This window comes from Corallococcus sp. AB018 (genome assembly GCF_003986945.1).
GTDB classification, from domain to species: Bacteria; Myxococcota; Myxococcia; order Myxococcales; family Myxococcaceae; genus Corallococcus; species Corallococcus exiguus.
Map to the genome: position 1 here is coordinate 1 of NZ_RAWR01000044.1, position 49,541 is coordinate 49,541.

General features: G+C 69.6%; 40 protein-coding genes. 15 read left to right on the forward strand and 25 right to left on the reverse strand.

Translation table 11 applies throughout. The annotated features are described in order from the left end of the window. The coding region (locus tag D7Y11_RS44245; protein WP_233607264.1) for a hypothetical protein at positions 1–350 on the forward strand (350 nt) is incomplete at its 5' end. A 565-nt stretch (positions 351–915) separates the two neighbouring features. Here D7Y11_RS44245 and D7Y11_RS11870 read toward each other — a convergent pair. Then, positions 916–2,001: an SGNH/GDSL hydrolase family protein gene (locus D7Y11_RS11870; RefSeq protein ID WP_120575795.1), complete on the reverse strand. Its 1,086-nt coding sequence runs from the start codon at positions 1,999–2,001 to the stop codon at positions 916–918. A 227-nt stretch (positions 2,002–2,228) separates the two neighbouring features. Here D7Y11_RS11870 and D7Y11_RS11875 point away from each other — a divergent pair, with 227 nt between their 5' ends. Next, positions 2,229–3,515 carry a chloride channel protein gene (locus D7Y11_RS11875; protein WP_121752974.1) on the forward strand — a complete coding sequence of 429 codons (1,287 nt, stop codon included), beginning with the start codon at positions 2,229–2,231 and terminating at the stop codon, positions 3,513–3,515. Between the two features lie 6 nt (positions 3,516–3,521). Here D7Y11_RS11875 and D7Y11_RS11880 read toward each other — a convergent pair whose 3' ends face one another. From D7Y11_RS11880 to D7Y11_RS11930, 11 genes are all read right to left on the reverse strand, one after another. Continuing rightward, positions 3,522–4,247 (reverse strand): carbonic anhydrase, encoded by a 726-nt coding sequence (locus D7Y11_RS11880; RefSeq protein WP_121752975.1) that lies wholly within the window; start codon positions 4,245–4,247, stop codon positions 3,522–3,524. Positions 4,248–4,375: 128 nt separating this feature from the next. Beyond that, positions 4,376–5,665, reverse strand: a complete 1,290-nt coding sequence (locus D7Y11_RS11885; protein ID WP_121752976.1) for a CapA family protein — start codon at positions 5,663–5,665, stop codon at positions 4,376–4,378. Then, positions 5,665–6,423 (reverse strand): trans-aconitate 2-methyltransferase, encoded by a 759-nt coding sequence (locus D7Y11_RS11890; RefSeq protein WP_121752977.1) that lies wholly within the window; start codon positions 6,421–6,423, stop codon positions 5,665–5,667. Before D7Y11_RS11890 ends, D7Y11_RS11885 begins: the two co-directional genes overlap by 1 nt. A 63-nt stretch (positions 6,424–6,486) precedes the next feature. Next, complete coding sequence (locus D7Y11_RS11895; protein ID WP_126933746.1) at positions 6,487–7,890, reverse strand: hypothetical protein; 1,404 nt, start codon at positions 7,888–7,890, stop codon at positions 6,487–6,489. Between the two features lie 107 nt (positions 7,891–7,997). Next, a complete protein-coding gene (locus tag D7Y11_RS11900; RefSeq protein WP_158624362.1) occupies positions 7,998–8,771 on the reverse strand; it encodes a serine protease in 774 nt (257 codons plus the stop codon). Between the two features lie 55 nt (positions 8,772–8,826). Further along, positions 8,827–9,471, reverse strand: a complete 645-nt coding sequence (upp, locus tag D7Y11_RS11905; protein WP_120575802.1) for a uracil phosphoribosyltransferase — start codon at positions 9,469–9,471, stop codon at positions 8,827–8,829. Positions 9,472–9,494: 23 nt separating this feature from the next. Beyond that, positions 9,495–10,703: a URC4/urg3 family protein gene (locus D7Y11_RS11910; protein WP_120575803.1), complete on the reverse strand. Its 1,209-nt coding sequence runs from the start codon at positions 10,701–10,703 to the stop codon at positions 9,495–9,497. Next, complete coding sequence (locus D7Y11_RS11915) at positions 10,696–11,949, reverse strand: GTP cyclohydrolase II (RefSeq protein ID WP_120575804.1); 1,254 nt, start codon at positions 11,947–11,949, stop codon at positions 10,696–10,698. The genes D7Y11_RS11910 and D7Y11_RS11915 overlap by 8 nt, the downstream gene beginning before the upstream one ends. A gap of 70 nt (positions 11,950–12,019) precedes the next feature. Further along, entirely contained in the window at positions 12,020–13,504 is a 1,485-nt protein-coding gene (gene mmsA, locus D7Y11_RS11920; protein ID WP_126933747.1) for a CoA-acylating methylmalonate-semialdehyde dehydrogenase, read from the reverse strand. A gap of 180 nt (positions 13,505–13,684) precedes the next feature. After that, positions 13,685–14,125 (reverse strand): hypothetical protein, encoded by a 441-nt coding sequence (locus D7Y11_RS11925; protein WP_120575805.1) that lies wholly within the window; start codon positions 14,123–14,125, stop codon positions 13,685–13,687. A 211-nt stretch (positions 14,126–14,336) separates the two neighbouring features. Then, entirely contained in the window at positions 14,337–14,990 is a 654-nt protein-coding gene (locus D7Y11_RS11930; protein WP_120575806.1) for a hypothetical protein, read from the reverse strand. A 285-nt stretch (positions 14,991–15,275) separates the two neighbouring features. Between D7Y11_RS11930 and D7Y11_RS11935 the strand changes: the two genes are divergently transcribed. The 4 genes from D7Y11_RS11935 (at position 15,276) to D7Y11_RS11950 (ending at position 18,623) form a co-directional block, all read left to right on the forward strand. Then, positions 15,276–15,992: a hypothetical protein gene (locus D7Y11_RS11935; protein WP_120575807.1), complete on the forward strand. Its 717-nt coding sequence runs from the start codon at positions 15,276–15,278 to the stop codon at positions 15,990–15,992. 149 nt (positions 15,993–16,141) lie between these two features. Continuing rightward, positions 16,142–17,470, forward strand: a complete 1,329-nt coding sequence (locus D7Y11_RS11940) for a PilZ domain-containing protein (protein ID WP_126933748.1) — start codon at positions 16,142–16,144, stop codon at positions 17,468–17,470. Continuing rightward, complete coding sequence (locus D7Y11_RS11945) at positions 17,386–17,880, forward strand: hypothetical protein (RefSeq protein ID WP_126933749.1); 495 nt, start codon at positions 17,386–17,388, stop codon at positions 17,878–17,880. Before D7Y11_RS11940 ends, D7Y11_RS11945 begins: the two co-directional genes overlap by 85 nt. Continuing rightward, positions 17,877–18,623 (forward strand): hypothetical protein, encoded by a 747-nt coding sequence (locus D7Y11_RS11950; RefSeq protein WP_126933750.1) that lies wholly within the window; start codon positions 17,877–17,879, stop codon positions 18,621–18,623. Before D7Y11_RS11945 ends, D7Y11_RS11950 begins: the two co-directional genes overlap by 4 nt. Before the next feature lie 15 nt (positions 18,624–18,638). Here the strand turns inward: D7Y11_RS11950 and D7Y11_RS11955 are convergent, their stop codons facing one another. The 4 genes from D7Y11_RS11955 to D7Y11_RS11970 form a co-directional block, all read right to left on the reverse strand. Further along, complete coding sequence (locus tag D7Y11_RS11955; protein WP_126933751.1) at positions 18,639–19,868, reverse strand: AAA family ATPase; 1,230 nt, start codon at positions 19,866–19,868, stop codon at positions 18,639–18,641. 179 nt (positions 19,869–20,047) lie between these two features. Beyond that, positions 20,048–20,572: a GNAT family N-acetyltransferase gene (locus D7Y11_RS11960; protein ID WP_121752984.1), complete on the reverse strand. Its 525-nt coding sequence runs from the start codon at positions 20,570–20,572 to the stop codon at positions 20,048–20,050. Between the two features lie 238 nt (positions 20,573–20,810). Then, entirely contained in the window at positions 20,811–22,796 is a 1,986-nt protein-coding gene (locus tag D7Y11_RS11965) for a DUF4091 domain-containing protein (protein ID WP_121752985.1), read from the reverse strand. A 103-nt stretch (positions 22,797–22,899) separates the two neighbouring features. Next, entirely contained in the window at positions 22,900–24,144 is a 1,245-nt protein-coding gene (locus D7Y11_RS11970; protein ID WP_121752986.1) for a phosphatidylserine/phosphatidylglycerophosphate/cardiolipin synthase family protein, read from the reverse strand. 196 nt (positions 24,145–24,340) lie between these two features. On the opposite strand from D7Y11_RS11970, the gene D7Y11_RS11975 reads away from it, so the two are divergent. Continuing rightward, complete coding sequence (locus tag D7Y11_RS11975) at positions 24,341–25,243, forward strand: hypothetical protein (RefSeq protein WP_126933752.1); 903 nt, start codon at positions 24,341–24,343, stop codon at positions 25,241–25,243. A 166-nt stretch (positions 25,244–25,409) separates the two neighbouring features. Further along, positions 25,410–25,583, forward strand: a complete 174-nt coding sequence (locus D7Y11_RS43800; protein ID WP_167548584.1) for a hypothetical protein — start codon at positions 25,410–25,412, stop codon at positions 25,581–25,583. Positions 25,584–25,669: 86 nt separating this feature from the next. Here the strand turns inward: D7Y11_RS43800 and D7Y11_RS11980 are convergent, their stop codons facing one another. The 4 genes from D7Y11_RS11980 to D7Y11_RS11995 form a co-directional block, all read right to left on the reverse strand. Further along, positions 25,670–26,896 (reverse strand): ABC transporter permease, encoded by a 1,227-nt coding sequence (locus D7Y11_RS11980; RefSeq protein ID WP_120596320.1) that lies wholly within the window; start codon positions 26,894–26,896, stop codon positions 25,670–25,672. Positions 26,897–26,917: 21 nt separating this feature from the next. Further along, a complete protein-coding gene (locus tag D7Y11_RS11985; RefSeq protein ID WP_120575816.1) occupies positions 26,918–28,144 on the reverse strand; it encodes an ABC transporter permease in 1,227 nt (408 codons plus the stop codon). 151 nt (positions 28,145–28,295) lie between these two features. Further along, positions 28,296–30,305 (reverse strand): lysyl oxidase family protein, encoded by a 2,010-nt coding sequence (locus D7Y11_RS11990; RefSeq protein ID WP_126933753.1) that lies wholly within the window; start codon positions 30,303–30,305, stop codon positions 28,296–28,298. Positions 30,306–30,404: 99 nt separating this feature from the next. Further along, positions 30,405–32,390, reverse strand: a complete 1,986-nt coding sequence (locus D7Y11_RS11995; protein WP_126933754.1) for a lysyl oxidase family protein — start codon at positions 32,388–32,390, stop codon at positions 30,405–30,407. A 247-nt stretch (positions 32,391–32,637) separates the two neighbouring features. On the opposite strand from D7Y11_RS11995, the gene D7Y11_RS12000 reads away from it, so the two are divergent. After that, complete coding sequence (locus D7Y11_RS12000) at positions 32,638–34,398, forward strand: MDR family MFS transporter (RefSeq protein WP_126933755.1); 1,761 nt, start codon at positions 32,638–32,640, stop codon at positions 34,396–34,398. Positions 34,399–34,405: 7 nt separating this feature from the next. Here the strand turns inward: D7Y11_RS12000 and D7Y11_RS12005 are convergent, their stop codons facing one another. Then, the gene (locus D7Y11_RS12005) at positions 34,406–35,917 is read right to left on the reverse strand and encodes a M20/M25/M40 family metallo-hydrolase (RefSeq protein WP_126933756.1); all 1,512 of its coding nucleotides are present in this window, start codon (positions 35,915–35,917) and stop codon (positions 34,406–34,408) included. A gap of 623 nt (positions 35,918–36,540) precedes the next feature. Here D7Y11_RS12005 and D7Y11_RS12010 point away from each other — a divergent pair. After that, entirely contained in the window at positions 36,541–39,933 is a 3,393-nt protein-coding gene (locus D7Y11_RS12010) for a PAS domain-containing protein (protein WP_126933757.1), read from the forward strand. 4 nt (positions 39,934–39,937) lie between these two features. Here D7Y11_RS12010 and D7Y11_RS12015 read toward each other — a convergent pair whose 3' ends face one another. Both D7Y11_RS12015 and D7Y11_RS12020 read right to left on the reverse strand, forming a co-directional pair. Continuing rightward, positions 39,938–40,162 carry a hypothetical protein gene (locus tag D7Y11_RS12015; RefSeq protein WP_126933758.1) on the reverse strand — a complete coding sequence of 75 codons (225 nt, stop codon included), beginning with the start codon at positions 40,160–40,162 and terminating at the stop codon, positions 39,938–39,940. Positions 40,163–40,814: 652 nt separating this feature from the next. After that, on the reverse strand, positions 40,815–44,258 hold the full coding sequence (locus D7Y11_RS12020; protein WP_126933759.1) for an amidohydrolase family protein: 3,444 nt from the start codon (positions 44,256–44,258) through the stop codon (positions 40,815–40,817). A 115-nt stretch (positions 44,259–44,373) separates the two neighbouring features. Between D7Y11_RS12020 and D7Y11_RS12025 the strand changes: the two genes are divergently transcribed. Together D7Y11_RS12025 and D7Y11_RS12030 are read left to right on the forward strand one after the other, a co-directional pair. Beyond that, a complete protein-coding gene (locus D7Y11_RS12025; RefSeq protein ID WP_233596765.1) occupies positions 44,374–44,868 on the forward strand; it encodes a PaaI family thioesterase in 495 nt (164 codons plus the stop codon). Next, positions 44,868–45,320, forward strand: coding sequence for a PaaI family thioesterase (locus tag D7Y11_RS12030; protein ID WP_120575824.1), 453 nt, complete (start codon positions 44,868–44,870; stop codon positions 45,318–45,320). The genes D7Y11_RS12025 and D7Y11_RS12030 overlap by 1 nt, the downstream gene beginning before the upstream one ends. 22 nt (positions 45,321–45,342) lie before the next feature. Here D7Y11_RS12030 and D7Y11_RS12035 read toward each other — a convergent pair whose 3' ends face one another. Next, positions 45,343–45,669 (reverse strand): pilus assembly protein N-terminal domain-containing protein, encoded by a 327-nt coding sequence (locus tag D7Y11_RS12035; protein WP_158620770.1) that lies wholly within the window; start codon positions 45,667–45,669, stop codon positions 45,343–45,345. Positions 45,670–45,671: 2 nt separating this feature from the next. Here D7Y11_RS12035 and D7Y11_RS12040 point away from each other — a divergent pair, with 2 nt between their 5' ends. Next, on the forward strand, positions 45,672–47,063 hold the full coding sequence (locus D7Y11_RS12040; protein ID WP_126933760.1) for a BTAD domain-containing putative transcriptional regulator: 1,392 nt from the start codon (positions 45,672–45,674) through the stop codon (positions 47,061–47,063). Between the two features lie 90 nt (positions 47,064–47,153). Next, positions 47,154–47,504, forward strand: coding sequence for a DUF2019 domain-containing protein (locus D7Y11_RS12045; protein ID WP_120575827.1), 351 nt, complete (start codon positions 47,154–47,156; stop codon positions 47,502–47,504). Positions 47,505–47,583: 79 nt separating this feature from the next. On the opposite strand, the gene D7Y11_RS12050 is transcribed toward D7Y11_RS12045, so the two are convergent. Then, the gene (locus tag D7Y11_RS12050) at positions 47,584–47,865 is read right to left on the reverse strand and encodes a hypothetical protein (protein WP_120575828.1); all 282 of its coding nucleotides are present in this window, start codon (positions 47,863–47,865) and stop codon (positions 47,584–47,586) included. Positions 47,866–48,100: 235 nt separating this feature from the next. On the opposite strand from D7Y11_RS12050, the gene D7Y11_RS12055 reads away from it, so the two are divergent. Then, positions 48,101–49,459 (forward strand): RtcB family protein, encoded by a 1,359-nt coding sequence (locus tag D7Y11_RS12055; RefSeq protein ID WP_126933761.1) that lies wholly within the window; start codon positions 48,101–48,103, stop codon positions 49,457–49,459. The last annotated feature ends 82 nt before the right edge of the window (positions 49,460–49,541 follow it).

Sequence of the window (49,541 nt, forward strand, 5' to 3'; positions counted from 1 at the left end):
CCAGGATCAAACTCTCCAATTGTATTCTTGGTTTGCTTGAACCGGCGTTCCCCGAGACCCGGCTAAGGAGTCTCGGCTCGCTGATTCGTCGGCACCTCCCTCTCGCTGCGCTTTTCAGCGCTGCTCTTGAGGTGAAGCGCCCTCAAAAAATTGACTGCGGGTTTCCGCAATCCATTACTGCTTGGGCTTGCTATTTGGTTTTCAAAGACCGAGCCGCTTGTTGCGACTTTGTTGCTTGCCGGCTTGTTTCGTCCGGCGGGGTTGCAGCTTCTATTTCAGTTCGCAGTCAGCGTCAACTTCGCTTTTGCGTCCTGCAGGCTTCTTCGAAGTTCGTCGGCGCCGTCCAGTGACTTCCGCCGCTTCTTTTCGAAGGGGAGCGGCTTCTACTTCAGCGCCGCGTTCCCTGTCAACCGCTTGCTGTCAGCTTTCCTCACCGCTTTGCGTCCGTCGTGTTGCTTTCCGGACTGCTGCTTCTTCGGTGGGGCGCGGCTTCTATCTCTTCGCCGCGTTCGCTGTCAACTCGCTTGGTTGACTGCCCTATTTTCTTTTCGGTGCTGCTCTCTCCCCGAAGTGCCTTCCGCGCCAGTGCGCGGGCTTCGAGGTGAGGGGCGCGGCTTCTACCTCTTTGCCGCGTTCGGGATCAACAACCTTCGTCGATCCTTTTCTTCCCCCGCGCTGACCTTCCGAGGCCCAGGGGCCCGCCGGTCGTCGCGGAGGGGGCACTCTCTAACGCTTCAGGCCGAAGACGTCAAACCTTCGTTTGAGCCGAACCTGATCATTGGCGCTCCGACGAATAGAGGCATGAACGCCTGGCCGCTGACAGGGCTGCTGGCCGCTCCGTCGGTACGGACACGACAAGGCCCCCGACCCGGTGACAGGTCGGAGGCCCTTTCTCCCTACGGATGCCGCTTCAGCTCACGGCGTCGCGGGGTCGAACGTGGAGATGCTCCAGCCCATGCGCTCGTGGCCGAACTTGTTCCAGTCCGGGTTCTTGCCGTTGACGACCTGGGCGTCCGTGTAGGACGGCGCTCCGGAGCCGGAACCGGAGCCGGAGAAGATGTTCACGCTGATGGTGGAGCCCGTGTACGTGGGGTGCGTGTTGTCCGACTGGATGTAGTCGTAGCTGGTGCTGCTGTTCGCCAGGTGGCCGTTCGCGTCGCGCAGCGTGCTGCGCAGGGTGACGCTGATGCGCTGCACGTAGGCGTCCTCGGTCTCGCCGGCGCGGTACGCAATGGCCTCGGAGTCAATCTGGCCGTCGCCGTTGCGGTCGTAGTCGGAGGCCATCATCTCCGCGAAGGCGTCCGAGCACTTGAAGCCGTACTTCGCCGCCAGGTTGCAGGCACGCCAGTTGCTGCGCGCCAGCAGCGGCAGGAAGTACTGCTGCTTGTTCACCTTCTGGCCCGTCGTCGCGTCCGTGCAGGCCGTCAGCACGTTGTCCGCGTCATAGCCGGGGTAATAGATGTTGGAGATGACCTTCACCTTGGCGGTGGTCGCGTACTGGTTGATGGTCTGCATGCCACGTTCCATGTACGTGGTGCAGGTCGCCAGCGCGTTCTGCAGGCCGCTGTAGTTACAGGTGCCGGTCTGGTCGGTGAACGCGCTGCGGGCCTGCAGGTAGTCGTTGCCGCACATCTCGAACATCACGACGCGCGTCTTGGCGTCCTGCATGTAGGAGCGCTCGGAGACGATCTTGTTGTTGTAGATGTCGTCCGCCTTCGCGCCGGACTTCGTGCGGCGGATGACCTCCACGTTGGCGCCCCACTTCTTCGCCGCGTACTCACCCTCCACCACCGGGGCCGCACGACGCCCCACGCTGGAGATTCCGCCGTTGTAGCCGGCGAAGATGGAGTCGCCGTAGGCCACCACCCGGTACGTCTGCGACGCCGAGCGGTTGATGGTCCACGACGTGTTCTGGTTGATGGTGCTGGCCAGCGCGGTGCCACTGAGGGTGGTGGCGGCGAGGACGGCGGCGAGGGACAGCCCGCTGCGACGAACGGACATACCGGCTCCTGAAGAGGTAGGGGGTTCCCGCCCCGGCAATGGGGAGAGGCCGCGCACGGTACACGGCTTTGATTCAGGAATCACTCCGCAGACCGGAATTAACTCCGCACTATGTATTCCATGTTGAACACGAATTCCGCCATGGTGCGTCAGAGGGGTGTTTTCGCGCGCCCTTCTCTGACGCGGCGCTTCCGGTTGACGCGTTGTTTCACGACTGGAGTGCGCCCATGAACATCTCCGGGAGCGCCCGAGCACTGGGCCAGTGGCTGCTGTTGGGCGCCATCGTGGGGGGCGTGTGCGGCGTGGCGTCCGCGGTGTTCCTGGCGCTGCTGGAGGAGGCCACGGAGTTCCGGCTGGCGCATGAGTCGCTGGTGTACGCACTGCCCGTGGCGGGACTCGTCCTGGGCGCGGTGTACGGCCGGTGGGGCGCGTCCATCCGGGGCGGCAACAACCTGGTCCTGGACACGGTGCATGAGGGCGACGCGGTGATTCCCCTTCGCATGGCGCCCATGGTGCTGCTGGGCACGGTGCTCACGCACCTGTTCGGAGGGAGCGCGGGACGCGAGGGCACCGCGGTGCAGATGGGCGCGAGCCTGGCGGACCAGATTGCCTGGCGCTTCCGCGTGGCTCCGGAGATCCGGCGCGAGCTGCTGGCGGCGGGCATCGCGGGCGGCTTCGGTTCGGTGTTCGGCACTCCGCTGGCGGGCACGGTATTCGGGCTGGAGGTCGTGTGCGTGGGTCGACTGGGCTACGAGGCGCTCCTGCCCGCGCTCACGGCCGCCGTCGTGGGCGACCTGGTGACTCAGGGGCTGGGCATCCATCACACCGCGTACCCGGTGCCTCAGGCGCTGGCGCTGACGTTGCCCGTGCTGGGCAAGTGGCTGGTGTTCGCGGTGGGCATCGCGGGCGTGGCGGTGGCCTTCATCGAGGGCACGCATGGACTGAAGCGGGTCCTGGAGCGCCGTGTGCCGTGGCTTCCCGTGCGCATGGCCCTGGGCGGCCTGGGGGTGGTGGGGCTCTGGAAGCTCGCGGGCACCAGCGACTACCTGGGCCTGGGCGTGCCCGGCATCCTTCGCGCGTTCGAGGATGTGTCGCTGCCTTGGGGGACGTTCGCCTGGAAGCTCGTGTTCACGGTGGTGACGCTGGGCGCGGGTTTCCTGGGCGGGGAGGTGACTCCGCTGTTCTTCATTGGCGCGGCGCTGGGCAATGTCCTCGCTCGGCTGTTGGGACTTCCCGTGGACCTGGGCGCGGCGGTGGGCATGGCGGCGCTGTTCGCGGCGGCCGCCAATACGCCGCTTGCGCTGTCGCTGATGGCGGTGGAGCTGGTGGGCGCCTCCGTGCTGCCTCACGTGGCCATCGTCGCCACGGTGGCGTACCTGCTCACGGGCCACCGGGGCATCTATCCGTCGCAGCGCATCGCCCGGAAGAAGCTGGGCGGGCCTCTGCTGGACCGTATCGTCACGTTGCGCGACCTGCACGCGGCGCCCCGGGAGGAATCCGAGGCGCCTCGCTGACGGTCGCTACTTGGAGGGGACGAGCCCCTCCGTGTGCCAGAACTCCACGTGCCCGGTGTCCAGCGAGTAGATGGCGGAGACGACCGCGAGTTCGCCCGCGTCGACCTTGGCCTTGAGGAGCTGGGAGCGCTCGGTGAGCTGGCGGGTGACGGCGTCCACGTTCGCGTGCGAGGCCTTCACCACCTTGGGGTCGTGCTTGTCCGCGTCCGTGAGGTGGGCGTCGATGAGGTTGCTCTTCACGGCGGAGACGAGCGCGTCGAGGTTGGGCGAGCCGGTGCTCTGGCCGTCCGGAATGGTGAGACCCGCCTTCACGGCGCCGCAGGACTCGTGGCCCATGATGACAATGAGGCGCACGCCCAGGTTGGCGACGCCGTACTCGATGCTGGCGACGACGAGGGGCTCCAGCTCGTTGCCGGCCTCGCGCACGACGAAGAGCTCACCCAGGCCCTGGTCGAAGACGAGCTCCGGGGGCACTCGCGAGTCGCTGCAGGTGACGACGATGGCGTGCGGGTGCTGCTCGTTGGCCAGCGCGTGGCGCACCGCGAGGGTCTGCGCGGGGTGGCGTGCCACGCCCTTGGTGAAGCGCAGGTTGCCCTGCTCCAGCCGGTGGAAGGTGACCGGCGGCGCTTCGGGCTTCACGGCGGGGTGGGCTGGATGCGGGTCCTCGGCGAGCGCGGGCATGGCGAGGCCCAGCAGCGCGATGGCCGCAGCGGTGCGAAGAAGAGGAATCATGGGGTGTGACCTGGGGTGGGGTGTACGCCAGGACGCGAGTCCAAGCGCCCCTCAGGGGTAACAGGGCGGCGGACCGGAAACCATGGACTCCACGACACTCCGCCGTCGCACGTCCTCCTACCTGAGGTTCAGGGCACGGTCTGAGCCGCCAGCCCCACGGCTCTGTCGTCCCTCCGCCTCAGCTCCGGGGTGGCTACCCGGAACTCCGCGGGCAGCATCCTCAGGATGCGTTCGCGGCGGTATCGGGCGCTTGCCAGGCGCTGCTCCAGGGCGGCCTTCTCGGCTCGGGTCGCCTTGTCGGGCGTCTCGGTGCGCTGGGTCAGTGCGGCCAACCTTCGTGATACCTCTTCAATCTCGCGGTCGATGAGTACCGGTTGGATGTTCCGCTTCGCTTTCGCCTTGCGGCCCTGGGCGTTGTTTTCAATCCAGACCGGCAACACTGAAACATCCGCCAGGGACACCGGGGCTCCGGGCTCCGCCCTGGTCACTCCGACTCGCAGGAGCAGTGTGTCTCTCTTGTCTCCGTCCTTGCCCAGCTGCCCCTTCACGTGACGGTAGAAGCGCGCCTGGTTCGCCACCAGGTTGCCCAATGAGTAGGCGATGAAACCCCGGCGCCCGGACTTCGTCGTGTACGCCTCCAATGGCTGCAACACGTGCGGATGGTGGCCGATGACCGCGAAGGCTCCTGCTTCCAGGAAGGACTGCCCCAGGGCCCTGTCCAACGGGTGCGGCGTGTCCGTGTACTCGCGCCCCCAGTGCCCCATCACGAAGAGCGCGTCACACTTCGCTGCCGCTGCTCGCACCCGCTCCAGTGCTTCCTCCGGTTTCAGCCCCCTTCTCGAGGCGTGCTCCGGGTAGGGCAACAGCGCCACGTGCGGCGCGTCCGATTCCTTCGGGTTGCTGAAGCCGTTCAGGCTCCTCGTGAAGGAGAGGAAGCCCAGCTTGAGGCCTCGCACCTCCATGAACACCGGCTCCCAGGCCGCGTCTCTTGTCGTCCCCGTTCCCGTGTGGCGCAGTCCCGCTGCGTCCAGGTGTCGCAGCGTCTCCACCAGGCCTTCCACGTGCTGATCCCTTGCGTGGTTGTTGCCCGTGGACACCACCTTCACTCCGGCGTTCACCAGGGCCTGCACCATGGATGGGGGCGCGTTGAAGACCAGCTCCTTCGTGAAGGCCTTGGTGTTGGCCGTGACCGGCGTCTCCAGGTTCACCACGCCCACGTCCGCTGTTCGCAGCACGTCCGACAGTGGGCCGAAGACGTGGTCCCAACCTTCGTGGTTTCCACTGCCCGCGTGGGCCTTCGCCACCGACTTCACCTCGCCGTGCGGAATCACGTCTCCGCCAAAGACGAGCTCCACTCGCGCGGGCGCGGCCATCCCCCACAGCGGGATGAACACCAGCAAGGCCCCCCACCCTCGCATCAGTCCTGCTCCCGCACCCCGATGAAGACTTCCCGGTTCCAGGGGTCCCTGCGTGTCGTCGCGGGACAGCCGGCCTCTCGCATCCATTCGAGCCAGTCTTCACGCCGGAACAGACCGAAGCGGTGGCGCTCCTGCGACATGCTCACCGTTCCGTCCGCTTCGCGCAGCAGATAGGCGAACGCGGTCTCGAAGGTCTCGTCGTCCGGATCCGGATCCCAGGTCCACATGAGATAGCGCATTCCTCGCCCGTCCGGCCCGTCGTGGCCTCCGGACTCGGTGAGGGGTTCGAAGGTCTCACGCACGCAGTCCGGCAACAGCACCACCCGGCCTCCCGGGCGGCAGTGCGCAGCAGCCGTATGGACCGTGGCTCGCGCGTCCTCGCGATCCACCGCGTACATGATGGCGTCGTGCACCATCACCCGGTCGAACGTGCGTCCCAGCCGCAGCGAGCGCATGTCCCCCACGCGGTGCTCGCACTCCGGATTCACCTTGCGACTCACCGCCACCATCTCCGCCGAGCGGTCCGTCAGCGTCAGCGTGAAGTGCTTCTTCATGTGGAAGGCCAGGCTTCCTCCGCCCGACCCCAATTCCAGCATCGTGCTCGCCGGGCCCTCCTCCGGGTGCAACATGGGGAGCAGGTCCTCCGCCTCCTCCCCGTACTCCTCCGGTGGCGAGAACAACGGCCACCAGCCGGCAAGGTCGGTGTAGAGCTGTGGCTCCTCCACGGGAGGCGGGAGCACGGTGCGCAACGACGCCATGGATGACTTCCTCGGAGATGGGGCACCGTTCTACCGCCCGGACAACCCGTGCGTCCATGAGGCCTAACGGACCTGGATGGCGTCCGCGACCACATAGGTCCCCGCCGTCACCCACCGGCTCAGCTGGACCTTGTTCCACCCCGCCGGGAAGCTCCACGTGCCGAGCGTGTTCCACCTTGCGCCGTTGACCGTCTGGTTCACCTTCACGTTCGCCAGCTGCGTGCCGGATGCGTTCGTGACGATGAAGGGCGCGACCGTGGAGCGGTCGCTCGCCGCCGTCCACCACGCGTCCACCGTCTTCGTTCCCGCCGCGGCCATGTAGAACCAGAACGTCGCAGGCTCCGACACCGCTGCTCCCGGGGACACCAGGTAGCTGGTGCCGTAGTAGCCCGCCACGTTCGTGGAGGACGCCCAGCTGGTGCCCGTGAGCTGGATGTAGCCCTTGGACTGGTCGTTGTTCGCGTTGTTGCTGTCGATGACCAGCCCCGTCGACGAACCTCCGCCGGACGTCCACAGGTACGTCACGTCCACCCAGTCGTTGTTCGACATCCCCAGGTCCAACCAGAACGTCCCGTCCGCGAGGTCGATGCCCGCGGGGTTCGCCGGCCGGCGACCGAACTGGTCCAACCCGCCGTTGAAGTTGTCCTGGTATGCCGCCTGCGCCTCCGGCTTGCCCTGCGGCAGCGTCTTCCACATCTCGCGCACGCTGGACGGGTTCCAGTAGTCGTCCTTCGTGTTCCACGGGCCCACGTCCCAGACGGACGTCGTCGCGCACTTCGCCGTCTTCGAATAACAGACGCGCACCTGGTATTCGGAGCCTCCGTTCGACGCGAGCCCTCGCCGCGACGGCAGCGCCACGAAGCGGTCGTTGGTCTTGATGACGTGGCCGTTCGCCGTCGTGCCGCCCACCAGGCCCTCGCGGGTGGCGTAGACGCGGTAGGTCAGCGGCGCGAGCGTCTGGAGCCCCTCCTCCGTGCCTCCTTCGCGCCAGCCCTCCAGGCCCACCGTCTGGACCACGGGACCGCGGCCTCGCTCGTCCGCGATGAGCGCGAGGCGCACCTGCACCTCCGTGCCCGAGCGGGGCAGGCGTACGGCTTCGTCTCCCGTGGCGGTGCGCCATTCGCTCCAGGCTCCTCCGGGGGTTCTCACGCGTACGTCCACTTCGACGCCCTGCCCCAGGCCTACCGCCGCCTGGACCTGGGGACGGAAGGTGTCCACGGGCTGATCGAGCGTGCGCACCGGGAACTCGAAGAGGCCCGTGAGCCGGCTCAGGCCTTCGGGACGGCGCATCACGGCGTTGGGTTCGTAGAGCAGCCCGTCTCGCGTCCCCACGAGCTCCGACGTGCCTGCTCCGGCGGAAAGATTCTCCGTCCAATGCTGCGTGCCGGGCTCCGCCGCCTCCACTCCTTCCGCGAAGACCGCGCCCAACATCACCGCCATCAGGGTGGACCGCCACGACGCGCGCATGCCTGGACTCCCGGGAAATGGACAAAAACGTTTAGACCGTTCAACGTTTAAATCCGTCTTTCCCAGTTCTCAAGAGCCAAGGCGTGAAACCGTCGTGGCTCGGTGCATCACGTCCCGTTGATGACGGAGCGGATCCATGGCGTGTACGTGGCCACGTTGGTGAACAGGGAGAAGGTGTTGCACTGGTTGGAGCCGAACCCGCTCACAATCCCATACAACTTCCCGTTGAAGGCCAGGGGTCCGCCGTCATCCTTCGTGCAGACGTTGGCGGTGGCGCTCGGCGCCGTGCACAGCACCGCGCCGTTGACGTAGTCGCTTCCCACCATGTCTCGGCAGGTGGCCGTGGAGGTGATGCTCAGGCTCACTCGCTTGAGCGCATCGGAGGTGGGCGCGGTCTGGGTGCGGCCCCAGCCGCTCGCGACGTACGGCGCACCCAGGGGCGCGGGCGCATCCGGCAGCGTCAGCGTCCGCACCGCCGGTGAGAGATTGAAGGGCTGGGCGAGTTGGAGGAGCGCGACGTCGTGGACCGACCCGTCGTAGGACGGGTGCATCACCTTGCGCGACACCGCTCGGTACTGCTCGTCCGCCTCCACCGAGCCCAGCCGCAGGTCTCCCGCGTAGATGCGCATGGAGGCGGGGGTGACGCCCTCGACGCAGTGGGCGGCCGTCACCACCCAGCCGGCCCGGAGGAGCGTGCCTCCGCAGGTGAATGCGCCCGTCACGTGGAGGCGCACCTGGTGGGGCAGCTCGTACCGGGCAGCGAGGCTTCCGCCGATGAGCTCCTGGGTCTGGACGCCGGGGACCGCTACCTCATCCAGCTCTCCACCACAGGCGAGGAACCCCAATGCCATCAACGCGGACGCGAAACGGGATGTCTTCATGCGGTGAGACATGAAGGATTCATGCCTCACCGTCAATCCAGCAAATCGCGACTAGTCAGTCCACCGACTTCGTGCCGAAGAGGCGGTCTCCCGCGTCGCCCAGGCCGGGCAGGATGTAGCCGTGCGAGTCCAGCTTCTCGTCGATGGCGGCGGTGAAGACTCGCACGTCGGGGTGGTGCTCGCGCAGGTTCGTCAGGCCCTCCGGACACGCGAGCAGACACACGAAACGCAATGAGCCCGGGCGGCTTCGCTTCACTCGCTGGAGTGCCGCCACCGCGGAGTTGCCTGTCGCGAGCATCGGGTCGCAGACGATGACGTCGCGGTCCTCCAGGTTGGCGGGCACGCGGTAGTAGTACTCCACCGCGCTCAGGGACTCCGGGTCGCGGTACAGGCCGATGTGGCCTACTCGCGCGGAGGGGACCAGTTGGAGCAGGCCGTCCAGGATGCCCTGCCCCGCTCTCAGGATGGGCACCAGCACCAGCTTCTTGCCGTCCAGCGCCCAGCCCGTGGTGCGCGCCATGGGCGTTTCAATCTCCTCCTCGCGCAGCTTCAGGTCTCGCAGCGCCTCGTACCCGAGCATGAGGGAGATCTCCTCCAGCAGCGCCCGGAAGGACGCCGTGCTCGTATCCGTCCTGCGCATCACCGTCAGCTTGTGCTTCACCAGCGGGTGATCCACCACCGTGCAGTTCGGGAAGTCCATGTGTCGCCGTCCTTGTATGGGTTTCAGAACACCGTGCCGTCACTGCGGATGCGGATGGGCGGCACGCCTCCCGGGCGCAGCTCCGCCGCCACCCGGCGCCCCGCCGTCCAGGTGCCGCCCTGGAGCACCTTGGCCAGAGGCAACTCCTCCGCGCTCAATTCCAGACGCCCTCGCACCAGCGCGGCCACCCGGTCCAGCAGCGCCACCGTCAGCGCCCTCCACTCCACGATGGGCGGGTCACCCGGGCCGTAGACCTCCGTCGTCAGGCGCGGGTCCTGCGGCACCAGCACACCCAGGTCCACGAAGAGGCCTCCGTTGCGGTACTCCGGCAGGCCGGTGAGCGCGTCCAGCTCCGTCACCGTCACGCCTGCTTCCGCCAGCGGCTCCACCAGCGAGTACGCCAGCCACTGGGACAACTTGTGGAAGGGCACCAGCGCGTCCGCGCTTCCTGGCGGCCCGAGCGCCGGATGCGGCCACACGTCCCCCAGGTTCACTCCGTCCACCGTCGTGCGACCCGGCCAGATGGGGCCCAGCACCTCCAGCAGCGTGCCCAGCACCTCCGCCGCTCGCACGCTGCGGCGATGCGCGGCCAGCATGTCGAACAGCGACCCCGGCCTGGGCAGCACTCGCGACAGCGCCTGCATGAGGTGCAGGCGGCCTTCCACTCCCAGGAGCGGATTGGACTCCGACACCTGGAAGCCTCGCTCCAATTGCTCGCGCGTCATGCGGCCCAGGGCCTCCGCGTCCGCTCGCAGCGGCCGGTCCGGATCCGACGAGAAGCCGCCCGCCATGAACATGCGCAGCGACGCCACCGCCAGTCCCTCCGAGCGCACGTAGGACGCGCCTCCGGGTTCCTGGTAGCGCCACGCGGGTCCGCTGCCCGCGTCCAGCAGCACGCTCACCACGCCCAGGTCCACCTTCGCCCTGGCTCGTTCCTCCGGCGGCAGCGGGGCCAGCTTCGCCTCCAGTTGCGCGAGCCTGGGCACTCCTCCCGCGTCGAAGTGCCTCCAGCGGCTGTGCACCGGGATGTCCAGCCGGGGGTACGCCTCGTGCGTCACCGCCAGCACCCGGTCCACCACCGTGGGCAACCGGGACGGCTCCACCCGGAAGTACTCCAGCCGGCCGGCGAGCCCCAGGTCCAACACCTGATGACAGCGCTCGCGGATGGCCGCCGGGCTGCGCAGCCACGCCACCGTCGGGGACACCTCCTGTACCCGGATCGCGTCAAGCATCGAGGTCCCGTCCCTTCACCTGCGCCAGCTCCCCCGCATCCGCCACCGGCCCTCGCGTGAAGTAGCCCGCGGCCTTCTTCGCCTCCATCTCCACCTTCGCGTCGGCGGGGATGAGTCCGTCCGGGATGGGCACCCGCTCGAGAATCTCGATGCCCGAGCGCACGATGGCGTCGTGCTTCATGTCGCTCATGGAGATGAAGCGGTGGATGCGCGTGATGCCCAGCCAGTGCAGCACGTCCGGCATCAACTCCTGGAAGCGCATGTCCTGCACGCCCGCCACGCACTCCGTGCGGTGGAAGTACGTGGCCGCGGAGTCTCCGCCCTCCTGGCGCTTGCGTGCGTTGTAGACGAGGAACTTGGTCACCTCGCCCAGCGCGCGGCCCTCCTTGCGGTGGTAGACGATGAGCCCCACCCCGCCCTGCTGCGCCATCCGCACGCACTCCTCGATGCCGTGCACCAGGTAGGGCCGGCAGGTGCAGATGTCGCTGCCGAAGACGTCCGAGCCGTTGCACTCGTCATGCACCCGCGCCGCCAGCGGCACGTTCCGGTCCGCGAGCGAGGTGATGTCTCCAAACACATACAACGATAGACCGCCGATGGGCGGCAGGAAGACGTGCAGGTCCGGGCGGGTGATGAGCTCCGGGTACATGCCTCCGGTGTGCTCGAAGAGGCCGCGGCGCAGCGCGCCCTCCGTGAGACCGAAGCGTTCGGCGATGCCGGGCAGGTACCAGACGGGCTCCACCGCGGCCTTCACGACCTTCACGTCACCGTTGGCAGCGACGAGGTCGCCGTCCACCTTGAGGCGCCCGGCGGCCATGGCCTCGCGCACCTCCGGCATGTTGATGTGGGCCCGGGTGACGGCGATGGTGGGCCGGTAGTCCACGCCCTGCTCGGCGTAGGCCCGGAACACCTGCGATGCCACCGCGCCCCAGGGGTCCAGCGACACGATGCGCTTGGGGTCGCTCCACCCCGGATGCGGGCCCACCTGCGCCGCCGGCGAGGTGTTGGTCAGGTCCGCCTTGTGGTCCTGCGGCAGCTTGCCCGCGGATACCGCCAGCGCCCGGTAGATGGAGTACGCACCCGAGTGCGTGCCGATGACGTTTCGGCTCGCGGGGTCGGAGAGCGTGGCCACCACCGGGCCCCGGCGCAGCGGCTCCGACTCGCCCCAGCGCAGGGGGACTCCGGGCGCCTGCCCGTCGGGATGGGACGTAAGACGGATGTGATTGACGGGCTTCTTGTCAGCCATGGGTGCACCCTCCTTGGGGGGCGCGGGAGAGGAATGATGTCTGGGAATGGAAAGACGCCGACGCTCGGCGTCAGCTCATCCACGAGCCGTCGGTGCGCGCGGACCACTTGCGCGTCACCTTCTTGAGCTGGCTCCAGAAGTCGAGGCTCGACGGTCCCGTGATGTCCCCGTGGCCGAACTTCGACTCGCCCGTGCCTCCGAAGGAGAAGGGCTCGCGCGGTACCGGCACGCCCACGTTCACGCCCACCATGCCGGCCCTGGCGCCCTCCACCACCGACTGCGCCACCGCGCCGTTGGTGGTGAAGATGGACGCCGCGTTGCCATAGGGCGACGCGTTCTCCACCGCGAGCGCCGCTGACAACGTGGGCACCCTCACGATGGACAGCACCGGGCCGAACAGCTCGCGCCTCGCGGCCTCCATGTCCGGGCGCACGTTGTCCAACACCGTGGGCCCCAGCCAGTGGCCGTTCGCGTACGCCTCGCCCGCGGGCCTCTTACCTCGCCCGTCCAGGAGCACTCGCGCCCCGTCCGCCTGGGCCTTGGCGATGGCCGTCTCCAGCCGATCCACCGCGCCCCGGTCGATGAGCGCTCCCATGCCCGGGCCGACCTCCAGGCGCGAGGCTCGCCGGAGGATGTCGTCCACCAGCGGCTGCACGTCTCCCACCGCGAGCATCACGCTGGCCGCCATGCAGCGCTGGCCCGCGCAGCCGGTGAACGAGTCCACCACCGCCTGCGGCGTGAGCTCCGGGTCCGCGTCCGGCACGACGATGAGGTGGTTCTTCGCGCCGCCCAGCGCCAGCACGCGCTTGCCGTGGCGGCTGCCCTCCACGTAGACGTGCCGCGCGACCGGGGACGAGCCCACGAAGGCCAGGGCCTTCACATCCGGGTGCTCCAGCAGCGCGTCCACCGCGGGCTTCGCGCCGTGCACCACGGAGAAGACGCCCGGCGGATAGCCGGCCTCCACCATCAGCTCACCCATGGCGGTCGCGGTGAGCGGCACCTTCTCCGACGGCTTGAGGATGAAGGCGTTGCCCACCGTGACGGCGATGGGGAACAGCCACAGGGGCACCATCGCTGGGAAGTTGAACGGCGTGATGCCGGCGACGACGCCCAGGGGCTCGCGGCGGTATTCGCAGGTGACGCCTCGGCTCACCTCCAGGTGCGCGCCGCTGTCCAGGTTCTGGAGCGACAGGGCGAAATCACAGACCTCCATGCCCTTGAGCAGGCCCGCGCGGCCCTCCGCCACCGTCTTGCCGGATTCGCTCGCGGCCAGGTGCGCGAGCCTTTCCAGGTGCGTCTCCAGCAGCGTGCGGAAGCGTTGCAGGAATTGGGTGCGCTCGCGCAGCGGGGTGACGCGCCAGCCTTGCGCGGCGGCCTTCGCGGCCTCCACGGCCTGGGCGACACCAGACGCGGTCGTCAGCGGCACCCGGCCGATGAGCGCGCCGGTATAGGGACTGCGAACATCCTGCGCGGACGCTCCGGACGGAGAGACCCACTCTCCGCCCACGAGGTTGCGACAAGAGACCACGCTCTCGGGTAACCGAACAAAGGACACGCGCACCCCCCCGGTGTTGCGTGACAAATGGGCGGCAAGGATAGACGCAAAGCCGGAAGCCAGGGCAAGGCGGGGCGCGTCACCGTGTCATTGCTTGATCGGAAGCAATGGATCTCCCCATGTTGCTCTGTCGCAAACCCGACCGATGCACGGGTGCGCGAACGTGCGCGCCGCGCCTCGTCAGGCCTGGGAGAGCATCCGCTGGTGCCGCTCCGACAGCGCGGAGGTGTCCGTGAGGGTGCGCAGCTCCGCGATGGCGGTGGCGTCCTCGGTGTCCGGGTTGAGGCCGAGCGAGATGGCCTCCAGGTACAGCTCCAGCGACAGCAGGAAGCGCGAGTCCGCGGTGAGCGGGTCTCCCTGCTCGCGCATCAACTCGCCGTCCTCGCGCACCAGCTTCGCGAGCATGCGCGCGCGCGAGGCGGTGCCGAGCAGGCGCGAGGTGGACTCGGCGTCCGCGAGGATGAGCGCGCCGTACTCCATGCCCAGCACGGTGAGGGCGGTGTCGCGGATGTGGTTGCGTGCGTCCCCATACCGCTTCTCCTTCCGGGCCTTGAGGATGCTGGCGATGGCGGCGGCGAACTGCTCGGCGGCGCGCTCGATGAAGTCCTTGCGGAGGGACATGGGTCCCGCAAGGTAAGCCCGACCCGGGGCATCCGCACGTTTCCCACCGTGGGGGCACTCTTCTGTCACATGAAACCCAGGAGGTTTCTTGGCTTCAGTGCCTTGGCGTGAGGGGGGGAGTGTCCGGTGGACGCACTCCCTTTGCCCGGGAAGCGCGGCGGCACCTGTGTAGCGCGTGCCGCCGCCCATCACCCATCCAGGGCCCGCGGCCTCAGTCCGCGATGGACCACGAGTCCGCGCAGGGCTCGATGTCCGACGGGTTGTAGATGCTCGCCAGCGTCGGCGTCATGTTGCCCGAGGAGGGGATCTGCGCCACCAGGTCATCCCCGATGAAGAAGCCCACCACGTAGCTCTCCATCTGGGAGCAGACCCCCATCTGGAAGACCGGCGCGGCGTTCGGCTGCACATCGAAGGCCTCCAGGTAGACGACGCCCGACAGGCCGACCCGCTTGTAGAAGACGACGATGTCGAACCAGTCCGCCGAGGTGAGGTTGCGCACCGTCACCGTATAGATGTCCTCCAGCAACGCCCCGGACGAGGACGGCGTCCCCCCAGCCAGGATGGACAACGGACGGGCCGTCACGGGACGGAGCGCGAGCAGCGCCCGGGCCTCCGCCGTGCCCGGAAGCGTCCCATCGAACTGGGACACCAGCCGCAACAACCCTACGTCCACGGGGTCCTGGGCCCTCAGGGTCACGGAGACGAGCCCCTCCGCCTGGATGCGAGCGAGCAGCGCCTGGGCACGCGCCGCCATCCCCTCCTTCCGCGACGACGTCCCACTCCCGGACTCCGGCCCCTCCGCGAGGACAGTCGTGGAACCCAGCAGCATGCACATCGAGGCAACGACGGTCAGCAACCGCTTCATTGGCAATCCCTCCCACTTGTCAGTGATTCCCAACCTCCACCAAATGGGCTCAAAGCTTTTCAATATCTTTCCTGAATTTACCATCTGCGTATGGATTTTCGATTGAGGCCGGAAAGGCATTCCGGGAGCCGGCGCGGCGCCTGGGGGCACATCTGACAGGCTTCTGGGGCGCACCATGACAAACTGTCGCGGTCCCAGGCGGGGAGGCACCCCATCCGCGAGGAATCCCAGTGGGTTCCAGACGGCATAGCGATTGCTAATCTTTCACCCAAAAGGAGTCAGTCCATGCCCCTGTCCATGATGAAGTCTGGGATTCGCGCCGCCATGCTGCTGTCTGTCTGCATTGCTGGAAGGACTGCCTGGAGCGAGGAGGTCCAGCTCACCGTCCAGGACGTGCCCCAGCCGCTCGCCGCCGCGGTGAAGCAGTTGGAGACCCGCGAGGGGTGGGGCATCACCTATGAGGAGCCGCCCGACAGGCCCGCGCCGAAGGGCTCCATCACCCTGACCTATGCCGTCACGGACGCCACCCGGACGGATGCCAAACTCCAGGAGGAGGTCCTCACGCGGCTGCTCGCGCAGCAGGCCGGGAAGGAGGCCCCGCGCTTCCGGTTGGTGCAGGCGGGAGGACTCTGGCACGTCACGCCCGAGCAGGGCTCTCCACTGGAGACGCCCCTCACCCTGCCCCGCCAGGAGCGCTCCCTGGGAGAGATCCTCCGGCTCCTCTGCGCGGAGGTCTCGAAGCAGAGCGGGACGCAGGTCGAGCTGGGGAGCACGGCCGGGCTTCCGTTGGAGAGCCGGGTCACCCTGGAAGCCGTGACCCGGGAGCCCGCGCGGGCCGTGCTGGCGCGGCTGCTGAACACCCCTCCCCGGCGTGCGGCGTGGACCCTGAAGACGCAGGGCCCGGAGCGGAAGTTCATCCTTTCTCCCCACCGGATCTTCCGTCTCACGGGCGGCACGCCGACGACCGCCGGGAGCGCGCCGGGGCCGGCTCCATCGAAGTGACCCACCCGTGACCTTCGGATGAGGAGGGCTTCCGGCGGGATTGAACGACCAGACCCAAGGTCCGGTTGCGTATCCCGTTCAAGCGCGGATCCACGGGAGCCCCGGAGGATTCGCGCGCCCCCCGACGTCATTCATCTGGAGAGTCCACCGTGGGAGCGCCTTTCGCTCGCGCACAGCTGCGTCCGTTGTCCGAGGCACCGGCCCAGGAATGGGAGGTGCGGTGGGACGTCACCGACTCCGAACGCATCCGCGTCATCCTCGCCACCGCCGCCGCGATGGGCTCGCCCGCCCTGCTGCGACGGGGAGACGCGGCGTCGCTGCTGCGGCTGGAGACGCTGGAGTTGGAAGGTGGAGTCCTCCACTGGTCCGGGCTGACGGTGGATCCGGGCGCGGACGCCTGGGAGGTGGAGGTGTTCGGCCATGGCTGCGTCTACCGGATGCTCCTGTCCGGTGAGCCGGCGGAGCAGGGGACGTGGGTGACGCCGCTGCCTCGACAGGTGATCCAGGTGCGTCGCCGGGCGCATCGGCGTGCTCCCGCGCCTTCGGACCTGCGACTGCGTCTGCCGCTGCCGGGATGGCTGGGCCGGGAACGTGACGCGGTGGATGTGTCCCTGCACGGAATGGCGCTGCGGATGGGCGCTGGGGAACGTCTTTCGCCGGGCCGGGTGCTCCAGCCCATCGAGCTGCGCACGGCGGCGGGTGAGGTCCTGTCGCTGCGCGGGGAGGTGCGCCATGTGTTGGACCGCGCCGATGGGGAACTCCAATGCGGGCTCCTGGTGACTCCGCTGACCGCCGAGGACTCGGAGCGCTGGCAGGCGCTGGTGGCTCGGGCCCTTCATCCGACGACGTGTACCGATGGCGCGCGGGTGGAGGAGCAGTGGCGGCTGTTCATCGACTCCGGCTACTTCAACCTGGCGGGCAGGTCCGCGGAGGACTTCGAGTCGCGGCGGCGGAGCTTCGTCGAGTTGGGCCGCCAGGCCGGTTCGATGGGCTCAGTCCTCACCGAGGTGGTGTGGCCTTCCGAGCGCGGCGTGGAGGCGACGCTCTCCGTGATGAAGCCCTACCGCTCCGTGTGGATGGTGCACCAACTGGCTCGGCGCCAGGACGCCACTCGGTTCGAGCGCCTCAAGGGTCAGATGCTGCGCGAGCTGTACGTGCACTGCGTGGAGCACGCGCAGCGGGACAACGGGTTCCGGTGGTTCGCGGCGTACATCGAATCGACCGTGCCCTTCACGTACCGCTCGCACGTGGGCTTCGCGGACCGCATGGCGGCGACGGGACGGACGCTGATGCTGCCGATGCGAATGATTGACGTCGAGTGTGGCCATCCCCCTGCCTGCCGCCGGTGGGTTTGGAGCTGGGGCCCGCGACGGAGGCGGAGCGGCGGCTGCTCGTGGAGCGGATCGCCCTCACCCGCCCTGCCTGCTACGCCGAGGCGTTGGACCTGCGCCTGGAGACGCTGGACCTGCGGGATGTGACGCGGGCCTGGCAGGCGGTGGGCCTGGCGCGCGAGCGGCACCTGCTGGTTGCTCGTGAGGGTGCGAAGCCGGTGGCGGTGGCCGTTTTGGAGTCGGGGCCTCCCGGTACCAATCCCTTCGGGCTGCTGGACTCCGTGCGGGTGTTCGCGCTGTCGCTTCGTGCTCGGCAGGCCTATCCGGCGCTGATGGATGGGGCTCGCCGCTGGTTCGCGGACCGGGCCCGCGACGGGTTCACCTTCCTCGCTGAAGAGGCTGGTGACGTGGAGGCCTCGGGTCTGCACGACGCCGCTCCCGACGCGAAGCCCTCCCTGTGGCTCATCCCCGCAGACCTCGCTCCCGAGTTCCTGGAGCACATCCACGAGCAGACTGCACCCCGTCCGCGCTCCCACCCCCAGAAGGAGCTGTCATGAGCCTCATCCAGACGCAGTACCTGCCGCACGCCGTGGAAGCCCGCGCCCGCCTGGAGACGGACGCTGTCGTGCGCACGCTCCTGTCGCCGGACATCACTCCGGACCTGATGGCGCGCTTCCTCATCGAGTGGTCCGCCCGGGGCGCGTACATGACCGAGCCCGTGGACGGATGGATCCGCGGCGCCGGTGAGCGCTGCATCGCGCTGGGCCAGGAGAAGGTGGGCCGGCAGCTCATCACCCACGCGAAGCACGAGGCCGGCCATCACCTGATGACCCTCCAGGACGCTCGCGTGCTGACGGCGCAGTGGAACGCGAGCCACTCGCAGAAGCTGGACGCGGATGCACTGGTCGCCCAGGCGCCCACGGCCGCCATGCGCGAGTACCGGCAGGTGCACGACGAGGCCATCACCGGCGACCTGCCGCTGGGCCAGGCGGCCATCGAGTACGAGGTGGGCTACCTCGCGGTGGTGCTGGTGCCTCGCATCCTGGCGCGCGTGCGCGAGGTGTTGGGACAGGGGACGCTGGACACGCTCACCTTCCTACGCGAGCACGCGGAGGTGGACGTGGGCCACACCGCGCTCAACGAGCGGATGATGGAGGGGATGCTGAGCACCCATCCCGAGGAAGGCCGGCGGCTGGCGGCGTTCGGCTCGCGCGGGCTGGACTGCTACCTGCGCTTCCTGGACGACTGCATGGAGGCGGCGCGCCGGAGTGTAGGCGGCGTCACCGCGGCGGCGGCCTGACGTCTTCCCGGAGGGTCACGGAGCCGCGTGGCTCCGTGACTTCCAGTACTCGCGCTGCGCGGGCACGGAGACGAGCTGTCGCTCCGGATAGCGCAGCGCGGTCAGCTTCCCTCCGAACACACAGCCCGTGTCCACGCAGAGGGTGTTGTTCACCCATTCGGATTCCGTGACAGGGGTGTGGCCGTACACGACCGTCGCCGGTCCCCGGTAGTCCCGGGCCCAGTCGGCTCGCACCGGCAGGCCGTAGGCATCCGCCTCGCCGGTGGTCTCTCCGTAGAGGGCGAAGTCGCGCACCTCCGGGGTGTCCCGGCCGTGCATGGACTCCTTCAGGCCCGCGTGCGCCACCACGAGGTGGCCATCGTCCAGGACGTAGTGTGGCGAGCGGGCTTCGATGAAGTCTGCGACCGCATGGGAGAATCCGGGCGGCTCACGTTCCAGCTGCTCCAGCGTCATCGCGAGCCCGCGCGCCACTCGCACGTCCTTGCCACGCAGCTTCTTGAGCAACTTGATTTCGTGATTGCCCGGCGCGCACAGCGCGGTGCCCGCCTCGACCATTCCCATCACCAGGCGCAACACGTCCGTCACGCCCGGCCCTCGGTCCACCAGGTCGCCCAGGAACACGACCTTGCGCCCGTGGGGCGTACTCACGTCGAAGCCGGGGCTGCCGTCCGCTCGCGGCGCGACCGTGTAGCCCAGCTCTGTCAGCAGGGCCTTCAGCTCGTCGAAGCATCCGTGGATGTCTCCGATGATGTCGAAGGGGCCGTGCTCGTCCTGGCGGTGGCATGGCAGGGGGCGGTGCTCGAAGGCCACCGCGCCCGCCGTCTCCGGCGTGAGCACGTGCACGTGCCGGATGCCTTCCTTCGTCAGCCCCTTCAGCGCGTTCTGCAGCTGCTGCACCTGGTTGCGCAGGGCTCGGGGACTGGCGTGCGCCCCGGAGCGCGTGCGGTTGCGCTCCAGACAGAGCGTCTCCGGCGTGTCCATGGCCACCGCGACCAGGGCGACGTGGTGCTCGCGCGCCAGGGTCACGTAGTGACGACGTGACTCGGCACTGAGCGGGACGCCGTCGATGACGGTGAGCGTGCCCTTCGCGAGCCTTCGCGCCACCTCGTCGTGGAGCTTCGTTTCATTGCCCGTGCCGGGCAGCACGTCCTCGGGGAGGAAGTGCGCGTTCGCGAGGGTGGACTTGCCGGAGCCGGATGGGCCCAGGAGCAGCACGAGCGACTGCTCGGGAATGGGAATCATCATGATGGGAACACCGGGGTGGGGGTCGGCGTACCGACCGGCGCCCCTTCCGGGGCAGGGCGCACGCCACGACTCCGGCGCGCGATCCCTTCCGGTGCCCGGGTCACGCGAGCGTTCGCGGACCCTCCGGCGTCAGACGGGATGCGCAATCCACGGATGAACGCGTTCCCGCCTGACATGCGTCACTTCAGGGGCAGCAGGTACGCTTCCAGGAACACGTCCGGACGGCGGTCCATGTCGCCCTCCGGCGTACGCTGGTAGCCCCGGCGCTGGTACATGCGCGCGACGCCCAACGCACCCTGGCGCACGTGGAGGGAGATGGCGTCCACGCCCCAGCGCTTCGCGAGGACTTCCGCCTCCGCAAGCAGCGGCTGAGCCAGACCCTGGCCGTGGTAGCGCACCGACGTGGCCAGGGCGCGCAGGTCCGCTGTGCGGGGCAGCCAAGCTTCTGTGCCGGGCGCGCCGGGCGGATACAGGGCCACCGTGCCCGCGACCTCTCCGTCCACTTCCGCCACCATGATGGTGCACACCTTGCGCTTGGAGGCGACGTCGCGCAGGAACGCCTTGCGCTCCTCGGAGTAGACGACCTCCGGCAGCTTCTTCGCGTACTGCGTGACGTAGGCCTCCACCAACAGGTCGCCAATTGCCTTGTCGTCCTCGGGCCGCGCCTCGCGGATGACGGCTCGCTTCACCACGTCCGTGCTCATGCGCCGCCCTCTAGCATGACGCCCCGGAGCCCGCGCGGCGCTTCCGGGCAGGCAGCCAGCGTTGTACCTCCCCCGTCCGACACGGGCCCGACCTGGCTACCAGGACCGGGGGTCCGGGACGCGGCGCTCCAAAACCTGTCCGACTGTCGGACAAGTTCGTGCCATGTGCCTCCGGACAGGGAGGGCCCCGTCCTGGCGCGCTGCGGCAGGCGCACGTGGAGGCGTGCTCCGCGTGCGCCTATTTCCTCCGGGCGGGCACGGTCACGCGAGCGTGACGACGACGCATGCCGCCGAGTGCCCAGGCCGCGAACAACAGGCCTCCCGCGGCCGCCGCCGTTCCGCCTCCGCCCGTGGTGCAGCCTCCCGCCTGTGCGTCATCGACCGCGTCCGGCGCCACATCGGAAGATGAGCCGGGCGCTCCCTGCGAGGGGCCTCCCGCGGCTTCGTCCGGCATGGGCTCCGTGCCTCCGTCCGCCGACGTCTGCGTGCCCGCGTCCGGCTGCTGCGTGCCCGCGTCCTGCGGCGTCGTTCCGGCGTCCGGCGTTTGGGTCGCGGTCAGTTCCTCGTAACGCTGGATGAGCTTCAGCCTCGCTGCGTCGAACGCGGCGCCGTCGTCCGTCACTCGCGATGCGGCCGGGATCAGGTCCCTGGCCACCTTGCGCGCGAAGTCCGGGTCTCCCGCGTCACTCACCGCCTTGAGCCACTCGTAGTCCTGCATGCCCTGGCGGATGAGCTTGAGCCGCAGCGACGCCACCGGTACGTCCGTCTTGCCACCGATGGCCTGTGGCGTACCCGGGTAGAAGAGCGTCCCGTCCCCGTTGCCGTTGAAGCGGTACTGGTCCGTCCATGCCGTGGAGAGCATGCCCACCGACTGGTAGTAGAGCTCGCCCGTCGCGCCCTCCAGGAACGTCACCCACTCCATCGCGCGCGCCTTCGCCGCAGACCGGTCCAGCATGTACGACGGCCAGCCCGCGCCCGGCTTGTTCTCCGGCGCGTTGGTCCCATACGCACAGCCGTGGCTCATGCAGCTCTGATACATCCACAACGCTGTTCCCGGACGCTCCAGGAAGTTCGTGTACGTGCCCCGCTGGTCGCCCCGGAAGTTCGCGTCCGTGCCGTCCAGGTGGTTCACCAGAGGCACCGCCGTGTCCACCGCGTCTTCCAGGCCGTTGGCCTTCAGCTCGCGCGAGTTCGTCGTCAGCACCGTGCGCAGCCCGGGCGCAGCCTGACGCACCAACTCTCCCATCGCGTGTACCTGCGCGAAGGGCGTGCCGTAGGGCGGCTCGTCCCCCAACTGCACGTAGGCCCGGTCCAGCCAGCCCTTCTGCTTCATGTGTGCCGTGAAGTCCTTCAGGTTCGCCGCGTCGAGCGGACCCACGTACTCCAGGCTCGTCATCCTCGCGCCCTGCAACCGCGTTGGCGCCGTGCCGTCCAAGTAAGGGCCCCACGTCGCGTCGAAGGTGCTCCACTCCGGCGGCCACGGCTTGCGCGGGAAGAGACTGGAGAGCGTGAAGCGGTGCTCCAACGCCATCCGCTGATAGCGCGTGAGCAGCGGCTGCAACTCCTCCGGCGTGCAGTCCTCGCGGCCCGTGTGCGCGCGACACACGTGCGGCGGCCAGAGCAGGAACGCCGAGGACAGCGAGGACGTGCTCGGCAATGCCGCGTCCACCACCGTCAGCCTCGCCGTCACCTGCCGCTGGAAGCCTCCGTCCGCCTCCACCGTCACCGTGCCCCTGTAGTCCCCGGGCGGCGCGTCCTTCGGCACGTGCACGTCCACCCAGATGGCCCGTGCCTCCTTCGCGGGCACGTCGAAGGGGAAGGCGCTTCGCGTCTCACCGGCGATCTCGTCCGTGTCCGGCACCAGCCCGTCCGGCCACGCACCCACGGACTCTCCCGCCACCGACGCCTGCTTCGTCGTGACGAGCGCCTCGCGATACAGCGTCACGTCCGGCCCCGTCAGCGTCGTGGAGCCCGGGCCCTCCAGCGCGGGCAGCTTCGCGCGCACGCCCTTCAGCCCCGTGTCTCCGCCTTGCAGCGCGACCTGGAAGGAGACGAACTCGTTGCGCGCGGCGGTGAGCCGCACCTCGGTGGCGCTCCGGGCGGCGGTCCCCGGCCGCACCTTCACCATCATCCCCTCGCCCCACACGGCCGGCCCGGCCGCGTACACCGGCAGGGCCACGGTCAGCGACAACAGGGCGGCATGGAACGGTCGAATCGAAGGCATGAAGAGACCAACGCGACCCGGCCCCGCCAGCCTTCCCGCCCCGGATGTTCCTTGTCAGCCGGACAGGCAGACGGCCGGGGGCTCTACGCCTCGGATGGTGGGCTCAGAGGAAGTCGCCGATGAACCACGGCAACTGCTCGCTCAGCCTCTGAAGCAGGCCTCGCCGCTTCCAGCCGTGCCAGTGGACCTCCGCCGAGTGCTTGAGGTCCGCCTCGAAGGACTTCGCCAACTCCTCCGCCAGCACCGGGCCCTCCACCATCACCGAGCCCTCGTCGGTGTGGCTGAGCGCCAGCGGATCCAGGTTGGTGGAGCCCACGATGCTCAGCGTGTCGTCCGCGACCAGCGTCTTGGAATGCATCATCGAGATCTCGTACTCGTAGATGCGCACCCCGGCCTCCAGGAGCCTCGCGTAGGACGCCCGCTGCGCGTTGAGCACGGGCTTCACGTCGTGGTAGCGGCCGGGCACCAGCACCCGCACGTCCACGCCCTCGCGCGCCTTGAGGATGAGCATGTCGCTGATGGCTTCCGACGGGATGAAGTACGAGTTGGCGATCCACAGCCGGTGCTTCGCGGACGCGATGGACAGCAGCCACATCTTCGTGGCTTCCGACAGGAAGCGGTGCCCCGTGCTGGCGACGAAGAGGGCCCGCGCGTTGCCCGCGGGCGCGAGCTCCGGGAAGGACTCCGGGGGCAGGAAGGCGCCGCCGGACTCCTGCCAGTTCTGCGCGAAGGCGAGCTGCATGCCTCGCACGACGGGGCCCCGCACCCGCACGTTGGTGTCTCGCCAGGTCTCCGCCGCGTCGCCGTTGCCCAGCCAGCTGCGCCAGATGCCGAAGCCGCCTGTCAACGCGACCTCGCCGTCGCGGATGACCATCTTGCGGTGCATGCGCGCGCGGATCCTCACCGCGTCCAGGGACGTCACCGCGCCCTGATAGGGACGGTAGATGCGCACGTCGCAGCCCGCGTCCGCGAGCACCGGGGCCACGACCTCGAAGTTCACGCTACCCAGCGGATCCACGATGACCCGGCACTGCACTCCAGGGGCCCGCTCTCGCAGCGCGATGAGCAACCGGTCCGACGGGATGCCCGGACGCCAGATGTAGCTGGCGATGTGGATGCTGGAGCGCGCGGCGCGGATCTCCTCCTCGATGGCGTCGAAGACCTGGCCGTTCTGCACCAACTCCACGCCGTTGCCGGACTCCATCGGGATGCCCAGCGTCTGCTCGATGGCGAGCTCCCTCTCCGCCGGGTCCTCCGGCAGCGCGCGCAGGCGCAGGTCCTGTCGGTGGTTCGGGTAGGGACACCCCGCGGTGAGCAGGGCGAGCAGGGCGAGCAGGACCAGCCGCACGGTCCGGAAGCTAGGGCAGCCCCCGCCCTTCCGCATCCGCCGTGTGTCTCCGAGTGGCGGAAGCGCGTGGATGGACACGAACACCGTCCACCCGTCGACGCTTGAGCCCCGTGGCACGAGAGGCCGGTGGTGCCGGACGCGCCGCGTGCGCACTGCTGGGTGCTCACGGCGAACACTCAGGGAGGACGGACACGGCATGGGGCGACAGGGGATGGCACCCGCGTACAGAGCGCTCCTGTGGGTGGGCCTGCTGGGGGCACCGGCCGCGTCCGCCTCGGTGTGGATGCAGGACGTGCCACCCGCGGGAGATGTTTCATCCTCGCCTCGGGATGAGCAGCCGCCCACGACGGACACGCCCGCGCCACAGGCTGGCGACGTCCTCGCGCCTCGCGATGGACCGCGCGAAGCGGATGCGCCCGCGTCCTCCGCTTCGCCGTCGGACCGGCCTCCGTCCTCCGAGCCTGAACCTCCGCCCCCTCCGCTGAGGCCCACCGTCCTGGATGCGCCGTTCCTGGACGCGGATCCTCCACCTCCCGCCGTGCCGCCTCGCCAGCTGCGGCCGTTCATTCCGCATGGCGAGCCCGACACGGAGGCACCTTTGTCCGCCGGCACCTGGGTCGCGCATGGCGGTGTCACGCTGCTGCCCCTGGGCACCGTCTGGGCCGCGACCCGCGTGGGCGGTGACACGCGCCTGGGCGCCTCCGCCGCGGAGGCCGCCGCGGGCACCGTGCTCGCGTCGCTTCCGGGACGCTTCCTCTTCGTTCATCCCTCCTATCCGCAAGGACGGTGGATGGAGCTGGAGGTGGGCGCGTTCGGCGCCGCGATGGTCGTCACGCCTCCCATCGCCGCGCTCGGCACCTGGGGCATGGGCGAAATCGCGTTCGGCGACAGCCAGGATCGCGGCCACGCGTACCTGGGCGCGCTCGGCGGCGCGACCGTGGGAATGCTCCTGGGCATCGCCGCGCATGAAGGCCTGCGCCACCTGGCCGGCTCCAGCGAACGGCTGGACTTCCTGCGCCAGTACCTCGCGTTCTCGCTCATCGGCAGCGGCGCGACGGTGGGCTATCAGTGGAGTCGCACCCCCACTCCCAGGCGTTGACGCATTGTTTCGCCGCATCGGTGTTTCAAATTTCTTCCCGCGTGCGGCGCCTTGGCACCCCGCCCTCCGCGCGTGCGCGCGTACCTGCAATCTCGCCAGTGGCGTTGTCAGCCCCGGTCCCTAGAGTGCTCCGTGCAGCGCCAACACATCGCAGGGAGACGACACCATGCAGGCTCGCAAGCACGTCCGTCGCATCGCCTTCGTCCTCGCCGCCGCCGCCACCGTGATGGGCCTGGGCATCGCCGCCACGCCGTCCTCCGCCGACGCGCAGGACTGCACGCCCCAGTGTTTCAAGAACCCCATCTCCGGGCAGATCACCTGTACGTACCCCTGCCCGTAGTCCCGGGCCGGCCACGACCGTGATGAAAAAAGGCCCCACCCGCTTCATGCCGGGCCGGGGCCTTCTTCCTGCGCGAAGTGCGCGTGCTACTCCGAGCGCATCGCCTCCACGGGGTCCAGCTTCGCCGCGCGCGCCGCCGGGTAGATGCCGAACGCCAGCCCCACCCCGCAGCTCATCACCAGCGACACCACCACGGACCACATGGGGACCTCCGTGGGCAGGTTGATCATCCATCGCGCCAGGTGCGCCAGGCCCACGCCCAGCGCCACGCCCACCGCGCCGCCCACCAGCGACAGCACCACCGCCTCCAGCGCGAACTGCGCGAGGATGCGGTAGCGCTTGGCCCCCAGCGCCTTGCGGATGCCAATCTCCCGCGTCCGCTCCGTCACGGCGACCAGCATGATGTTCAGGATGCCGATGCCTCCCACCAGCAGCGACAGGATGCACACGCCGAAGCTGGCCGCGGACACCGCCGCGGAGAGGCTGTTGAACATCTGCGTGGCGCTCGCATTGTTGTAGAGGAAGAAGTCGTCCGCGTCGGTCGGCTTGAGCCCGTGGCGGCGGCGCATGAGCAGCGTCACTTCATCCTGGGCCCGCTGGAGCACCTCCGGGGACTGCGCCTGGATGCTGATGCGGAAGTCGCGCACGCCGAACATGCCCGCGAACGTGGACAGGGGAATCATGGCCTGGTTGTCCTGGCTGCCGCCGCCCAGGAACCCGCCCCGGCGCTTGAGCGTGCCCACCACCTGGAAGGTGCGGCCCAGGAGGCGGAACTCGCGGTTCAGGGGGTCCAGGCCGGGCCACAGCGTGTCCGCCAGGTCCTGGCCAATCACCGCCACGCGCCGTCCGTCCACGAACTCCGCGTCCGTGAAGGGCCGCCCGGTGGAGAGGCTCACCGAGTTGGTGTTGAAGTACTCCGCAGTGCCGGCCCAGACGTTCACGTTGGGACGCGACTCGCGGTCGGCGGTGGAGGCCTTCTGGCCGCCCTTGGAGTCCTCGCCGGCGGCCTGCGAGATGGAGGGCTGCGTGCGGATGGCGTCCAGGTCCGCGTAGGTGAAGCGCGGCCGGCGCGCGAGCTCCGCGATGGACAGCTCACCCTGGCCGAAGGGCAGCCGCTGCACCTGGAAACAGTCGCTGCCCAGCTCCGACATCTGGTCGTTCACCTGGTTCCGCAGGCCCTCGATGAGGGCCATCATGGACACCACGGTGGTGACGCCGATGACGATGCCCAGCAGCGTGAGGAAGGAGCGCAGGGGGTTGGAGCGGAACGTGCCGAACGCCAGCCGCACCGTGTCCCAGAAAGCCATCCACATGGTCAGGTCTCCCGCTCGCGCCTAGTCGTGGCGGAGCGCTTCCACGGGGTCCAGGTTCGCGGCGCGCGCCGCCGGCCAGATGCCGAACAGCAGGCCCACCACCGCGGAGAAACCCACGCCCAGCACCACCGTCATGGGCTGCACCGCCGCCGCCAGGGGCGTGAGGTAGTTCACCAGCCACGCGAGGCTCATGCCCACCGCGGTGCCCATCGCGCCGCCCACCGCGGACACGCTGGCCGCCTCCATCAGGAACTGGAAGATGATGGTGTTCTTGCGAGCGCCCAGCGCCCGCCTCACGCCAATCTCACGCGTCCGCTCGCGCACGGACACCAGCATGATGTTCATGATGCCGATGCCGCCCACCAGCAGCGTGATGAGCCCGACGCCGGTGGCCGCGCCGTAGAGCGCGCCGGTGAGCTGCGCGTACATGTTGGCCAGCTGATCCGGCCGGTTGATGGCGAAGTCGTCCGGCGCGCCGGGCTTGGTGTTGCGCTCACGGCGCAGCGTCTCCGTGAGCCGGTCCTGCACTCGGGGGACGTTCTCCTGCTGGTCCACCGCGAGCACCAGGGTCACGTCACGCAGGGTGCCGAAGTGCCCCTGGAACGCGGTGTACGGCAGCATCACCACCAGGTCCACGTTCTGCCCCAGCAGCGTGCCTCGCTCCACGATGACACCCGCGACGCGGTAGGGGCGGCGGTCCACGAGGATGCGGTGGCCCACCGGGTTGATGCCCGGGAAGAGCACCTTGCCCACCTCCGCGCCAATCACCACGACGGGGGAGCGGTTGTCCACGTCCGCCTGCGTGAGGAAGCGCCCCTGCCCCATCTCCACGGAGGACGTCATCGCGTAGTCGGGGCTGGTGCCCATGGTCTGCACGGAGGCGAGCTTCCGGCTCTGGAAGGACACCTCCGCGTTGACGAACATCATGGGGGCCACCGCGATGACGTGCTCGGAGGCGGCGCGCATGGGCTCCACCAGGTCCAGCGAGAGCGTCTTGCGGTTGCGGTACGCCCACCAGTCCCCGTTCATCACCCAGGGGAACTTGGACACCTGCAGCGTGTTGGAGCCAATCTTGTTGAGCTGGTCCGCGAAGGAGCTGTTCAACCCCTGGATGATGCCGACGATGGCCAGCAGGGTGCACACGCCCACGCCGATGCCCACCGTGGTGAGCACCGTCCGCAGCCGGTTGGAGCGCAGCGAGGTCAGCGCGATGCGCGCGCCCTCCCACACGTCGACCCGGAAGTTCACGAAACCACCCCTTCACGCATGGAAGCCATGCGGCCCACCGCACCGGGAGGGACCCCGGCGGACGGGCCGCGTCAGGCACTCTACGCCCAGGAGGGCCGCCCATTGCACGCGGCCTTCACCGGACGGCGTTTCACGGCGGGATTTTCCCGTTTCAGGGCAGCACGGTCACCGTGTCACCGGTCAAGCGCACCTTGACGGAGACCTCGTTGGGGAGCGTGTCGGCCTCGTCCACGATGTGGTTCTCGTCCACTCCCACGCGCACCGTGTACTCGCCGTCCGGGGTGTCGGTGACGTCCAGCCACTGGCAGGGCAGGTCCGCGGTGTAGACGTCCGACCAGCCAGGCGAGATGCCCGTGCCCGGGTCGTACCAGCTGTATGGCTCCCCGTCCGCGCAGTACTGGGTGAAGTCGATCATGTAGAAGCCCTGCTTGCGCCCCACCGACGTCGTGTTGCCCGCCGCGTCCTTCAGGTCGTAGCCGGCGAAGTTCGTCAGGTGGTGGTGCTCGTGGCACTCGTCGTAGACGAAGAGGTCCGGGCGCTCCTCGGGTGAGGGCACCACCAGCGGGCCCGTGCCCATGTTCATGATGGAGGTGGTGAAGCGCAGCAGGCGCCGCTCACCGCCCGCGGGCACGCAGCCCTCGCGCACCTCGCAGGAGTCCGCCGTGAAGGAGCGCCGGTCGATGTAGAGCGTGCGGGCGATGACGTCCCGGTCCACCGTGAGGTCCGGCTTGCCGTTCACGGGGTCCACCTGGAGGCCGCACGTCCGCGTGGGAGCCAGAGCGGGCGCGGGCTCCTGCGAGTCCGGCACCGCGCCGCCGCCGAACACCATCACCCGGCCCAAGGCGGACTCGCCGCTGCCTCCCGTGGGCGTGCCCGCGGGCGTGCCGCTGAGTCCCGGGGACACGCCCACCACCAGGTCGTCGTACCCATCCCCGTCCAGGTCGCCCGCGGAGGCCATGCCCAGGTAGTCGGTGCCCATCGACGTCCGGAGGTCGAGCCGGTTGGCGCGCGGCCACGCCCACACCGGCTCCAGCGGGCCAGACACGTTCGCGGTGGGGCGGAAGAGGTACGCGCGGCCCACGGCGCCGATGGCGAAGTCGTGGCCCGTGTTGCCCTCCACCATGGAGCCCACGGAGACGACGGTCTTGTTGAAGGTGACGTAGGCCTGTCCGAAGAGGGGGAAGGCCGCGTCGTCCATCGGCTGCCAGGTGACCTGCGGCGCATAGCCCTGGCCCGCGGCGTCGGACAGGTGCAGGCGCTGGCTGCCGTCCAGCAGCAGGAGCGCCTCCGCGCGGCCGTCCCCATTCAAGTCGGGCAGCGCGGAGAACAGCTCGGCCTGGCCCGTCCACACGGGCTGCGCGGTGAGTGGCCCTTCACAGACGTGAGCGCTGCCCGCCTTGCACCCCAGGAAGAGCTCCACCTTGAAGTCGTCGTGGGTCACGGCCAGGTCCTTGACCCCGTCCCCGTCGACATCCCCCGCGGGGTTGGGGACACCGGTCAGCTTGCGCACGGCGGTGAAAGCGCCCTCCGGTGCTCCCGGCGTCGCCCGGTACACGGTGAGCTCCCCGTCGAGCGTGGAGACGGCGAGCTCGTCCTTCCCGTCCCCGTCCAGGTCCAGCAGCCGCGCGCCGCTGAAGCGCAGGGTGGCGGAGTCCGGCGCACGGAACACCGGCTGGGCCAGCACCTGGGACAGGTCCGGCCCGCCCTTGAAGACGCTGACGCCGAAGGCGGTGGCGACGAGCACGTCCGCGTACGCGTCCCCGTCGATGTCGCCCGTGGTCACCGTCATCCGGCTGCTGGAGGCGCGGGGGCTGGGGTGCACCCACGTCAGCGTCGTCGTGACGGGCGTCTTCGAGAAGTCGCGCGCCTCGCCCGCGTACACCATCACGCGGCCAGGGTCCGTCTGGGTGCCCGAGCAGGGCGCGGACGTCACCAGCAGGTCCTTGCGCCCATCCCCGTTGAGGTCGCCCACCGCCACGGTGCGGCCGAAGCATTCCCTGGGGTTCGCGCCGTCACCGGTCACCTGCCAACGCGGCGTTTCGGAGAGGGTGGGGCCCGCGTCCGGCGTGCCCGCATCCGGCTGGGGTTTCGGATCATCCTTGCAGCCCGTCAGGACCCAAAGCCCCACCACCGCGCAGGACCGCGCGAATCGCATCCGCATCGTGTCGTTCTCCCCGGAATGAACCGGCCGGCATTGCACCGGCCCCATCCCCAGGAGTCCCTTCGCGGTGAAACGATGCGCGCGGCCCGCCCTTTCGCTTCAGGGCAGCACGGTCACGGTGTCCCCCTTCAGGCGCACCTTGACGGTGGCCTCGTTGGGGAGCGCGTCGAGCTCGTCGATGATGTGGTTCTCATCCACGCCCACCCGCACGGTGTAGTCGCCGTCCGGGGTGTCTGTGACATCCAGCCACTGGCAGGCGGTGTCCGCCGTGTAGACGTCCGACCAGCCCGGCGAGATGCCCGTGCCCGGGTCGTACCAGGCGAACGCGGTGCCGTCCGCGCAGTACTGCGTGAAGTCCACCATGTAGAAGCCCTGCTTGCGCCCCACGGACAGGGAGTTGCCGGAGGCGTCCTTGAGGTCGTAGCCGGCGAAGTTCACCAGGTGGTCGTGCTGGTGGCACTCGTCGTAGACGAAGAGGTCCGGCCGCTCCTCCGGCGAGGGCACCACCGCGGGCGCGGTGCCCAGGTTCACGATGGAGGTGGTGAAGCGCAGCAGGCGCCGCTCGCCGCCCGCGGGCACGCAGCCTTCACGCACCTCGCAGGAGTCCGCCGCGAAGGAGCGCCGCTCGATGTAGAGCGTGCGGGCGATGACGTCCTGGTCCACGGTGAGGTCCGGCTTGCCGTTCACCGGATCCACCCGGAGGTTGCACATCTTCGCGGGTATCAGCAGGGGCGCGGACTCCTCCGAGTGCCCCTCCACTCCGCCACCGAACACCACCACCCGGCCCGGGGCGCGCGTGCCGTCGTTCTCCTGCGACAGGCCCACCACCAGGTCGTCGAAGCCATCTCCGTCCAGGTCTCCAGGGCTGGCCACGCTGGGGACGGTGAAGCCCAGCATCGTCTGGGGCAGGAGGCGGTTGGCGCGCGGCCACGCCCACACCGGCGTCAGCGGACCGGACACGTTCTCCTGGGGGCGGAAGAGGTATACGCGCCCCAGTGAGGCGAACACGAAGTCGTGGCCCCTGCTCGCCACCGACATGGAGCCCACCGAGAGGCTCTGGGCGGCCACGCTGGGGAAGGCCGGGTCGTCCATCAACGTCCACACGGGCGTGGCGGAGTAGCCCTGGACGGAGGCGTCGGACAGGTGCAGGCGCACGCTGCCCCGGAGCCCCGCGAGCATCTCCGGACGGCCGTCTCCGTTCAGGTCCGGAATCCCTCTCACGCTCTGCGCCGTGCCCTTCCACACCGGCTGCGTGGTGAGCGGTCCATCACAGACACGCGAGCTGTCCGCCTTGCAGCCCAGGAAGAGGCCCTGGCTGTTCTCCTCGTCGTACAGGGGGATGAGCAGGTCCTGGGCGCCGTCCCCGTCCGTGTCTCCCGCGGGCTGCGCGTAGCCGGACAGCACGCGCACGTTGGTGAAGGGGCCCTCCTTCCCTCCGGGCGTCGCGCGATAGATCGTGGTGCTCCCGGTGAAGGTGGAGACGATGAGGTCGTCCAGCCCGTCGCCATCCACGTCCAGCAGCCGCCCGATGGCGAAGCGCGTGGTCGACGAGTCCGGCACGCGGAACAGCGGCTGGGCGAACACCTGGGACAGGTCCGGTCCGCCCTTGTACACGCTGACGCCGTAGTAGCTCTTCACCACCACGTCCGCGTACGCGTCCCCGTCGACGTCGCCCGTGCCCACCGTCATCTGGTAACCCGACGTGCGCGGGCTGGGATGCACCCACGACAGCGTGGAGGTGACGGGTGTCTGGGAGAAGTAGGACGCCTGCCCCGAGTACACCATCACGCGGCCAGGGTTCGTGGGGCCGCTGGTGCACGGCGGTGAAATCACCACCAGGTCCTGGCGGCCGTCACCGTCGAGGTCCCCCAGCGCCACGCCACGGCCGAAGCACTCCTTCGCGTCGAGGCCATCGCCTTCCACCTGCCAGCGTGGCGTTTCGGAGAGGGTGGGCCCGGCGGTGCCGGCATCGTCTTGAGAGCCCGCGTCCGGGACACCCGCGTCGGGCTGGGGCTTGGGGTCGTCCTTGCAACCCGCCGTCAGGAACATCACCACGGCGCAGGCCAGCGCTCCACGGGTCCGCATGTTCACTCCTGGGCAGGACGCGCTCACGCCCCCAGCGCATCCGATGTCCGGCATGAAGGGGTGCGCAGGATAGAGCGGCGCGCTCCGTTCCCCGAAAGGCCCTTGCTGAATGAACGGTGCTTCCGACACCTGCCCGACGGCGCATTGCCTTCCGGACGGAGAGCAGCCGGGCAGGCGGACGTGGCCAGCCCCCGACGCCGTCCCCAGATTCGCGCGAATGCACGCGCCCTGAGTGCGTGCCCGAGCCATGGCCGACACCGCCGCCGACACCGCCCTGGACTCCCGCGCTGCTCCGGCCTCCGAGCGGTTCAGCCGTTCACAGAAGGCCTTCACGCTGGCGGGAGCGCTGCTGGGGCTGCTGCTGGCGGCGTTGGACCAGACCATCGTGGCCACGGCGGGCCCTACCATCCAGGCGGACCTGCACATCGCGCCGGAGCATTACCCGTGGCTCACCACCGCGTACCTGGTGGCCTCCACGATGATGGTGCCCGTGTGGGGCAAGCTGTCCGACCTGATGGGCCGCCGCGCGGTGCTGGTGGCGGGCATCGCCGTGTTCCTTACCGGCAGCTTCCTGTGTGGCGCGGCCCGCTCCACGCTCGTGCTCATCCTCTGTCGCGCGGTGCAGGGGCTGGGTAGCGCGGCGCTCTTCACCGGTTCGCTGGCGGTGGTGGCGGACCTGTTCCCGCCGCGCGACCGGGGCAAGTACCAGGGCCTGTTCGGCGCGGTGTTCGGCCTGTCCAGCGTCATTGGCCCGCTGGCCGGCGGCTTCATCACCGACTCGCTGGGCTGGCACTGGGTGTTCTTCATCAACCTGCCGGTGGGCGCGCTCGCGCTCGCGCTCATCTTCCTGCGCATGCCGCCGCTCAAGCCGGAGGGCGTGCACGGCGGGAAGCTGGACCTGTTGGGCGCGGTGGCGCTGGCGGTGGGCGTGGTGCCGCTGCTGCTCGCGCTCAGCCTGGGCCATGGCGCGGCGACACCCCGGGCGGGCGGGTTCCCGTGGGGCTCCGCGCCCATCCTGGGATTGTTCGCGCTGTCGGCGGTGGGGCTGGGGCTCTTCGTGTGGCGGGAGCGCCGTGCGAAGGAGCCGCTCCTGGAACCGTCTCTGTTCCGCCTGCGCGCGTTCTCCGCGGGCAACGCGGCGGTGTTCACCATTGGCGCGGTGTTCCTGGCGTCCGTCACCTTCCTGCCGCTGTTCATGGTGAACGTGGTGGGGCTGTCCGCGACGCACTCCGGGCTGACGCTGACGCCGCTGACGCTGGGCGTGGTGGCGGGCAATGTCCTGTCCGGGCAGCTGGTTTCCCGGATGGGCCGCTACAAGGCGCTGATGGTGGGGGCGCTGCTGTTCCTCATGGGCGGCTTCGCGGTGATGGGCTTCACGCTGACGCCCGACTCCACCCAGGCCGAGGTCACGGTGAAGATGGTGCTGGTGGGCTTGGGCCTGGGCCCGTCCATCCCGCTCTACACCGTGGCCGTGCAGAACTCCGTGCCGCCCCAGCGCATTGGCGTGGCCACGTCCGCGACGACGTTCTTCCGGCAGCTGGGCATGACGGTGGGCGTGGCGCTCCTGGGCTCCGTGTTCGCGGGCACGCTGGGCCGGGAGATGCACGCGCGCACGCAGCAGGCCACGAGCGGACTGCCTCCGGACGTGCGGCAGGAATTGCACGCGTCCGCGCCGGCGAGCCTGGGCGGAGGAGAAGGCGCGCCGCAGGGCCAGCGGTTCCAGCCGGAGCAGGTGAAGGCGAGGCTGCGGGAGGGTTTCGCCGAGGAGCGGCGGCAGGCCCTGCAAGAAGGGCCCGAAGCCCGCGCGCGAGTGGACGCGGACGAGGCCCGCGCGCTGTCCACCGTGGACCGCGTGGACCGCGCGATGAAGGAGTCCTTCACCCGCGCGACGATGGCCGTGTACCGCGTCGCCATCTTCGTCGCGCTGGCGGCCCTGCTCGTTACACTGTTGCTGCCGGAGCTGCCGCTTCGCCGGGGCGGACCGCGCAAGGCCCCGGCGGAGGCGTAGCAGCGGCCTACTTCTTCGGCGGCGGCGGCGTGTCCGACTCCGGCGCGGTGGGACGCACGAGCGTGCCCGGCGACTCCGCCAGCGCGTACGCCATCCACGTCACCGCGGCGGTGCTGCGCGACAGGTCCTGGGGGTCCACCTTGTCCAGCGTGTCCGCCATGGAGTGGTGCACGTCGAAGTAGCGGCTGCTGTCCACCCGCACGCCCACGAAGGGCACGTGCGCGGGCTCCATCGGGCTCAGGTCCGCGCCCGTCGCGTGCCCCACCAGGAACTGCGCGGCGCCCAGTCCCTCCAACGGCGCCAGCCACGGACGCATCAGCGCCTCACCGCCCGGCCCCGCGTGCAGGCTCACGCCCAGGGGCCGCCCGCCGCCCGCGTCCATTTCGATCGCGGCCACGTGCTTGGGCAGCTCCTTCGCGTGCTTCTCCGCGTACGCGCGGCCGCCGCGCAGCCCGTTCTCCTCATTCATGAACAGCACCACGCGCACCGTGCGCCGGGGCGCCTGGGGCAGCTTCGCGATGAGCCGCGCGGCCTCCATCACCATCACCACGCCCGCGCCGTCGTCGTGCGCGCCCGTGCCCACGTCCCACGAGTCCAGGTGCGCGCCCAGGAGCACCACCTCGTCCGGCTTCTCGCGGCCCCGCACCTCCGCCACCACGTTGGACGAGTCCGCGTCCGGCAGATCCGAGCACCCCAGCACCAGCCGCACCTTCACCGCTCCGCCCTGGAGCATCCGGTGCAACGTGAGCGCGTCCTCCACCGACACCGCCGCCGCGGGCAGGCGCGGGCCGCCTTCGTCGAAGCGCGTGGAGCCCGTGTGCGGCGTGCGCAGCGACGCCGTGGCCAGCGAGCGCACCAGCGCGGCCACCGCGCCCTGCTTCGCCGCCGCCGCCGGACCCCGGCCTCGCAGCCCCGCGAAGCGGCCGTAGTCCGCCGCCTCCGACATGGTGTGGTTGAAGAACACGATGCGGCCCTTCACCTTGTCACCCAGCGCCGCCAGCTCCTCCAGCGAGCTCACCTCCACCACCTCCGCGGTGATGCCCTCCGGCGGCGTGGGCGCGCTGCCGCCCAGGGCCAGCAGCGCCAGCGGCAGTCCGCGCGTGCGCTCGGAGGCCAGGATTTCGCCGTGCTCCTCGCCCCGCACCCAGCGAGGCACCTTCACCGGCTCCTTCCACGCCTTCACCCCATCCGCCTGGAAGCTGCGCAGGGCCCACTGCACCGCGGCCTCCGCGGACTCGGAGCCCGACAGGCGCGGCCCGATGCCATCCGTCAGCTCCGCCAGCCGCGCGTACGCATGGCCTTCCGCGAGCGCGGGACCCACCAGCTTCGCCGCCGTGGCCTGCTGCGCGGCGCTCAGCTTCGTCACGGCCGGGGGCGTGGCCTTCACCGACGACGTGGCCGGGGACTTCGGCGCGGGCTCCTGGGAGGGCGCGGTCGCCGTGTTCTGGGGGGAAGGCGATGCCGAGGTGAGCAGCTGCAGGGCCAGCGAGACGGGCAGGACGAAGGTGGACGTGGACACTCGAATCCTCGAGGGGACCTGATGAGTGAGGAGGGGCGGGGTGGAAGTCCCAGGGGCCACCGCGCGCCGAGAGGGGGAACGCGGCGCGCGGGGCTCAACTGGGACGTCACGCACCGGTTCCGCGGTTGGGGAACGCGAGGCCCGGTACATACGCCATCTTCCAAGAAGAAGAGGACGTGCGTGCATTCTTTAAAGAAATTCCCGGCAGCGTCAAGGCGGGAAGTGAGCATTGCGACCCGCGGGTGATGTGAGTGTTCACGACTCTCCGCAACGCGGGACGTCCCATGGCTCGCATTTGCCCTGGGTAACCCGTGACGTCTTCCCGCTTCTGGAGGCCCAGGACACGCCGCCGCGCGCTGTATTCCCCAGGGTTCAGGACGACCTGACGCCCTGGCTGCCCTGCGTCAAGGCGACGGGAAAAAGGGGCTCGCGCGCCGGCACGAGGGACTGGCGACGCGCCTTCGGGCGTTCACCTGGAACAGCCGGGCGCGGACGCCGTCACCGGGGAGGTGTTCCGGTTCCGGAGGAATGCCTCCTTCGGAATTCTCCGTTGCCCCCTCCGGAGGACCCGGGCGACAGTGCCGCGGCCGGAGGTCGTCCCCCCGACCCACGGTCCCCCGCTCATGATCGTGCCCCTTTCCGAAACGGAACAGGCCCTGAGGGCCGAGGTCGAACGTCTGCGATTCCGCCTGCGCGCCGCGGGCCTGGATGACGGCGCTGGCACGGTCCCCGGCGTCCCAGCGCCCCCTGGAGGGAACGCCGACGCGCGCGTGAGGCAGGAACAGCTGCGGCTGGCCCAGGAGGCGGGCGGCATTGGCGTGTTCACGCTGGACATCGCCACCAACCAGCTGACGGTGACGCCGGAGTTCTGCCGGCTGTACGGCGTGCCGGTCTCGGACATGCTGCCCGCATCGGTCATCGAGGCGCTCGTGCTGGAGGAGGACCGGCACCACGTGTCCAACGCGCGCACGCGCTCCTCGGGGCGGGTCACGCCGTCGGTGGAGTACCGCATCCGCCGTCATGACACCGGGGCCGTGCGGTGGATCCACCGGCGCGCGTCGCTGGTGTACGACGCGGCCGGCAAGCCGGTGCAGTTGGTGGGCATCACCCAGGACATCACCGAGCGCCACCAGGCCGACGATGCCTTGCGCGAGGCGAACGAGCGCGTGCAATTGGCGCTGAACGCCGAGGCAATGATTGGCACCTGGGTGTGGGACGTGCCCGACAACCGCGTCGTCGCGGACGAGCGCTTCGCGCACTCCTTCTCACTGGACCCCGTGCAGGCGCGCGAAGGTCTGCCCATCTCCCAGTTCGTGGCCGCCATCCACCCGGAGGACCGGCCCCGGGTGGAAGCGCTCATCGCCCGCGTGCTGGAGACGGGCGGTGCGTACCGCTCCGAGTACCGCGTGCTCCGCGCCGACGGCGCGCACCGGTGGGTGGAGGCCAGCGGCCACTGCCACCTTTCCGCGCAGGGCGCGCCGCTGCGCTTTCCCGGCGTGCTGGTGGACATCGACGCGCGCAAGCGGGCGGAGCTGCGGCAGACGGCGCTGCTGGAGATGGCGGACCGGCTGCGCGAGGCCTCGTCCCCGGACGCCGCCGCGAAGCTGGCCATGGAGGTGGTGGGGCGGATGCTGGACGTGCCGCGCGCGGGCTACGGCACGGTGGACGCGGCGCACGCGCTGGTGCTGATGCACCCGAACTGGGTGGCCTCGCCGGACGTGGCCCGCGTGGAGGGCGTGCACCGCTTCCACGACTACGGCGTGTTCCTGGAAGACCTCCTGAAGGGCGAGGTGGTGACCATCCCGGACGTGCGGAAGGACCCGCGCACGGCGCCCCATGCGGCCACGCTGGAGCAGGTAGGCATCCGGGCACTGTTCAACATCCCGCTGCTGGAGCACGGCCGGTTCGTGGCGGTGCTGTTCCTGCACGACGTGCAGCCGCGCACGTGGACCGCGGAGGAGATCGAGCTGTCACGCAACGTCGCCGACCGCGTGTGGGCGACGCTGTCCAGGCTCAAGGCGCTGTCGGACCTGAAGCGGGCCAACGAGACGCTGGAGCAGCGCGTGGCGCAGCGCACCCGGGAGCGGGACCGCGTGTGGAACGTGTCCCAGGACCTGCTGGTGGTGGGGAGCCTGTCGGAGGGGAAGTTCCTCAGCGTCAACCCGGCCTGGACGCAGATGCTGGGGTGGACGGAGGAGGAGCTGCTGGGCCGCACGTCGGAGTGGCTGGAGCGCCCGGGTGACTACTCGCGGACGCGCTCCGAGGTGCACCGCCTGGAGGGAGGTCAGCCCACGCTGAACTTCGAGAGCTCCTACCGGTGCAAGCACGGCGGTTACCGGCGCATCTCCTGGACGGCGGTGCCGGTGCCGGAGGACGGCGTGCTGTACGCCAGCGGGCGCGACGTCACCGAGCAGCGGCAGACGGAGGAGCAGCTGCGGCAGGCGCAGAAGATGGAGGCGGTGGGGAAGCTCACGGGCGGCGTGGCGCACGACTTCAACAACCTGCTCCAGGTGGTGGGCGGCAACCTGCAACTGCTCCAGCGAGATGTCGCGGGCAACGAGCGGGGCTTGAATCGGGTTCGGTCAGCGCTGGGCGCGGTGGAGCGCGGGGCCCGGCTGTCCGGGCAGTTGCTGGCGTTCTCGCGGCGGCAGCCGCTGGAGCCTCGCTCGTTGAGCCTGGGCCGGCTGGTGCGGGGCATGGACGACCTGTTGCGCCGCGCGCTGGGCGAGGACGTGGAGGTGGAGACGGTCATCGGCGGCGGGCTGTGGAACACGATGGCGGATCCGCACCAACTGGAGAACGTCATCCTCAACCTGGCCATCAACGCGCGCGACGCGATGGGGGGCGCCGGGAAGCTGACGCTGGAGTTGAGCAACGCGGCGCTGGACGACCACTACGCGCAGGCGCACCCGGAGGTGATGGCCGGGGCGTACGTGCTGCTGGCGGTGTCGGACACGGGCGGGGGCATGTCGCAGGAGGTGATGGAGCGCGCGTTCGAGCCCTTCTTCACCACGAAGCCGGAGGGCCGGGGCACGGGCCTGGGGCTGAGCATGGTGTACGGCTTCGTGAAGCAGTCCGGCGGGCACGTGAAGATCTACAGCGAGCTGGGTCACGGCACGACGGTGAAGGTGTACCTGCCGCGCGCCTTCCAGCCGGAGGCTCCGGTGACGGAGGTGGTGACGGGGCCCGTGGAGGGCGGGAAGGAGACCATCCTCGCGGTGGAGGACGACGCGGAGGTCCGCGCCACGGTGGTGGAGCTGCTGACGGAGCTGGGCTACCGGGTGTTGCGCGCGGTGGACGGCCAGAGCGCGCTGTCCATCCTGAAGAGCGGCGTGGCGGTGGACCTGCTCTTCACGGACGTGGTGATGCCGGGGCCGGTGCGCAGTCCGGAGCTGGCGCGGCAGGCGAAGTCGCTGCAGCCGGACATCGAGGTGCTCTTCACGTCCGGCTACACGGAGAACGCCATCGTGCACGGCGGCCGGCTGGACCCGGGCGTGAGCCTCTTGTCCAAGCCGTACCGGCGCGAGGACCTGGCGCGCAAGGTGCGGGCGCTGCTGGACCAGCGGCAGCAACGGATGGCGACGCCGAAGCTCCAGTGGCCGGAGGTGCCGCGCCCCGGGGAAACGTCGGCGACGCTGGAGGCCGCGCGACGGATGCGCGTCCTGCTGGTGGAGGACGACGAGGACATCCGCGCGTCCGCCGGCGAGTTGCTGGGGCTGCTGGGCCACGCGGTGATGTCGGTGGCGAGCGCGGAGGAGGCGCGGGTGGCGCTGGCGGCGGAGCGGTTCGACGTGCTCTTCACGGACGTGACGCTGCCGGGCATGTCCGGCGTGGACCTGGCGCGCGAGGTGGCGCTGCGCAAGCCCGCCATGCGCATCATCATCGCGTCTGGCCATGGCCGCGCGGCGCTGGATGGGGATCCGCAGCAGTGGCTGGGCGTGGTGGTGCTGCCCAAGCCCTACGCGCTGCCGCAGATACAGCAGGCCCTGGCGCAGGTGGCCGCGACGGCCCGCTGAGAGGTCAGCCGCGCTGGCGCTCCAGGAAGGCCAGCAGGCCTTCCGTGTTGCGGCGCTCGTGGTCGTCCAGGGACGGCAGGTACTCGCGGACCTCCGCGAGCATGGCCTCCGCGGCGGGCAGGTCCTCGGGAGAGACCTTGAACGCCCACTGCCAGTACTCCGCGGCCGTGTACGAGTACATCCGGGTGTCCACCGGATGCTTCAGGTAGGCGCGCAGGGCGCCTCGCACGACCCGCGGGGTCTGCCCCCAATGAGCGGCACAGAAGAAGGCGGTCTTGGCGATGAAGCGGAGAAGCGAAGCTGACGGAACCCGTCCCGCATGTCGCCGCTCCACCTGCTTGAGGCCCGCGCGGAACCGAGGCCAGTCCCTGGACGCGAGGGCACTCACGTCCGCCACATCATCGATGAAGGCACTCCAGGCCGGAGCCCTAAAGGGCGGATCCTGGAACGCTTTCTTCATTATCGCGGGCATTCCAATGCCTTCCCGTTCCAGCTGTAAACGGCGTCAGGCCAGAACCCGTTGGCCATGCAATAGGACCGACACGAGTCACAACGGCTCTCTCCCTCCACCCGTCCTGGCTTGCGCTCCCCGCCTGCATCGACACAGCGAATGTAGTCCTGGGTGCAGGTCTCCCTGACCTTTTCCTTCTCCGACTTCTCCAGTTCCTTATCCGCTCCAGGAGGAGGCAACGGGTTCGGCTTCCAGGGCCGGGGCGGCTTCATCACCTCCACCTGCTCGCACGCCGCCGCCGAGCCGTTCTTGCATTGGCAATCCACCGTGCTGACGCAGCCCGGTCCAGGCCCCGGGCCAAGGGACTGCCGGAACTGTCGCGGGCCACCTGCGCAGCCCGCGACAGCTCCACAAAACAACAGCACGAGTCCTAATCGCAGACCTGCTCCGTGGCGTGCGTGGTGGCGCGGGGGCTCCAGCCCTCGTTGCCGTCCTTCTCGAAGTAGAACTTCGCGCGCGTGCGCTGCCGCGTGCCCACTTCATTCAGCGTGTTCGCGTCGTACAGCCGGCCGTTCACCATCGTGTAGCGCACCGTACGGCTGTTGGAGATGTCCTCCAGGGGGTTCTTGTCCAACACCACCAGGTCCGCCAGCTTCCCCACCTCCAGCGAGCCCAGGTCCTTGTCCATGCCCAGGTGGCGCGCGCCGTTGATCGTGCCCGCGCGCAAGGCCTGCATCGGCGACATGCCGCCCTGCACGAACATCGCCAGCTCCCAGTGCGCCGCCAGGCCTTCACGCTGACCGTGCGCGCCCAGTTGCACGCTCACGCCCAGGTCGTTCAGCTCCTTCGCCGCGCGGGCCACGTTCTGGTGGTTGAACTCCTCGTCAGGAATCATCACGCGGCGCCGTGAGCGCCCGTCCACCACGCGCCGGGGCACGAACGACAACAGGCGCGTGTCCTCCCAGACGTTCGTCTTCTGGTACCAGTAGTTCTCCCCCATGAGCCCGCCGTAGGCCACGCCCAGCGTCGGCGTGTAGTCCACCTGCGTGCCCTTCCAGAGCTGGCGCACGTCGTCGTAGATGCGCGACACCGGCAGCGAATGCTCCAGCCCCGTGTGCCCATCCACCACCATGGTCAGGTTGTGCTGGAGCAGCGATCCGCCCTCGGGCACCACCAGCATGTCCAGCTCGCGCGCCGCCTGGAGGATCTTCTGCCGCTGGTCGCGCCGGGGCTGGTTGTAGCTCTTCACGCTGAACGCCCCCAACGCCTTCATCCGCCGCAGGTGACGGCGCGCGTCGTCCAGCGTGTCGATTTCGACGTGCGCGTCCGCGCTCGCCGCCCCGTACAGGATGGTGCCCGTGGAGAAGATGCGCGGCGACGTCAGCATCCCCGCCTTGCCCAGCTCACTCGCGGCGAAGATGGTCTCCGAGTGGTTGGACGGGTCGTGCAGCGTCGTCACCCCGAACGCCACCGACGCCGCCTGCACCCAGCTCTGCTCCGGCATCAACCCGTCCACGCCCATGGACCCGTGCCAGTGCACGTCCACCAGGCCCGGCATCAGCGTCTTGCCCTTCACGTCCACCACCTTCGCCGCCGCGGGCACGTTCACCTTCCCTACCGGGCCCAGCGCCACGATGCGGTTGCCCTTCACCACCACCACGCCCTCCTCCACCACCTGCTCGCCCTTCATGGTGACGATCCGCCCGCCCACCAGCGCCAGCATCCCCTCCGGCACGTCCGACTTCGCGGAGAACGCCACGTCCACCCCGTCCGCCTCCGGCGGCGGCAGCGTCTTGGGCGCGCCGTCCATGAACGTGAATGCGTCCTTCAGCGCCCGCGTGTAGAGCTTGGACCCCAGCGCCCAGTGCAGGGACAGCCGCGCGTCCGAGCCGGACCAGTGCAGGTATTCGCCCGCGTCACGGCTCACCTGCGTCACCGGCATCGCCTTGGTGGACGGCCCCACCCGCGCCTCCTTCGCGCCGCGCACGAAGGGCGTCACGTAGGCGTTGAAGTCCTCGCGGAAGGCCACCCACTTGTCGTCCGGAGACACGCGCATCTCCAGCGCGCCACCGCTGGTCAGGTGCGTGCGCGGCTCATCCCCGTCCAGCCCGATGCTGCGCAGCGTGCGCACGTCCTCCACGTCCTTGGACTCCACGTGCAGGAAGTACACGCGGTCCGACTTCGCGCCGAAGTGCGGCTGCTCCCCGTCCCGCGTCAGCTTGCGCGCCACGCCTCCACCGGTGGACGGCACCACGAACAGCCCCGTCTCCCGGCTCCACGTGCCCGGCATCAGGTAGCCGTCGCCCGTCGTCCGGTACACCACCCACCTACCGTCCGGGCTCATCGCGGGCTCCACGTAGAAGCCCGGCTGCGTCGTCACCACGCGGCCCTCGCCGCCCGTCACCGACACCACGCGCACCGCGCCCAGCGCATCGTCGTCCCACGTCGTGTAGACGATGGAGCGCCCGTCCCGCGAGAACGACGGATAGAACTCCAGGTGCTCGTTCTGCCGCGTCAGCCGCCGCGGTGTCCCCGACGGCAGCTCCTTCACGTAAAGCTTGCCCAGCGCCTGGTACACCAGCCTCTTGCCATCCGGTGACACCTGCATCCAGCGCAGCATCTTCACGTCGAAGCGGTCCGGCGCCACGGCGCGCGTGCCCTTCACCGCCGCGAACACCGTGCGTGTCCCCTTCACGTGGAAGGGGATGGGCGACACCTTCTTCGTCGCCACGTCGATGCGGTGCAGCTTCCCGCCCGCCCAGAACACCAGCGACTTGTTGTCCGGCGTCCACGCCATCACCGGAGACACGCCGTGGATGGCCCACGTCTCCTGCATGTCCCGGTCGAGCCCGTCATGCAGCGGCCGCTCCGCCCCGGACTTCACGTCCGTCACGTACAGCACGCTCTTGCCGCGCACCCTCCGCACGAACGCCAGCTGCTTGCCGTCCGGCGACGGCGTGGGCCGGATGGAGCCACCCGGGCCGGTGACGAAGGGCTCCACCTCCTTCGCGTCCAGGTCCAGCCGCTGGATGGCGTAGAGTTCCTTGTTCGGATCCTTGTCGTACTCGAAGGACTTCCCCGGCGTGACGTCCTGGCTGAAGTAGACGTAGCGGCCGTCCGGGGAGAACACGGGCTCGCCCAGGTCCTTCTGGTCGTTGGCGCGTTCGGTGAGCTTCACGCCTTCGCCGCCCGCGCGGTGGAACATCCACACCTCGCCCGCGCCCAGCGAGCGTCGGCCGGTGAAGTGCTTGCGCGCCACCAGGAACTGGCCGTCCGGACTCCACGCCGGGCTGTTGAGCAGGCGGAACTTCTCCTGCGTCACCGCGCGCGGGTTCTTGCCGTCGCGGTCCATCACCCAGATGTTGTCCCCGCCGCCCCGGTCGCTGGTGAACGCGATGGACTTCCCGTCCGGGCTGTAGCGCGGCTGCATGTCCCACGCGGCGCCGGACGTCAGCGCGCGGGCCTCGCCGCCCGCGATGGGCAGCGCGTAGATGTCTCCCAGCAGGTCGAAGAGGAGTTCGTCTCCGCGCGGGCTCACGTCCACGTTCATCCACGTGCCCTCGCGCACGTCGATGGGCACCTGCGTGCTGGCCACGCCCGGGGGCGCGTCCACCTTCCACTCCTCCTTCTTCGCGTCCGGCTGCTCCGTCGTGGCGACGGGGGCCAGGGTGCCGCCGTCGCCCTCGCTCGCCCGGGCGGCTTCGCGCGCGGTGTCCTTGGGCGCGGGCGGCTTGGGCGGTTCCCGCGGAGGCGCTTCACCCTGCCCTGGAGGTGCGGGCTCGGGTGCACTCGCGGGCCGGGGCAGGGGCTGCGCCGCCAGGAGCAGACCTGGGACGAGCAGTGCGAAGCAGAGGGCGGAGAGAGGTCGGTTCACCGGAAGTGTCCTCGGGGAAGACGCGGGGCGCGGCATCCTGCCAGGATGCGTGGGCTGTCAGGGCGCCCGTGAACTCGCGGACGGGCAGGCGTGTTCCTGGGCGCGGCGTGCCGCGGTGCGTTCCCCCGGCGCGGTCCGAATCTGCTACTGCATCCAGCCCATGTCGGACTTCAGTCTTTCCACGGACCCGGCGGAGCGGCGCGAGGCGCTCTCCGTCCTGTTCACCGAGGCGGTGCCCCACAACCATGCGCTCGGGCTGCGGCTGGAAGCGGTGGGGCCCACGGACGCGACGGTGGTGATGCCCTACGCGGATGTGCTCGTCGGCAACCCGGAGACGGGGGTGGTGGCGGGCGGCGCGGTGACCACGCTCATCGACGCGGCGAGCGGCGCGGCGGTGATGGCGGCGCTGGGCGCGTTCGCGGCCATCGTCACGCTGGACCTGCGAATCGACTACCTGCGCCCCGCGCGCCCGGGCCTGCCGCTGACCGCGCAGGCCGAGTGCTACAAGGTCACCCGCATGGTCGCCTTCGTGCGCGCGCTGGTGCACCAGGGCGACCCTGCGACGCCGGTGGCCTCGTCGCAGGGCACCTTCATGCGGGTGGAGAGCTGATGAGCACGCCTTCGCTTCCCCTCGCGGACCTGGTGCGACAGGTGCGCCAGTCGCGCGAGTACCACCGCCTCACGGACGCCATCCCCTACACGCGCTTCGTGGGCATTGGCGTGGAGAACCTGGCCGGCGAGATGCTCTGCCGCATGCGCTACGCGCCGCACCTCATCGGCAACAGCATCCTGCCCGCGCTGCACGGCGGCACGCTGGGGGCGCTGCTGGAATCGAGCGCCATCTTCGAGCTGCTGCTCAAGACAGACACCGAGCGCGTGCCCAAGGTCATCTCCACCACGGTGGACTTCCTGCGCTCGGGCAAGGCGCAGGACACCTTCGCGCGAGCATTCATCACGCGACAGGGACGCCGCGTGGCCAACGTGCGCGTGGAGGCCTGGCAGGACGACCGCACGCGGCCCATCGCCAGCTCGCACGCGCTGTTCCTGCTGTCGGAGCCGTGAGGCTCCGGAGCTTCGGGGGGCGCTAGCCGTCCACCACGATGCGGTACGTGCGGCGTTTGCCGTCACTGCCCCAGATGATGAGCGTGGTCGTCCCCTTCGCCAGCGCGGAGACCTCCACGCCGTCCTTCCCGGTGGTCTTCACGTCCGCGACGGACGGGTCGCCCAGCGCCACGCGGCTCATTCCCTGCACCGTCAGCACCTGCTTCGCGCCCTTCTTCAGGGTGAGCGTCTCGTCCGCGGGAGGAAGCTCCTTCGAGTCCCCAGCGCGAGCAGCGGGCTCCTTCGCCCCCGCGGGCAGGGCGCTGAGCAGCAGGGTTCCCAACGTCAGGGCCACGAAGCGTGAAGCCATGAATGCAACCTCCGGGTGACTCCGGCGGAGTCCGGAGCTGCCCCAATGTCCCATGCGCTGGCATCCGACGTCTCCTGAGAGCCCCCCGCGATGCGCGCACTGACGTTGTTACAGCGTGGTTCCCATTTCTACAGGGTTCAGGCCGGGTCCTTCAGCGGACAGCGTGCACGGGGACACGGTGGATTGCCTTGGGGTCCGCCGGGTGGAGGACAGGGTTTCCAGCCTGGGGGCGCGGTGGGGGCACGGCAGTGAACGCGAGCGCACGTCACGGGAGCGCGGCACGTCGCCTGCTAGCTCACGGGAGCGACACCGACGCGGAGACCCCCATGAGCGAGCGCGAGTCGATGAAGCTACGGGATTTGAAGGAAGCCGCCCATGCGCTGTACCAGCGGGGGAGGTATGCGCAGTGCGTGGAAACGTACGCGCAGCTCGCGAAGATGCTCCCGCGCGACGCGAATGTGCGCGTCCGGCTGGCGGAGGCCTGCCGCCGCGCGGGGCAGAAGGAGCAAGCGATTGCCGCGTACCGTAAAGCCGCCCGGGTGCTGTTGTCGTTGGGTTGCGAGTCCCGCGCAAGGGGTGCGCTGAAGGCCGCGCTGGAGTTGGATCCGCGCGACGCGGCGTTGCAGCAGGAGTTGGCGCGGATGGGTCAGGGCGCGGTGACTCCGACGGCACTGGAGGACGAGGAGCTCTACCGTTTCGACCGGCTGCCGCCGACGCCGCCGCCCGGACGGATGCGCAGCGTGCCGCCGTCCTTCGTGCGCAACGACGCGCAGAATCCGGACGCACCGAGGGCTCTCCCGGTGGCGCCGTCCGTCACGCCGGTGAACGTCCATGGGACACCGAGCGTGATGCAGGGACCGGGACGGCAGGCGGTGCTGCCCCATCCGCGTCCTGCCATGCCGACCGTGACGCCCGCGCTGGATTCAGCGACGACGACGAGGTCCCGTTCCATGGCGCAGGTGGCGGCGGGTGCGCCGGAGGCCGTGACGCTGCCGAAGGTCATCGTGTCGATGTTCGCCTTCGGGGATCCACCGGCGGAGGGGGCCGAGCAGCCGGGAGGGAATACGCCTCCGTGCATCACGCCGGTGATGGTGAGCAAGAGCGTGCCCAAGAAGGCACGGCCAGCCGTGCCGCCGTCCACGGTGAATCCTGTTCCGGCACCGGAGCGCCCCACGGTGAAGGTCCTCGCGCTGAAGAACCGCGCGCCCGGGGCCCCACCAACGAAGCCTCCGTCCGCGGTGATGCCCTACAAGCCGGAGATGCGCCGCCTGGCGCCGAACGTGGTGGCCCTGCGCGTGTCGCCACAGGCACGCTGGGTCATCATCCGCTCGGAGAGCGACCTTGAAGTGAGCCGTTCCGAGGTGCTTCCCGGGGAGCCAGCCGCCGCGCATTGAGGTGGTGTGAGGAGTGACAAGGTCTTTGCAGCCAGCCCGCCTTCGTGGTTGAGCCGTTGCTCCGACTCACCATCCCGAAGGAGTCTGGTGATGACGCTGGAGGAACTGGTCGAACAGGTCGCGAAGCACGTCGCCGCCCAGACCGACGCCATCTGGAAAGGGGACGCGAAGACCGGAAACAAGCACGCCAGGAAGTACAACGCGGCGATCGATCAACTCCTGGCCCACGGTGATGCCGGACGGGATGCGCTCCTCGTGTTGTTCAAGCATGAGCGCATGGACGTACGGGTGACGGCCGCTGCGACCCTGCTCCGCTACCGGACGGCTGAAGCCAAGGCCGTCCTGGAGGAAGCCGCCAAGGGCCAGGGCCTCGTTCCCTTCGAAGCCTCGATCGTATTGAAGCACTGGAAGGAAGGCACCTGGTCCCTGGACCCCGGATAGCCGTCCCCACAACGCACCGTGGCGCCCTCCCCTCTTCAGGGAAGGACGCCCGGATGCTCCACCCCGTTCAGGGACCGTCCTACATGGACACGGACTTCGCCGGGTCGATGAGGCTCTGGAGCGGGTTCGTCGCTTCCGCGGTCTCCTGCCCCACGTCCGGCTCGTAGGCGCGGACCTGCGCCTCGCAGTGGTTGCTCTTCCGGTTCTGGTGGCAGTGCCGGATGCCGTACACGTGATGGCACCCGCATGGATCCACGCGCTTCTTGGCGCACAGCGACGGATTGAACACCGGAGCCGCGGTCATCTCCACCGGCCCCGCCTGCAACGACACCGCCAGCACCATCCCCGTCAAAAACCCCATCGCCCACCCCCTTGATGCACGCTGCAGAAATGGGAATGCCGATCCTCCGCCGCAACCCCCGGGCTTGTCTGAATGCCGCTCCGTGCACTCCCGGCCGTTCCCTCCGTCCACCCCAGGGGATTTCCCCTCGGCGAACGCCAGGCAGGCAGCCAATCGTGTGTCCGGAAACCGGCACCGTCAGGGATGATGGAGGGCTTCGTCCCTGCCGCGGGTTCACCCACCTGGGGGATTCACCATGAGCTGGAAGCAACACCTGGAAAAGGTCTCCGAGGGCCACTACGTCCTGCCGCGCACCAAGACCATGCGCGTGCACGCGGATCTGTTCCTCTCCGACAAGCTCCTCTGGGGGGAGGAAGGCAACCCGGAAGCCCCCCCGCTGGAAGACGCCGTCTTCGATCAGGTCGTCAACGCCGCCACCTTCCCCGGCGTCACCCGCGTCGCCGTCACGCCCGACTGTCACGTGGGCTACGGCGTCCCCATCGGCACCATCGTGGAGACGGACGGCGTCCTGCTGCCCACCGCCGCCGGCTACGACATCGGCTGCGGCATGGTGCAGTTGCAGACCTCCCTCACCGTGGAGGACGTCGCCGACCCCGCGAAGCGCCGCCAGTGGATCGACGAGGTGACCGACCGCATCGCCGTGGGCGTGGGCGCCACCCGGGCACGCAAGCAGCGCAAGCTCAGCGAGCCCACCCTCAAGGAAGTCCTGCGCCACGGCGCCAAGGCCCTGGGCCGAAGCCGCTCCGTCACCGAGCGCGACTTCATCCCCGTGGAGGACACCGGCGTTTCCATCCCCGAGCGCGCCTATGACAAGCGCGGACAGCTGGGCAGCCTGGGCGGCGGCAACCACTTCACCGAGATGCAGGTGGATGAGACGGGCCGCGTCTGGGTGATGCTCCACACCGGCAGCCGGGGCTTCGGCTGGAACATCGCCAAGCACTTCTTCGTGGCGGGCGCCGCGCAGCTGGGCCTCAAGAGCCGCAGCGAGGACTTCGTCTGGCTGGACGCGGACAGCGCCCTGGGCCGCAGCTACTGGAACCTGCACAACATGGCGGCCAACTTCGCCGTGGCCAACCGGTTGCTCATCGGCGAGGCCGTGTGCGGGGCGATCGAGGACGTGTTCGGCGGCACCGCGAACATCTACTACGAGATCAGCCACAACCTCATCCAGCGCGAGGGCGGCAGGTTCGTCGCACGCAAGGGCGCCACGCGGGCCTTCCCTGCCGGACATCCGGCCCTCAAGGGGACGACGTGGGAGGCCACCGGGCACCCCATCCTCATCCCGGGCTCCATGGAGACGGGCAGCGCCATCCTCTTCGCGGAGCCGGGGGCGGAGAAGTCCATCTACTCGGTGAACCACGGCTCCGGCCGGCGGCTGTCACGCTCCGCCGCGCGCCGGCAGCTCCAGCAGGAGGAGACGGACCGGCGCATGGCGGAGGCCGGCATCCTGCTCAACACCCGCACCACGCCGCTGGACGAGTCCGGGCCCTGCTACAAGAACCTGGACGACGTGCTGGAGACGGTGGAGCAGGCAGGACTCGCCCGGGTGGCCCACCGCCTCAAGCCGGTGGCCTGCATCAAGGGCGCGGACTGACGGGATATCCCGAGAAGGGGGACTCGTGGGGGAGGCCGGGCGGCGGTAGACTGGGCCTCCGCCTGGAGCCCCACCCATGCCC

What these genes read in the sequence shown, in the direction of transcription:
- D7Y11_RS11870 (WP_120575795.1), bottom strand. Translation starts at nt 2,001, where the DNA reads ATGTCCGTTCGTCGCAGCGGGCTGTCCCTCGCCGCCGTCCTCGCCGCC.
- D7Y11_RS11875 (WP_121752974.1), top strand. Translation starts at nt 2,229, where the DNA reads ATGAACATCTCCGGGAGCGCCCGAGCACTGGGCCAGTGGCTGCTGTTG.
- D7Y11_RS11880 (WP_121752975.1), bottom strand. Translation starts at nt 4,247, where the DNA reads ATGATTCCTCTTCTTCGCACCGCTGCGGCCATCGCGCTGCTGGGCCTC.
- D7Y11_RS11885 (WP_121752976.1), bottom strand. Translation starts at nt 5,665, where the DNA reads ATGCGAGGGTGGGGGGCCTTGCTGGTGTTCATCCCGCTGTGGGGGATG.
- D7Y11_RS11890 (WP_121752977.1), bottom strand. Translation starts at nt 6,423, where the DNA reads ATGGCGTCGTTGCGCACCGTGCTCCCGCCTCCCGTGGAGGAGCCACAG.
- D7Y11_RS11895 (WP_126933746.1), bottom strand. Translation starts at nt 7,890, where the DNA reads ATGCGCGCGTCGTGGCGGTCCACCCTGATGGCGGTGATGTTGGGCGCG.
- D7Y11_RS11900 (WP_158624362.1), bottom strand. Translation starts at nt 8,771, where the DNA reads ATGAAGACATCCCGTTTCGCGTCCGCGTTGATGGCATTGGGGTTCCTC.
- upp (WP_120575802.1), bottom strand. Translation starts at nt 9,471, where the DNA reads ATGGACTTCCCGAACTGCACGGTGGTGGATCACCCGCTGGTGAAGCAC.
- D7Y11_RS11910 (WP_120575803.1), bottom strand. Translation starts at nt 10,703, where the DNA reads ATGCTTGACGCGATCCGGGTACAGGAGGTGTCCCCGACGGTGGCGTGG.
- D7Y11_RS11915 (WP_120575804.1), bottom strand. Translation starts at nt 11,949, where the DNA reads ATGGCTGACAAGAAGCCCGTCAATCACATCCGTCTTACGTCCCATCCC.
- D7Y11_RS11925 (WP_120575805.1), bottom strand. Translation starts at nt 14,125, where the DNA reads ATGTCCCTCCGCAAGGACTTCATCGAGCGCGCCGCCGAGCAGTTCGCC.
- D7Y11_RS11930 (WP_120575806.1), bottom strand. Translation starts at nt 14,990, where the DNA reads ATGAAGCGGTTGCTGACCGTCGTTGCCTCGATGTGCATGCTGCTGGGT.
- D7Y11_RS11935 (WP_120575807.1), top strand. Translation starts at nt 15,276, where the DNA reads ATGCCCCTGTCCATGATGAAGTCTGGGATTCGCGCCGCCATGCTGCTG.
- D7Y11_RS11950 (WP_126933750.1), top strand. Translation starts at nt 17,877, where the DNA reads ATGAGCCTCATCCAGACGCAGTACCTGCCGCACGCCGTGGAAGCCCGC.
- D7Y11_RS11955 (WP_126933751.1), bottom strand. Translation starts at nt 19,868, where the DNA reads ATGATGATTCCCATTCCCGAGCAGTCGCTCGTGCTGCTCCTGGGCCCA.
- D7Y11_RS11960 (WP_121752984.1), bottom strand. Translation starts at nt 20,572, where the DNA reads ATGAGCACGGACGTGGTGAAGCGAGCCGTCATCCGCGAGGCGCGGCCC.
- D7Y11_RS11965 (WP_121752985.1), bottom strand. Translation starts at nt 22,796, where the DNA reads ATGCCTTCGATTCGACCGTTCCATGCCGCCCTGTTGTCGCTGACCGTG.
- D7Y11_RS11975 (WP_126933752.1), top strand. Translation starts at nt 24,341, where the DNA reads ATGGGGCGACAGGGGATGGCACCCGCGTACAGAGCGCTCCTGTGGGTG.
- D7Y11_RS43800 (WP_167548584.1), top strand. Translation starts at nt 25,410, where the DNA reads ATGCAGGCTCGCAAGCACGTCCGTCGCATCGCCTTCGTCCTCGCCGCC.
- D7Y11_RS11980 (WP_120596320.1), bottom strand. Translation starts at nt 26,896, where the DNA reads ATGTGGATGGCTTTCTGGGACACGGTGCGGCTGGCGTTCGGCACGTTC.
- D7Y11_RS11990 (WP_126933753.1), bottom strand. Translation starts at nt 30,305, where the DNA reads ATGCGGATGCGATTCGCGCGGTCCTGCGCGGTGGTGGGGCTTTGGGTC.
- D7Y11_RS11995 (WP_126933754.1), bottom strand. Translation starts at nt 32,390, where the DNA reads ATGCGGACCCGTGGAGCGCTGGCCTGCGCCGTGGTGATGTTCCTGACG.
- D7Y11_RS12000 (WP_126933755.1), top strand. Translation starts at nt 32,638, where the DNA reads ATGGCCGACACCGCCGCCGACACCGCCCTGGACTCCCGCGCTGCTCCG.
- D7Y11_RS12010 (WP_126933757.1), top strand. Translation starts at nt 36,541, where the DNA reads ATGATCGTGCCCCTTTCCGAAACGGAACAGGCCCTGAGGGCCGAGGTC.
- D7Y11_RS12030 (WP_120575824.1), top strand. Translation starts at nt 44,868, where the DNA reads ATGAGCACGCCTTCGCTTCCCCTCGCGGACCTGGTGCGACAGGTGCGC.
- D7Y11_RS12035 (WP_158620770.1), bottom strand. Translation starts at nt 45,669, where the DNA reads ATGGCTTCACGCTTCGTGGCCCTGACGTTGGGAACCCTGCTGCTCAGC.
- D7Y11_RS12040 (WP_126933760.1), top strand. Translation starts at nt 45,672, where the DNA reads ATGCAACCTCCGGGTGACTCCGGCGGAGTCCGGAGCTGCCCCAATGTC.
- D7Y11_RS12045 (WP_120575827.1), top strand. Translation starts at nt 47,154, where the DNA reads ATGACGCTGGAGGAACTGGTCGAACAGGTCGCGAAGCACGTCGCCGCC.
- D7Y11_RS12050 (WP_120575828.1), bottom strand. Translation starts at nt 47,865, where the DNA reads ATGGGGTTTTTGACGGGGATGGTGCTGGCGGTGTCGTTGCAGGCGGGG.
- D7Y11_RS12055 (WP_126933761.1), top strand. Translation starts at nt 48,101, where the DNA reads ATGAGCTGGAAGCAACACCTGGAAAAGGTCTCCGAGGGCCACTACGTC.